The following is a 57,671-nucleotide window of genomic DNA, read 5'->3' as shown; positions in this document are numbered from 1 at the left end:
AACTCAAAAGGATTAATATTTTCTGCCAAATAATAGTTGCTTAGAACAACCTGAATTGCTTCGCCTTCTTCTATTAGCTCTTTTACATGTTTTACGCTATTTTCGAACTCTTCTTGAGAAAACATGCTTCCTATTATTTTTGCTTTCGTCTGTTTGAAATAAGCGATATTTTTTGAACTTTTTTCTTTGAATTTTGCCTTGAAGTTTTTTAATTTCTCGGTTAGTGCTGAAAGGTTAAAGGCTAAAGTTTCATTCTTGTTGAATTCGTGAAACATGCCCAGATATAGCCTGTTTGTATAGTTGTCATAGACTAAAAATTCGTTTACTTCAAAAAAGACGCCGAAGTTTTTGGGTTTTTTGTTTAACGGTTTTCTTAAGACGTCGAACAGCTCAACAGCTTCAAAAGGAAAATAACCAACATAGCCACCCTTAAAACTGCCCAGATTCTCTGTTTGATAAACTTTGAGTTTTTTAAAACGTGCTAAATCTTGGCGTGTTTTTATTGTTATGTGAGAACCAAAAGAGAATCCGATAAACGAGAATCTGCTGTAGGTTTTGTCTTCTTTGGCACTCTCAAGTAGAAAAATTTTCTCTTCATCTAAGAGCTTTGCTAAAATCGATACAGGTGTATCAAGGTCGCCTTCAATCTCTTCATAAACCACGATGCCGTCAAATCCTTCGTTTAGTGCTTTTGAAATCTTCTCTTTTAAATCCATTTTAAACCTCCGCAAAATAAAAAAGGCCGTCTCCCTAAGGCAACTGCTTAGAAAGACGGCCTAAATAAAAAAACCGCCTTCCCAAGCAGTCCTGCTGGCTACCCTGCCAGCAAGCTGCCCAAGAAGACGGCTTTACTGTTTAATTAAAAAGGCAGGGTAGCCTTAGCTATCCTGCCACCACCAGTTATTTAGTATGGTATTTCTTTTTAGACTTAAGAACATAAACTCACTCATCATGCTTGCATACTACCATAAAAAATCTGGATGTCAAATTTTTGCTATTGACTGTATAGTTTATTTTTGTTATAAAGGTGCCACGATTTAAAGGCGGTGGAGTTCGCCTTTAATCGCTCTTCACGAGCCAATGACTCCTATCTGACCATATATAAAATATTGTTATTGAGAGGTGGCAAAATGTTGTTTGCCCTGAGTCTATTTCAGCTGTTGTATGTTATTATCCTTGCTCCACTTATAGCGGGTATATTCGCTAAACTTACCGAAAGGTATGAGTCCAAAGTTGGCCCTTCGATTTTTCAGCCCTATTACGATTTATTCAAGCTTTTTAGAAAACAGAGCGTTGTTCCAGAAGTTGCATCGCCTTTATTTCAGATTGTTCCTTATATTACATTCACTCTCTATCTGTTTTTGACTTTGGTTTTGCCTATTGTTACGGCTTTTCCTTTGACATTTGGGCCTGTTGTTGACTTTATTGGTGGTGGATTGGTTTTTGGCGCTATCGGGGTTTTAAAGAAACTCGCATCTTTAGATAGTAGAAGCAATTATGCTCATCTCGGTGTTTCAAGGGCATCATCTATAGGGGCTTTAGCCGAGCCTATACTGGTTTTGATATTTATCTCCTTCGGTGTTATATCTCATACCAATAACCCTTATGCCGTAAACAATGTTCTTCAAACATCAACTCATTGGTATCTTTCTTTGGTTCACTGGTTTGTTGTTTTTGCTTTCTTTATGGCTCTGTTGTTGGAAACAGGTAAGTTGCCTATAGAATCTCACTCCAATAATGAATTTGGAATGATAGATCAGGCAATAGAAATGGAGTATTCTGGCACAGAATTAGCTCTTATGAAATGGGGCGGGTATATAAAACAATTTTTACTTATGAGTGTATTCTTGAATGATTTTCTTGTTCCCTTTTGGGTTCCTATGAAGGTGAGCTTTATGGCCGTTTTGATTTACAGTCTCATACATTTGCTTAAAATGATAATTTTGACATTTATATTTGCAACTATTCAGTCAACTGTATCGAAATATAAATTGTTTAAAAATTTTGAGTATGTTGCTGTTGCGTTCTCGTTTGCCCTTCTTGCTATTGTTGTATTTTACACAACCGGAGGTTCGCTATGAAAGATGTATATCTAATTATTGGTTTTTTGCAAATTGTTCTTGTGATTTTTATGCAGTGGCAGGTTTATCTTAAAAAAATCATTATGACATTTGCTATATCTTCGATTTCTATAGCATTTTTTCTATTTGCTAATGGAGTGTATTTGAATAATACAAGTCTTTTGGTTTTAGCATTTCTAACAATTGCAGTAAGGGGCTTGTTTATTCCAGGCTATATGCTTAAAAAACTTAATTCTTATTACAAGGACAGAGAGCCAAAGCATGTGATACCGACAGCGGCTTCGATAATTATTTCTTTGTTGTTAGTTATTGTTGCTTATGTTCTATACAATTTCACTTTGTATGACATAACCTATGCGAAGGCAGGTTCCATCCCTATTGCTCTGATTCTTCAGGGTATATTTTTGATAATTTCAAGAAACAATGCTTTTGTTCAGCTTATAGGATACATGGTGATGGAAAATAGTCTTTTCTTATTTGCTGGCTATATGTTTCCAGAGCTTCCACTTATTATTGAAGGTGGAATACTCCTTGATTTGATAGGAATTGTAATGATTTCTGGAATAATAATGAGACTAAGGGAAAACTATGTTTCTGATATTTCCGAAGAATTTGAAGAGTTTAAGGGGTAAAAGCCATGAGATACTATTACCTTTTGCCAATGCTATTTCCTTTTTTGGCTTCTGTTGTATCTTTATCTAAGAGTGAGAGATTGAGTGAAGTTTTTACTGCTGTTTTTTCTTTAAGTAGTGTTTTATCTTCAGTGTTTTTACTCTTTGTTTTTCCTATTCACTCTAATTTTTTCTATATTGATGGTTTTTCAAAGATAATGTTGGTTGTTGTTTCCGTAGTGTATTTATCAACTGCTTTATTCTCCATTACTTATTTAAAGCATGTAGAGAAACCACTTTTGAGTAAGAGTTATTACTATATGTTTTTGAATCTATTTGTGCTTACTATGTTGTTTAGTGTTTCGCTTAATAATTTGGGTTTGCTGTGGGTAGGTATAGAAGCAACAACAATAACAAGTGCTTTGCTTGTGGCTATAGATAACGACGAAGCTTCGCTTGAGTCTTCGTGGAGATACATAATAGTCGTTTCTGTTGGTCTTGTTATGTCTTTAATTGGCGTTATGCTTATATATGCAGGTTCAAAAACGCTTTATATAACCAAACTTTTGATTACTTCTCCTGTTCATCCAAGACTTTTTGCTTTGGGAGCTGCTTTTACGGTTGCAGGCTTTGCAACAAAAGCAGGAATATTTCCTATGCATACATGGTTACCTGATGTGCATGGAAGGGCTATAGCACCTGTTAGTGCTATATTTTCCGGCGTTCTTTTGCCTGTTGCTCTATTTGGTGTTTATAGGATTATAGAGATATCTTGCTTTGTTGAGGGAGTGAAAGCGTTTGCGCTTGTGTTAGGGGTTTTAACGGTTGGGTTTGCTTCTGTTTTTCTTGTTTCTCAAAAGTTTTACAAGAGAATGTTTGCATACTCTTCTATGGAGAATATGGGAATGATACTTATAGGTTTGGCTCTGGGTAATAAATTTGCTCTTCTTGGAGCTGTTGTTCTCATTGTTGCTCATGCTTTCGCTAAATCTTCGGCTTTCTACACAACTGGTAACATATTATCCGTTTACAAGACAAGGGACATAACAGAAATAAGGGGGCTCTCAAAGGTAATGCCTATAGGCGCTTATAACCTTGTTCTGTCGTCTTTGGCCGTGACCGGAGCTCCACCTTTCGCAAATTTTGTTGGCGAAGCTTTGATTATATATGCGGTATATTTAAAATTTGGATTATTTCTGACTGTAGTTTTATCGGCGTTTTTAACCTTGTCCTTTTTTGCTGTGAATTACAAGGTCGTGAGAATGTCTTTTTCTATTTCCGATAGAAATTTCGAGAACAAAGATAATATGGCGCTGTTTATTCCTGTCTTGAATACTCTTCTTGCTTTTTTTGTTGTGTTTGCAGTTGGATTTATAAACACTTTGCTTGTTGGGGGAATGATAAAATGAGGCTCCTTGGAGTTATTGAGAAAGAAGGTAAAGAGTTTTTATTGCTACAAGAAGGTTATACTTTTTATGTTAAAAAAGCAGAAGAAGTGGAGCAGAGATTTGATAACTATTATGTGCTCAAGAATAGGGATTTGAAAATAGGCAATGAGGATAAGGAAGGTGAAGGTGTTTTTAATTTTAGATACGGTCCTGTTACAGCTGGTGTTGCAGAGGCTGGTATTTTTAATATAAGAACTTATGGTGAAAGAATTTTGTCTGTTAATATCGACCCTTCTTATAAGAGAAGAGGTATTGAAAAATTAATGAAAGGGAAAAAGCCGGTTGAAGCTTTAAAACTTTCGGAATCTGTTTGTGGAAATTTTGCATTTTCTCACTCTTTGGCTTTTGCAAGGGCTGTTGAGGATGCCTGTAATATAGGAGTTGAAGACAAGGTTAAGATTTTGAGAGCTATAGCTATTGAGCTTGAAAGGATTTACAATCATATCCATGTTATAGCAAGGTTGTCTAAAGCTGCAGCTCAAAATGTTCTTACTTCTCATCTTGAATGGTTATTTGAAGAGAGTTTAAGGATAAATAAACTATTTTCTTCTAACAGATTTTTGAAGGGTATCAACAATATAGGTGGTATTGAGTTTTTAAATAGCAGAAACATTGTAGAGATAAAGAAGAGAGTTGAATTTTTTAAAAGAAAGTTTGAAGAGTTGTATAGGCATTCCTTAAGGAGCTATAATTTTATTGACAGAGTATATAAGACAGCGGTTTTAAATAAAGATAAAGCTCTAAGTATAGGAATAACAGGCCCCTCTTTAAGAGCTTGCGGAGTTGAAGAGGATTTAAGAAGATATGAAGATGTGTATAAGAACCTGCAAGTTTGTTTAAGAGAAGATGGAGATGCCCTTGCAAGAATGGAAGTTAGGGCATGTGAAATTCTGAAATCTTGCGATATTGTGTGCACTTTTTTGGATGAAGTGAGAGAAGAGGTGAGTATATCTCAAGATGCTGTTAATGTAGATGGGTTTGGTATAGGTGCTGCTGAGTCTCCAACGGGTTTGGTTGTTTATTATGTGGAGCTTGAAGGTGGTGTGGTTGATTATGTGTATATATCTTCTCCTTCTGTCTTTGGTTATAAAGCTTTCGCTGATTCTTTAGTTGGGTTTATATTTACTGATTTTAGCTTTGCCTTGGATTCCTTTGGAATAAATTTTGCAGATTGTGCGAGATAGGAGTGGCAAGATGAAACCTTGGACTATTTACGGGATATCAAAAAGGATTACGGAAAGTTTTAAAAAAACAGAACAGCCCGTTGAAAGGATAAGCATTTTCAAAAAATCTCTGCATGTGTTTCCTATCGATGTTTCTAACGATAACTCTTTAAACTTTGAGATATCAGCTTTGGCTTCTCCGCAGTACAATATTCATAGATTTGGTATATTTTTCACTGATTCCCCGAGACATGCTGATATCTTGCTGGTATTGGGTAAGGTTTCCGAAAAGATGATTGAGCCTTTAAAAGAGACGGTTAATCAGATGCCAGAGCCTTTTGGTGTGGTGATAATAGAAGATGAAGATGATGTTGGGATAAGCGCTAAGGATTTGGGTCTGAAAAATGTTGTGGGGTATTTCAACAAAAAGCTTGATGCTGAGAATATACTTTCAGTTTTATTGAACATAATGGAGGGATAATATGTTGAGTTTAGCCATAGGACTGTTTTTGATAGGAGCATTTTTGGGATTTTTCAATAGAAAATTAAGCTATTTTGTTGCATTTTTGGCTTCTTTGCTCTCTTTTGTTATAGGGTTTAATGCTGAGTTTAATGGGATTGTTTATAAGAAGATTTTTCCTGTTATTTTTTCTATATCTTCTGGGCTTTTTGTTGATAAGTTGGGCGGCTTGTTTTTGATGATAGCTTCTGTGTCTTGGATAGCAGTGTCTGTTTTCTCAATGGATTTTGGAGAGAACTATAGAAAGAGAATGGCAATTTTTGTAAATCTTGCTATGTTGGGAATGCTACTTATCTTGGCTGCTTTCGACGGTGTTATGTTTTTGATTGGGTGGGAGATTATGACAATAGCGTCTTATCTTCTTGTGGTTGAACACGATGGTGCCTATAAAGAAGCGTTTCAATTTCTTGCTTTTAGCGAGATATCAACCATGTCTTTAATTTTGGCTTTTGTTTTTCTATATAGCTCAATTAATTCGTTAAGGATAGTTGAAGTTCATTCTCAAAGTGTTTTGTTCTTGGTTTTTGCGTCTTTGGCTTTTATCATAAAAATGGGTATAGTTCCATTTCACACTTGGTTGAAGGAGGCTCATTCAAAGGCTCCGTCAAATGTTTCTGCGTTGTTGAGTGCACCTGTAACACTTATGGGGGTTTATGGATTGACAAGGGTTATATATATAACAGGCTATACCCACAGCTGGGGGATTCTGGCTATAATCTTTGGAAGTGTGTCGGCATTTTGGGGTGCTATGGAGGCGGCTGCGGCAAAAGGTTTAAAGGTTTTGCCGGCATACTCAACAGTTGAAAACAATGGTATGATTTTGGCTGCATTGGGTTTGTCTGCTCTTGCTTATTCTTTTTCCAAGGAGTCAACTCTGTATGAATTTGCTTTTATGACAGCTATAATTCTATCAATCACTCACACAATTGCAAAAACGCTTTTGTTTTTGTCTATAGGTGAAGCGAAGGAGAAATTGCACGAGGAGAGCATAGATAATGTAAGGGGTATTCATAAAAGTGTAGGAAAGATTCCAGCTTTTGGTGTTGTTATTTCTGGTTTGTCTTTCAGTGCTTTTCCAACTCTTTTGGGTTATGTGGCCGAGTGGATGCTGCTTGAGTCTATTTTTCAATCCTATCAGTTTCAAAGTATTCTGGATAGGGTTGTAAGTTCTACGGGCGGTGTATTTTTGTCTTTAGCTATGGGTTTTGCTTCTTTTTCTATGATAAAACTTATAGGTTATTCTGCTTTAGGTTATCATCATGAGAAAAAGGCAAAACCTATGCCATCTTTATTTATGCATTTATCTGAGATTTTTCTTATGGGTTTGATTATTGGTATAAGTTTTTTTGCCACTATTGTATTTGTTAAACTGGGTTATGCTAAATTTGTTATAGGTGCTTTAGGTGTTCCAAATGGGTGGCTTATAGCCAGCGCAAAGCCTGTGTTTGGTGTTATTTCTCCAGCGTTTTTTGTCTTGGTTGTTTTGACTTTGTTTTTTGTTCCATTTGTAATTTATTTAAACAAAAGAAAGAGAACAAAGAAGGTTGTATCTTGGAATGGTGGACTCGCTCTAAATGATGATGAGTATTTTACTGCTAATGCCTTCTCGTTTATAGTTGAGTATATCCTTAGATTTGTGTATAGAACAAAAGAAGTCAGAAGAGACAAAGAGGCTTTTGTTGTTATATCGGATGTTTTTGAGTCTGTTTATGCTTTTTTGGTTAAGGTTGTCGAGATTACAAGCTACAATATAAGTAAATTCATAATGAACGGAAAAATATACTTTTATCTGCTTTATATACTTGTAATTTTTGTGGGGATTTTTGTTTTGTTTGGAAGAGTTTGAATATTTTGTAGATTGTGTTAAAATATCAAGCTAAATTTAGAGACAGGTGTTAATAAATATGTGTAAAGTTGGCATTTATCTCGTTTGTGATTATCCGAATAGGGATGAGTTTTTAAAGGCTGTTGAGCTGTGCAATAGTAAGGGTGTTGGTTTTTTGGAGATTGGCATACCGTTTTCTGACCCAACAGCAGATGGTGATGTGATAGAAAAGGCATCGCAGAAAGTGTTGGAAAGAGAAAATTTAAACGATTTTTTTGAGAGCCTAAAAAAGGTTAGAGAGATATTTAAAAAGAAGTTATACATAATGACTTATGCCAATATTGTTTTTAATGGCGGCATAGAAGAGTTTGCAAAGAAGTTTGATTTTGTTGATGGAATTATACTTGCAGATGTTCCTTTTGTTGAGTCAGGCAGATTTAAAAAGGTTTTTAAGAGATACAATACTGGTTTTGTTCATTTTGCAACACCAGAGAGCGATTTTGAAACGATCGAGAGAATAAAGAAAGAAGCAAACGATTTTATCTATTTCGTCTCCGTCAGGGGAACAACGGGCTCTAAATTTAAACTTGGCGATGATGCGATAAAGAGACTTGAGTTTTTAAAAGATTCAAAACAGGATGTAATAATAGGATTCGGAATAAGGGATAAAAAAGATATAAGCGAAGCCTGCAGATATGCCGACGGTGTTGTTATAGGAACAGCGGCTGTTGAGTCTATCGGAAAAGGCGAATTTGGAAGATTTTTAGATTCTATTATGTGATGAATATGTCGTCTGGCAGATGAAGTGAGTACTTTTCTACTTCCTTTAATGATGCGGCAGACATCTTGACAAGGTCGGCTTTTGATATCTGTTTGAGAGCCGATTTTAGTGAATGGACGGTTGGCTCTGATAGAACGGCAAAGCTATCGTTTGCTATCTCTTTTAGGCATCCTACATCAGTTGTTGTAATTGGCAGGCCTATGCTCATAAACTCAAACAGAACTCGTGGTATAACTTCACTTGAGACGCTTGATATTACACCTATGTCAAATGCACTCATTAAATCGATTATATCTTTTCTTCTCTCTGTAATAAGGATTACATCGTTGTTTATGTTTAGCTCTTTTGCCAGTTTTATCAGGTTCTCTTTTTTTACACCTTTTTCTTCTCCGACGATTACAAGTTTTGAGTTTTCTATGTTAGCTTTTGCAAAACTCTCTATCAGTAAGTCAAAGCCTTTAACCCTATCCAGCCTGCCCACTGCTCCAAAAACTAAACTGTTGTTCAGATTGAGTTCTTTTCTGATTCTTTTTCTTCCATTTTGAGAGAATTTAAATTTCTCTCTGTCTATGAAGCTTTTTAGGACTTCAATATTTTTTACCCTTTTCTTTGAGACAAACCCTTTTAAATAATTACAAGGCAGTATAACCTTATCAACGCACTCGGGCGGGCTTCTAAATTCCTTTTCAATTCCAAATATGCGTATGAGCTTAAAATTTAAGGATTTTTTTAATAGACAGGAGAAAAATGTCGCATCACCACGAATGGTTATGACCGTATCAGGTTTGATGTTTTTTAGTTGTCTTGAAAGCGAGATAAAACCTGCAAAACTTCTTAAAGGGTTTTTACTTCTTAACGGCTTTATGTGGATAGAGTTTTTTTGATTTTTTTTGTCAACATAACTGTCTTTTAGACAGATTATATATACTTCGTTTGAATTTTCTGTTAATTCGGCAATTTGAAGGGCATAGTTTGTTAATGCACTATCCCATATCTCATCGAGTATGAACGCTATTCTCATTTTCTTGTTTTTTTCTCAAGCTCTCCGGATATTCCGAATCTTCTTTGAAGCTCTTTTCTTATAGCATCGGGTGGTATGCCTTTTTCCGCTAATGCAACAAGCAGATGGAAAATCAAATCGGCAGACTCATAGATGATTTCGCTTTCGGAAGAGTTTTTTAAGGCTATTATCACTTCTGCTGATTCTTCACCAATCTTTTTTGCTATTTTATCTATGCCTGATTTAAATAGCTTTGCCGTATATGAGTTTTCAGGGAGTTCCTGCTTTCTTTTTAAAAGTAAATGGTAAACTTTATCAAAGATATCGTCGCTATCTTCGGGTTTGTATATCACGCCGTCAAAATCTTCTATGACAGGCTCTATCTCTCTGATTTCTCCGCGGTAAAACTCTCTATAAAAACAGCTTCTGTGGTTTGTGTGGCATGCTGCTCCCTTCTGTTCGACTTTGTAAAGCAGGGTATCTTCATCGCAATCAAACAGAATTTGCTTTATCTTTTGGGTGTGTCCGCTTGTTTCACCTTTCATCCATAGCTTTTGTCTGCTTCTTGAGTAGTAATGAGCATATCCGGTGTCGAGTGTTTTTTGGATTGACTCTCTGTTTGAGTATGCAAGCATTAAAACCTGGTTATTATAAAAATCGACCGTTATGGTTGGAATTAAACCATCTGAGTTAAACTTAAGTAAATCTGCAAGCTCCATCTCATCTCCTTCTAAAGATAAAGGTTTTTTGCATAATTTTGGTAAGGTGTCAATCCAAATCGAGAATCCTTATCATGTTGGTCATGCCTTTTTTACCAACTATACTGCCCATTGTTATGATAACTCTATCGCCCTTGTCAAACCCATCGGTTGATTTTAGTTTATGCTTTAACTCTTCTATAAACTCATCTGGTTTTTTTACATCTATGTTGAAAAATGGCTTTACTCCCCAGATGAGATTTAGCCTTCTTAAAGTTTTTTTATGCTGACTTGCCGCATAGATTTCGACTTTCGGTCTATATTTTGCGATGCTTTTTGCTGTTTGTCCGCTTGCTGTGAAGCTTATAATGGCTTTTGGTTGAACACCCTTACACAAATCCGACACACTTGCTGCAATGGCATCTTCGTCGCCTATCTCGTATTTTTTATGATACATATACATCTCTTCAATATTCTCTATCGTGCGCTTGAGTATCTCAACGGCTTTGAACGGGTATCTTCCGACGGTTGTCTCATCACTCAACATGACAGCATCTGCTCCATCTAATACCGCATTTGCCACATCACTTACTTCTGCCCTTGTTGGAAATGGTGAGTTTACCATGCTTAGAAGCATCTGGGTTGCAACAATTACAGGTTTTGCATGTGCATTTGCCTTTTTTATCAATCTTTTTTGTATGGCAGGCACACGCTCAACGCCTATCTCTATGCCTAAATCTCCCCTTGCAACCATTAGCCCATCTGCTTCGTTCAATATCTCTCCAATATTTTCAACACCCAATTTTGTCTCGATTTTTGCTATAATCCACGCATCGCTGTTGTTCTCGTTTAGTATTTTTCGGGCTTCTTTTATATCTTTGGCAGAGTTTACAAACGATACTGCAACTATATCAACACCATTTTCTGCACCAAATTTAAGGTCTCTTTTGTCTTTTTCTGTGATTGCCGATAGGGAATGCTTTGTTGATGGTAAATTTACACCCTTTTTTGAAGATAAAACGCCTTCGTTTAAAACTTCAAGCTCTGCTGAGTCTTTTGACTTTTTTACGACAATAGCCCTTATGCTGCCATCGGCAAAATATACTTCTTCGTCCTTTTTTAGTTCATCAATTAGCTGCGGGTGTGAAAGTGTCAATTCGTTTCTCTTTGATGGGTTGTTCTTTGTTAAGACTATTTTATCGCCTTTTTTCAGTTCGAGTATTCCGTCTATCTCTCCTATTCTTATCTTTGGCCCACTTATGTCTTGCAGTATTGCAACATCCCTTTTTAGCTCTCTTGAAACTTCCCTTATTGTCTCTATACTCTTTTTGTGTGTTTCGTGGTTTGCATGAGAAAAGTTTAACCTGAATACATCAACGCCCATCTTTATAAGTTTTTCCATAGCTTCTTTGCTTGCCGTTGATGGGCCTAAAGTTATAACTATCTTAACTTTTCTTTCCATTGTATATAACTCCTTTAACCTTTTAAAAATCATACCACAGATACATTAATCTTTCAAACTAATAGACATACAAAAACTTGATTAAATATTTTTAAAGTTTATAATTTTTAAAAGAGAAACGGGAGTTGGGCTTGTGTTATGTTAGCCAAGCGTATTATACCGTGTCTTGATGTGAACAGGGGCAGGGTTGTTAAGGGTATCAATTTTGTTAACTTGATTGATGCTGGTGATCCTGTTCAGCAAGCAAAGGTATACGATGAGCAGGGTGCTGATGAGCTTGTCTTTTTGGATATAACAGCCACTTATGAAGAGAGAAAAACGATTATCGATGTTGTTGAAAAGACCGCAGCAGAAGTGTTTATGCCTTTGGCTGTTGGTGGTGGAATAAGGAGTATTGAAGATATAAGGGCTCTGCTCAAAGCTGGTGCCGATAAGGTTTCAATAAACTCGGCAGCCGTTAAAAATCCAGACCTTGTAAATGAAGCAAGCAAAATTTTTGGAAGTCAATGCATTGTTGTTGCTATAGACGCAAAGAGAACAGAAAAAGGTTTTGAAGTTTTTATTAAAGGCGGTAGAGAGCCAACAGGACTAAATGCTATCGAGTGGGCAAAAGAAGTCCAAGAAAGAGGTGCAGGTGAGATTCTTCTTACAAGCATAGATGCAGACGGAACGAAAGATGGTTATGATATAGAACTTACCAAGATAATATCCGAGTCTGTTGATATTCCTGTTATAGCAAGCGGCGGTGCAGGAGAGTTAAAACATTTTGAAAATGTGTTTAAGCAGACGCAGGCTGAAGCTGCTTTGGCTGCAAGCGTGTTTCACTTTGGCACATATACAATTGGCGAAGTTAAGCAGTATTTAAAAGAGAAGGGTGTAAATGTCAGAATATAGATTTGCCCTGCTTGTTTTAAGTGATTCAAGGTCAAAAGACCCTTCAAAGGATAAGGTAAGACCAGTTTTTGAAGAGATAATAAAAAAGATAGAAGGCAGGCTTGTTTTATACGATGTTATTCCAGATGAATTTGAGCTTATAAAAGAGAAGTTGATAGAGTTTAGCGAAAGTGATGTTGATGTAATTATAACAAGTGGCGGAACAGGTCTATACCCAAGGGATGTAACACCTGATGCAACAAAGGAAGTTCTTGATTTTGAAATTCCTGGAATAGTAAATGCTATTCTCTTTGAAACTTTGAAGAAAACAAAAAGGGCTATGTTGACAAGAATGGTTGCAGGTGCAAGGAATAGAAAGTTGATTATAAATTTACCCGGTTCGCCAAAAGCTGTGAAAGAGGATTTAGAGTTTATTATAGATGTAATTCCACACGCAGTGGATAAGTTAAAGGGAGACCCAACACCGTGTGGTTCGTAAAAATAGGAGGTTTTAAATGGAAGTAAGCAGAAAGAATTATGAGAAGGTCATTAAAGAGCTAAAGAAGGATTTGCAGAAGGTTGGGTTTGATAAGGGAGTTGTTGATGTGTTTGTTGATGCTTCACTCAAATATTCAAAGATAGAGAGTTTCTCAGAGAAGTTTGAGTTTTCAAAGCTTAAAGAGATAATGAAAGAGAGCGTTGAGTTTATTCTAAAGAGAGACAAGGAGCTCAAAGTCGAGATAAAGGATGTGTCTGTCGGCGATAAGACATTAACGCAGATAAGGCTTTTGACGGATAACAATCCGTTTATAGTTGATAGTATTACATCGATAATAAATAATCTCAATGAGTTTTACATAGAGTTTAGTATCCAACCCATATTTGTTGTTGAAAGAGACGAAAACGGCAATCTTACAAAGATAGAGTCTCCACAGGAAAGCGGACATAAGGAGCTTTACCTTTACTTCTTGCTTGATGCCATAAGCGACATCCAGAAAGAGAAGCTTGAAAAAGACATAGTGAATTCAGTTAAAGAGAGTAAGTTAGCCGTTGAAGATTTCCCTGAGATGCAAAGAAGAGTCAAAGATATAGCAAGAAAACTGAACGACCCGATTTATTTGAAGAAGATTAGCGAGAAGGAGACAGAAGATATAAAAGAGTTCTTGATGTGGCTGCTTGATGAGAACTTCATTTTCTTAGGTATGAGAAGTTATATTCTTGAGCATACAGCTGATGATATCTTGATTCAGTTAGAAGAAGATAGTTGTCTTGGTATATTAAAGAATACAGAAAGGTCTCTGTTTAAGAATAAAATTTCTATAAAAGAGTTGCCCGAGAGTGCACTTGAGACGGTTAAATCTGGCGATGTAATGATAATTGATAAAACGAACTCAAAGAGTAATGTTTATGATACACGCCGAATGGATTACATAGCAATATCGGAGTTTGATAAAGATTTAAAGGTTGTAAGAAGACATATAATATTGGGTCTGTTCACGCCAAAGGCGTTAAAAGAGCAGGCTTCAAATATACCTTTCTTAAAGAGCAAGCTTGATAGGATTCTCTTTGAAGAGAATGTGGTTGAAGACTCCTTTGAGTATAAGCATATGATAGACATCTTCAACACGCTTCCAAAGGATGATTTATTTATTACAAGCACGGAGAATTTAAAGATTTTACTTGAAGAACTTTTGACATGTGAAACAGAAGAGAGAATAAAAATACTGACAAGGCAGGCAAACCTTGTTCACGGTGTTTATCTGATTGCTGTTTTGCCTGTTAAGTTTTACTCTCAGAAGAATATAGAGAAGTTTACCCACTATTTGAGCGAAACGCTCGATACAGACGATATAGAGTATAAAATAATCACGCAGAGTCCAAGAATTATCAGGGTTCATTACTATCTGATTTTTAGCAGATACAAGAAACCGAAGATAGATATAGGAGAGATAGAAAAGAATCTCAAGGAGATAGTCTCAAGTTGGAAGGATAACTTTAGAAGTGCCCTTGTTGATAAGTTTGGAACGGGCAAAGCATCGTATTTTACAAACAAGTATTTGAATAGTTTTGATGATGAGTATATTTCAAAGACAACGCCTGAACAGGCGATATTCGATGTTGAACACTTTGAGAAACTTTTAAACGAAGAGAAGCTGCAAGCCGATATATACACTCAGGGTGAAAATGTATTCTTCAACATATACTCTCTGTCTAAATTGGCGCTGTATGAGATTTTACCAAAGCTGAACAATATGGGTTTGAATGTTTTGTATGAAGATTTCGCATCTATCTCTGTTGAGAAGAAAAATATATTTATTCAAAGGTTTTCTATAGATGCTGGCGGTTTTGCTTCTAACGATGCAGAGAAACTATTTGATACGATAAAGGAGAACTTTGAAGCTATATGGAACAAGATTATTGAAGATGACGAGCTGAACAAACTAACGACGAAAGCAGTCATGAATTACAAATATATAGATGTTTTAAGGACGCTTGCAAACTATCTGATGCAGATAAACTTCCAAATCAAGAAGGCTTCGATAATAGCTGTTTTAAACAAGTATCCGCATCTTGCAAAAAGATTAATAGACTACTTTGAAGATAAGTTCTCGCCAGAGAAGGCAAAACCGGAAGAAGTTGCCAGAATTCACGAAAGCGTTAGGGACGAGCTTGAAAAGATAAACGACATACACGAATACAGGATTATGCATTCGCTTTTGAATATCATAGAGAGCACCGTAAGAACAAACTTCTATAAGAAGAACAAAAAATATCATTATATCTCTTTGAAAATAGATTCATCCAAGATTCATACTATGCCATCGCCAAGACCTATGTTTGAAGTCTATGTTCATGCTGCGTTTATGGAAGGTTGCCATTTGCGTGGTGGCAAGGTCGCAAGGGGCGGTATCAGATGGAGTGATAGAAAGGATGACTTTAGGCTTGAGATTTTAGGATTGATGAAGACCCAGATGGTTAAGAATGCCGTTATTGTCCCTGTAGGTTCAAAGGGTGGATTTATTGTTAAAGAAACAGCTAAAAACAGAGACGAATGGATTGAATTAGGTAAAAAAGCATACAGAACTTTGATGCGCGGTATGCTTGATGTTACAGACAATATAGACGACAATAACAATGAAGTGAGACCAAAAGATGTTGTCTGTTATGATGATTTTGACCCGTATCTTGTTGTTGCAGCAGATAAAGGAACTGCGACATTCTCTGATATTGCAAACGAGATAAGCGAGAAAGAGTATAACTTCTGGCTTAAGGATGCATTTGCAAGTGGCGGAAAACATGGATACGACCACAAGGAGATAGGAATAACAGCTCGTGGTGCATGGCAGTGCGTTGAAAGGCATTTCAGGGAATTAGGTAAGAATGTATTTAAAGATACATTTACCGTTGTTGGTATCGGTGATATGAGCGGTGATGTCTTCGGAAACGGTATGCTTTATACCGATAAAATTATACTCAAAGCTGCATTCAATCATATAGAGATATTTATAGACCCAAATCCTGACCCTGAAGTTTCGTTTAAAGAGAGAAAAAGGTTGTTTGAGAATGGTTTAACTTGGAAGTATTACGATAAAAAACTGCTCTCAAAAGGTGGTTTTGTCGCAGACAGGAACTCCAAATCGATAAAGTTGTCAAAAGAAGCAAAGGAATTCTTGCAAACAGATAAAGATGAACTAAGTGGCGAAGAATTAATAAAACTGATTTTACAGGCTGATGTTGACCTTCTTTGGAATGGCGGAATTGGAACATATGTAAAAGCCACGGATGAGACAAATGAAGAAGTTGGAGATAGGTTGAACGATGCCGTTAGAATAAATGCAAGTCAACTTAGAGCCAAAATTGTAGGTGAAGGTGGCAATCTTGGTTTAACACAGAAGGCAAGGATAGAGTATGCTCTAAACGGCGGAAGACTAAACACCGATGCTTTGGATAACTCTGCCGGTGTTGATATGTCAGACCATGAAGTCAACCTAAAGATTCTTCTAAGTCAACTGATGAAGGATGGTGTTTTAAAGGATTTAGAAGCAAGAAACAAGATGCTTAAGGATTTAACAGAAGAAGTAACACAGAGAGTTCTAACCCACAACTATATGCAGAGCTTTGCCGTAAGTTTGGATGAGATAAGGTCGAAATATGAGCCAGATATATTCTTTGAGCTTAACAATTTTCTTGCTCAGAAGGGAGTTTTGCACAGGGAGGATTATCCGTTTCCTGATAGAAAAGAACTTTCAGCAAGAGCTTCAAAGGGTATAGGTTATACAAGACCGGAACTTTCCGTTATGCTTGCATTGAATAAAATGTTCGTGTACGATGAATTGCTTAACAGTAAGGTATTTAGCGACGACACTATAGAACAATATGCCGTTATGTATTTCCCGCCAACTATTAGAGAAAAGTATGCAGATTACATAGCAAAGCATAGATTGAGAAATGAGATAGCCTTTACATTTATGGTTAACTTGATAATAAACAACAACGGTGCAAGCAGCCTTTTAAAGATTCACATGATGACAGGTCAAAACTTCCCGCAAATAATGAAGTCAATGATTTTCTCATACGATGTTCTCGATGTGTTTAACTTGAGAAACAGACTCTTTGAGTATGAGAACAAGATACCACAGCAGAAGATTTATGAAATTTCTCTCGGTATGTTTGATGCTATAAACAAGTTTACGATTAATGAGATTTATATGTTCAGGGATAGTGTTTCACTTGATATCAAAAAAGAAGAAGAAGTTAAGAAGTGGCTTAATGACTATTACAACTGCTGCGTTGTAAATGGCATGTATAAGGATGGCTATCTTGAAAAGGTTGAGTTGTTAAAGGAAGTTATAGATGAAGATTTGGCAAAAGAGATAGCAAAGCTTTATTTCATTGACCCATTCATACCCGCTTACCACATAGCGAAACTGCTCGGAAAGGATATAAAATCGACGACAGAAGCTATAGAGACTGTTAACAAGTACTTTGGATTTAAAGATATACTTGAATACATCAACTCCATACATATCTCCAACGAGTGGGATAGAATGGCTCAGTTCTCAATGATAAGAAACTATACTCTCTCTTCTATAACGATGGTTATAAGATTGCTTAAAGAGTTCGGCGGTGACATAGATAAGTTGATATCAAAGAAAAAGTCAGAATACGACGAGTATATAGCTGATTTGAATACAATCATGGGTATTAAATCTATAAACCTGCATCCGGCTATGCTGCTTTATGATAAACTGCAGAAGCTAACAAGGTAAGGTTAGGTAAAAAGAAAAGCCCGCCAAATGGCGGGCTTTTTTAGTTTTTAAAAAGGGTTTTTACTCTGTAAATGTGATTTCGTTGAAGGATTTGCCTGCGAAATCTTTTGCGAGTCTCATCTTGCCGCCAGCGAGTATTATCTTTCTCTCTCTTTCTGTTAGGTGATACTCAAGTGGAATGTCAATGCCTTTTGTCTCGTTGTGGAGAACAACTTCGCCAGTGCCGTCGATAAGAGCTTTTCTTATGCCGCTTATCTTTATCTTATCACCCTTATCAATCTTGTCGTAGTCTTCAGCATTCTTGAATGTTAATGGAATGATACCGAAGTTAATCAGGTTGGCTCTGTGGATTCTTTCGATAGCCTTAGCTATAACTGCTTTTACGCCAAGATACATTGGGCACAATGCTGCATGCTCTCTTGATGAACCCTGACCATAGTTGTCGCCACCTACGATTACATTGTAAAGACCCTTCTTCTTGTTCTCCAAGCATCTGCTTGCAAACTCTGGGTCTCTCTTTACGAATACATACTGAGCATACTTTGGAACATTGGACCTATATTTGAGAAGATCACCAGCTGGCATAATGTCGTCTGTTGTTATCTTATCACCAAACTTACCGGCAACTTCTGCTTCTAAATCCTTTGGCATAGGTTCACCAGATGGTGGGTCAACAATGTTTGGACCTTTGTAGAGCTGGATTGTTTTTGCTTCTTCTGGTGGAGCAGGTGGTAAGAGCATACTGTCGTCGATAGTGAATTTTTCAGGTATGTCTATATTTGGATATTTTATGCCGAATTTTGTCTCAAGGTCTCTTGGGTCTGTGATTACGCCTGTCAAAGCGCAAGCTGCTGCAGTCTCTGGGCTTACAAGATAAATTTTAGCTGTAACTGTTCCACTTCTTCCATAGAAGTTTCTGTTGTTTGTTCTGATTGAGATTGCATTGTTTCTTGGAGCCTGACCAGCACCTATACAGAAACCGCACGCAGACTCAAGAATTCTGAATCCTGCTGCTATGATGTGAGAGAGTTCGCCTTCATCAGCAAGCATTCTTAAAACCTGCTTAGAGCCTGGTGCATAACCGCAGCTTACATTTGGATTGACTGTTCTGCCCTTTACTATCTCTGCAACAGTTTTACCATCTTTGTATGAAGAGTTGGTGCAGCTTCCAATCATAACCTGATCAACTGGTGTGCCTTCAATCTCTCTTACTGTTACAACATTGTCTGGGTTGTGTGGCTGAGCTATCATTGGCTCAAGCTCACTCAGATTTATCTCTATAATTCTGTCGTAATTTGCATCTGGATCTGCTTCCAAAGGAATCCACTGGTCTCCTCTGCCTTGGGCTTCTAAGAATCTTTTTGTCTGTTCGTCAGATGGGAATACACTTGTTGTAACACCAAGCTCTGCTCCCATGTTGGTGATTGTTCCTCTTTCTGGAACTGTTAAGGTTTTTACACCTTCGCCAAAGTATTCAACAATCCAACCAACATTGCCTTTTGTTGAAAGAATCTGAAGCAGTTTCAAGATGACATCCTTAGCCGTTACCCAAGGTCTCAATTTGCCTGTTAGTTTTACACCCAAAATTTTTGGTCTTGGCAAATAGAATGGCATTCCTGCCATTGCGCTTGCAACATCCAAACCACCAGCGCCGATGGCTATCATACCTATACCGCCACCCGTTGGTGTGTGGGAGTCAGAACCAAGCAGTGTTGCACCAGGTCTTCCAATTCTTTCGATGTGAACCTGGTGGCAGATACCGTTTCCTGCTTTGGACAGATACAGACCGTATTTTTTGGCGAATGTCTGCAGGTATGTGTGGTCATCTGCATCTTCAAAGCCCATCTGAATGGTTTTGTGGTCGATGTAGCTTACGGAGATTTCCGTTTTTACCCTGTCAACGCCCATCTGTTCGAACTGCAAGTCTGCCATTGTTCCTGTGGCGTCCTGTGTCAATGTCTGGTCAATCTTAATACCAATCTCATCACCCGAGAAGAGATCGCCATCTACCAGGTGCTCCTTCAAGATTTTTTGTGCAACGGTTAAACCCATATCTAAACCTCCTTCCTTAGATTTTATTTGCTTTTTTGCAGGGAAGTTTATATCATTTTTAACGGTGAAAAGCAAAGATTTTTAGGGGGTATTATGGAATCCAAAGTAAAAGTTTTAGTTGTTGATGATTCTTTAATCTCAAGAAAATATCTTACAAGAATATTAGAAGAATCTGGAAAAATTCAGGTAATAGATACTGCCAAAGATGGACAGGAAGCCATAGAGAAGATAAAGGCGTTGAAACCTGATGTTGTTACACTCGATATAGAGATGCCAAAACTCAACGGGCTTGAAGCATTGAAAATAATAATGAAAGAGTGTCCTGTGCCCGTTGTAATGGTTTCAAGTTTAACTACAGATGGAGCAAAAGAGACACTTGAAGCTTTAAGAATAGGCGCAATTGATTATATCTCTAAAAACGATGTTTTGTCGTTTAAGAGTGTTGCAAAAGAAGCAAGGCAGCTTTTGATTGAGAAGATTCTTTCTGCCAAAGATTCAAGAATAAAGGGAAGACCTATATTAAGGAGAACTATTCAGATAGAAAAAAAGGAAGAAGAAGCACCTGCTCCAACAAGAAGAAAAAAACTTGAGAAGTTAAATATAAAGGTTGTTGCAATAGCTGCATCAACAGGCGGACCTGTAGCTTTGGAGAAGGTATTTACAGATTTGCCACTGCTTGGTGTGCCTGTGATGATTGTTCAGCACATGCCAAAGACATTTACTGGCGTTTTTGCCAACTCTTTGAGTAAAGTTTCAAAAATAAAGGTTAAAGAAGCTGAAGATGGTGAAGAGCTAAAACCCAATCAAGGGTATCTTGCACCCGGCGGCATGCAGATGACGGCTAAAAAGAGTGGTTCTCGTTATGTTGTGGGTGTAAGCAGTGAGCCTAAAACTATCTATACACCCAATGCTGATGTTATGTTTAAGTCTGTTGCAGAGACATTTGGCGATAAAGCCTTGTGCGTAATAATGACCGGAATGGGTGATGATGGTTTTAAAGGGCTGCAGGAAGTTAAAAAAGCCGGCGGAACGATAATTGCTCAGGATAAGGATAGCTGCGTTGTTTGGGGAATGCCCAGAAAACCAACCCAGATGGGTCTTGCAGATTTTGTTGTGCCGCTTGATGAGATAGCTTCAACCATCTCAAAGCTGGTTCTTGGTAGGTAAAGATGCCAGAGATTCTATCTCAGGAAGAGATAGATGCGCTGCTTAATAGCCTTGATAAAGAAGAGCTTGTAGAAGAAGAGCCCGAAGAAGTCGTTGAAGAGATATTAGAACCCAAAAAGGTATCTCTTTACGACTTCAAGCGTCCTGATAAGGTTTCAAAAGAACAGATAAGGGCAATAAAGAACCTTCACGATAAATTTTCACGCAACTTCTCGAGTCGTCTTTCTGCTTTTTTGAGATCCATCGTTGAGATAGAAGTTGTCAGTGTTGACCAGATGACATATGCAGAGTTTGTTTTATCTTTGTCGAACAATGTCAGTTTTAATGTTATAAGCCTTGCGCCTTTGGATGGAAATGGCGTTTTCTCTTTGGAGCCTGACATAGGTTTTGCCCTTGTTGATAGATTACTTGGTGGAACGGGTGAAGCTGTTAATCTAAATAGGCCCTTTACCGATATAGAGCAGAGTATTCTGCTTGATGTGGTAAAACAGGCGATGGGTGAGATGAAGTCGGCGTGGGAGCCGATAATGGATATAAGCTTTGAAGTTGTAGGGCAGGAGTCCAGCCCAAATGTTGTCCAGATTGTTGCTCCATCTGAAATTGTTGTTTTGGTTGTATTTGAAGTTAAGCTTGGTGAGTCAAGCGGAATCATAAACTGGTGTCTGCCTGTTATTGTGCTTGAGCCTGTCTTGAATAAAATAGGCACGCATGATATACTTGCCCGTTCAAAGAAGGCGACAGAAGACAGAACGGAAGATATAGCAAGGGCGCTCGAGACGGTTATGGTGTATCTTGATTTTAGGCTTGGTTCAAAGATTATGAAAATGAAGGATTTTTTGGAACTTAAAGAAGGTGATTTGCTCGTTTTAAGCACAAAGGTTGAAGATGACTTGCCTGTTTACATGAACGGCGTTGAAAAGTTTAGAGTGAAGCTTGGTAAAAAGGGTGTTAATAAAGCCGTTAAGATAAAAGAGATTTTAACCTTGGATTAAGGAGTTTGTATGGCTGCCGAAGAACTCTCTCAGGATGAGATTGATAGCCTTTTAAATGCCGAAGAGACAGAAGATAATAATGATAAAGAAGAATCATCAAGCAGTGATAACCAGATAGACAAGGATACAAAGAGATTTTTTGACCTTTTAAATAGCTCCATAGAAGAAGTTTTAAAGACAGCCTTCTCTTTGGAAGTTGTCTCTAAATTTACGGACTTAAACATTGTTAGCAAGGACGATGTCTCTTTTGAAAACAAGGTTTTTGTTTCTGTTTCTGTAAGCAAAGACGATAAAGAGAACCCGCTTTTTATACTGATTGATAAAAGATTTGCTTCTATCTTGTCAGACCTTATGCTTATGGGCCCCGGTGAGGCTAAGGATGAGCTTGAAAGCGATGATTTAGACGCTATAAAAGAGCTTTTCTCTCAGGTTTTTGGCCACTTTTCAACCGCCGTAAAGGAGAATATAGCGACTCCTTTGAGCTTTGAAGTAAAAGAAGTAAAGCTCGAACCTTCAGAGCTTGAAAATAATCTTTATAAAGCTGTTTATGATGTTGCACTTCCAAATATAGAAGATGGTGCTTTTGAGATATACTCGCCAAAGGCTATAGATGAACTGTTTGCCGTTGAGCAGCTTGAGATTGAAACACCAGAAGAAGAGATACCGTTTAGAGATGTTGAAGAGCCGACTTTTGAGCAGAAAGCAGCACCTTCGACTCAAGTAAGCACAACCGAAGCGCCGAAGAATCTTGACCTGATAATGGACATAGACCTTGAAGTGAAGATAAGAATTGGCGAGAAGTATATGCTGATAAAGGATATTTTGGATTTGAAAGATGGCTCGATAATAGAACTTGAGAAGAATATAGAAGAGCCGATGGATATTCTTGTCAACGGCAAGGTTGTTGCCAAAGGCGTTGTGGTTGTTGTTGGTGGAAGGTTTGGTGTTAAAATAACGCATATCGAGACAAAAGAAGAGAGAATAAAGTCGTTGGGTGGATAAAAGATGGAAAAACCGGCTGTTGATGCCTGCAGAGTAGGTTTGGGTAATCCTTCAGAAGAAGAAGAGAAAAAGATGATAGAAGCGTTGAGATATAAGAATATAGCTGTTGTAGGTTTAAGTCCAAAGCCTTCAAGAGCAAGTTATGATGTGGCGAAGTATTTGAAAGATAACGGATATACGATAATTCCCGTAAGGCCTGCAACGAAGGAGATTCTGGGCGAGAAGTGTTATAAAACGCTTTTGGATGTTGATAGGCCTGTTGATGTGGTTGATGTGTTCAGAAGGTCTGAGTATGCTCCCGAGTTGGCAAAACAGGCCGTTGAGATTGGTGCTAAGGTTTTATGGCTTCAGGAAGGGATAGTATCCGAAGAAGCAAAGAGAATTGCAGAAGAGTCAGGTCTCATCGTTATAATGGATTACTGCATGAAAAAAGCCTACAAGGCATACAAGGATAAATTGTAATGGATAAATTTGTAATCGAAGGCCCAAATAGGCTCAAGGGTGAAGTCTATATAAGCGGTTCTAAAAACGCATCACTTCCCATGATGGCTGCTGCTATTTTGACTGATAAAGATGTTATTCTTCACAATGTCCCGGATTTGAAAGATGTAAGCACAATGTGTGAGCTTATAAAAAGATTGGGCTGTGTATGTGAAAGGGACGGAAAAACTTTAAGACTGAATTGTGCCGATATAAGTTCGGATTTTGCTCCCTATGAGCTTGTGAAGACAATGAGAGCTTCTATTCTTGTTTTAGGGCCTTTGGTAGCTCGATTGAAGAGCGCCCATGTTTCGATGCCCGGCGGCTGTGCAATTGGCGTTAGACCTGTCAATCTGCATATAAACGGATTAAAACAGATGTCTGCAGATGTAAATATAGAGCATGGTTATATCGTTGCAAAGACAGAAGGGTTGAAGGGTTCGAATATCTATTTTGACATACCAACCGTTACAGGGACAGAGAATCTTATCATGGCTGCCGTTTTGTCAGAAGGCAAAACGGTTATAAAAAACGCAGCAAAAGAGCCTGAAGTGGTTGACCTTGTTAGACTGCTTAAAAAGATGGGTGCAAAGATAGAAGGCGAAGGTGAAAGCACAATTACGATTGAAGGTGTTGAAGGTTTAGATGGTGTTGAGTACTCTGTTATGAGCGATAGGATTGAAGCTGGCACATTCATGTGTGCTGCACTCATTACAAAGTCTGAAATAACGCTTAGAAATGCGCCTATATTCGCAATGGATGCAATTGTTGATAAATTTGTAGAGATTGGTGGAGAGATAGAGATTTTAGCAGATGATACCTTGAAGGTTTCAGCCGATAAAATTAATCCTGTTATGATAAAAACGGCTGTATATCCGGGTTTTCCGACCGATATGCAGGCTCAATTTATGGCTGCATTAACCTTAGCAGAAGGCACAAGCATAATAGAAGAGACAATTTTTGAGAATAGGTTTATGCATGTTGCAGAGTTAAACAGACTCGGAGCAAATATAATCATCTCGGGCAATAAGGCTATTGTTGAAGGTGTTGATAGGCTTATAGGTGCAACTGTCATGGCAACGGATTTAAGAGCATCGGCAGGTCTTGTTATTGCAGGTTTATCAGCAGAAGGAAGAACGGATGTTCTAAGGATTTATCACTTAGATAGAGGCTATGAATCGCTTGAGAAAAAACTATCCCTGCTTGGTGCAAATATCAGGAGAGAGAAACAATGATAACAATTGCTCTGCCAAAGGGCAGACTGATGGATGAATCTCTTGAGATTTTTAAAAAGGCGGGCATAGAAGTTGATGTTCCTTCTTCAAGAAAGCTCTTTTTTACCGATAAAGAGAACAATTATAGGTTTCTTATTGTTAGGGCTCAGGATGTTGCAACCTATGTTGAGTATGCTGCTGCTGACCTTGGTGTTGTGGGAAGGGATGTTTTAAATGAGACAGAGCCAGACCTATTTGAACTTTTGGATTTGGGTATAGGCTATTGCAGGATGGTTGTTGCAGGCAGGGATAAAGGGTGTATAAACAAGAAAAATTCAGCCGTTAAGGTTGCAACGAAGTTTGTCAATATAGCAAGAAATCATTTTCTAAAGAAGGGTTTGAATGTTGAGATTATAAAGCTTTATGGTTCGATAGAGCTTGCTGCAGTTTTGGGTATAGCAGACTGTATTGTTGATATAGTATCAACCGGCAGAACACTCAGAGAGAATGGGCTTGAAGTTATTGAAGATATATTTGAATCAACGGCTTTTCTTGTTTCTAACAAGATATCTTACTATGCGAAAAACGAACAGATAGCAAAACTTATCAACCTTTTAAAAAATGAGAGAGCTTGTTGAACTTCTCTGCTTTTATAAAGATATAGGTGTTGAGTATATGCAGCCCGTTAAGTTTACAAGCAAGGAAGAGATATTTGAAGAGTTAAAGGAAGAAGCTTTAAGATGTAAAAAGTGCGAGTTGCATAAGACAAGAACAAATGTTGTGTTTGGAGAAGGCGATATAAACGCTGATTTGATGTTTGTTGGAGAAGCACCAGGAAGGGACGAAGATTTACAGGGCAGACCGTTTGTTGGAAGGGCTGGAAGGCTTCTAAGGGATTTGCTTAAGGATGTTGGTATAGACGCAAAGAGTGTCTATATTGCGAACTGTCTAAAGTGTCGCCCACCCAACAATAGAGACCCTTTACCTGAAGAGCTTATAGCCTGCTTTGGTTATTTAAAAAGACAAATAGAGTTGATTCAACCTAAGGTTATAGCCACCCTTGGCAGATATTCTACCTATGAGCTTACAAACCAAAAAGGTGCCTTAGGCACATTAAGGGGAAAAGTGTTCCAATACAAAAACATAAAGGTTGTGCCGCTTTATCACCCTGCTTATCTTCTAAGAAATCCCAAGGCTATTGAGATATTCATAGAAGATTTGAAAAAGGTTAAATCACTTATGATGCAATGAAGAAGTTATGTGCTGTTTTTGTTTTCCTTTTTGTTTTTATTCTAAACTCTTATGCTTCCAATTTGTCGGTTGTGGTTGTTGCGCCTTTTGGCGGGAGTCTCTCTTCGTTTTCTGAAGAGCTTTACAACGGTTTAAGTCTCTCTCTGCCTTCGTTTGTTAATTTGGTGAAGATAGACAGCAATAGCGATTTTTTGAGTGAGTTGAAAAAGATTAATCCTGTGGCTATAGTTGGTCCTTTTTCGAAGTCGAATGTCGATAAACTTCTTGGAAAATACTGCAATAAGCCAGTTCTTGTTATTTTACCTTTGGCAAAAGATGACGATAACTGTTCCAATGTTGCCTATTACGGATATAACCCTACACTTGCATCAAAACAGCTTGCAGAGTATGTTTGCAATATAGACAGTGGCAGTATAGGTGTGCTTTACTCTTTTGATAAGGTTGATACGGTAGACAAAGATGCATTTGTTGATACGCTTTTGAAATGCGGGAAGTCTGTTTTTGTATCATCGGGCATTCCATCTTTGTATGAAGTTATGGACTCATTTTTAAGGGAGTTGTTTGGTATTGTTAAGGTTAAAAAAATCTCTGGGCTTACGAAGGGCAAGGTTTTTGAGCACTCTTTGAATGTTGATACGCTCGTTGTTTTTGCTCCACAGAAGATGTTTGTTCATCTTGTTAGTTTGCTTGATTATTACGATGTTCATCCATTAAGGATTTTATCTGTCAATCTTCAGTCAAAAAAGAGTTTGTTTGATTTGAGTATTGCTGTAAGGAAATCGCTTAGGTTTATAACGCCATACTATATGTGTCAGTCGAATAGTCTTGCAGAGAAGTTTCTTAACGATTACAGGGAGACATTCTTTAAAGACCCAACATTCATCTCTGCTGTTGGATATGATATAGGAAAACTATTAAAAGATTACTATTTCAACAACAAGAGTATAACGGATGCAAAGGATATAAATCTTCTTATAGGTCATCTGTTGTTCTTTGACGATACGGCAAAGGCTGTGATTGAATACAGAATGGTTGGATATAGGGAGTTGAATAGATGCAGACAGGAGATATTAGACAGATAGCTGTAAATGTAAATCCAAAATATAGCGTTTTTGTTGGTGAGAATTTGAAAGATGAAATAATAGAGTTCATAAGGGATAAAAGGGTTTTTGTGATTACAGACAGTAATCTTTTCTCTTTTTATAGGGATTTTCTTAATGAGTTAAGCCAGCATCTCTTTGTTTTTGAGGCAGGTGAAGAGAGCAAAAATATAAATACGCTGATGAAAATTTACGACTTTTTGCTTGATAAGTCTGCAGATAGGCACTCTCTTATTTTGGCATTTGGCGGTGGTGTTGTTGGTGATATAGTTGGGTTTGCTGCAGCAACATATATGCGTGGAGCAAAACTCGTTCAACTACCTACTTCCCTTCTTGCGATGGTTGATAGCTCAATTGGTGGAAAGACGGGAATAAATTACGGTGGCTATAAAAATATTGTTGGCAGTTTTTATCAGCCCGAAGCTGTTTTTGTTGATGTTGGCTTCTTAAAAACTTTGCCCGAAAGGGAGTATCTATCTGCTTTTGCTGAAGTTGTTAAATACGGCATGATAAGGGATAAGAAGCTGTTTGAGTTTTTGGAAAACAGCGTTGATGCTTTGAAAAATAGGGATTTGGATAGTTTACAGTTTGTTGTTGAAAGGAGCATAAAAAACAAGGTTGAGATAGTTGTTGAAGATGAGAAGGAGAAAAACATAAGGGCTCTGCTTAACTTTGGCCATACATTTGCTCATGCCATAGAGAGTATCACGAATTATAAAAGGTATTTACATGGCGAAGCCGTAAGTATAGGTATGGTTATGGCTTCAAGGTTAGCTGAAAAGTTGGGTTATATGAGCAGAGATGAATCGGACAGGTTAAAGTCTCTTCTTAGTTCTTTGGGTTTGCCCGTTCAAGTTGATTTTCACATTAAACCAGAGCAAGTTTACGAGATTATGCTTAAAGATAAGAAAAACAGAGACGGCGTTTTGCGTTTTGTCTTGACAGTTGGTATAGGTAATTCTATAATCACCGACGGTATAGCAAGAAAAGTTGTTGAAGAAGTTATAGGAGCAAATGAATAAGAAGTTAATTCAAAAGTTAGAAACTTACTATGAGAAGCATAAAAGCAAGAGTTTATATTTCTATCCAATAGCCTTGCTCTATTTTAGAAACAAGGAGTATGACAAGGCTTATCAGATTCTTATAGAAGGGTTGAAGGCATATCCAAGATATGCACTTGCTCTGCTTTTGGTTGGTAAGATTCTAATGATGGAGAAGAATTACGAAGCTGCCCTTGCCTATCTTGAGACGGCAGCAAATATTCAAAGGAACAATACAGAAGCTTTAAAACTGCTTGCTGAATGTTATGAGAAGGCAGGCAAGTTGGAGCTTGCAGGCAAGATTTATGAGAGATTGCTGCTTTTGGAAGATAAGGAAGAGTATAAGTCAAAGATGATAGAGCTTGCAGGCAAGATTAAGCCAGATGAAGAAGATTTGAGTGAGCTTGTTGAAGAGATAAGTGAAGAGAAAGAAGAGATACCCGAGATAGAGCTTGAAGAAGAGTCCGATGATGACGAAGAAGCCACTATAACAATGGCAAAGCTGTATGAGAAGCAGGGATACATAAACGATGCCATAGAGATTTACAAAAAGATTCTTAAAAAAGAACCCGATAATATTGAAGCAAAAGAGTCACTTGATAGACTGCTTAACGAGTCGGGTTTGGAAGGTGAGAAATGAAGAAGATAGTTGTTTTGTTGATGGGTTTTTTGTTTTTGTATGGCTGCACTTCTGTCAATAGATCCTTAGAAAGGCTTGGTTTTACGCATTATCAGGATAGATATATGCAGGATTTAGAAAAGCATACAAGAAGTTATACGCTGTATAGAGACTTCTCAACGATTGCAAAGATTGCAGCCACAAGGTTTGACAAAAAACTCATGAGCGAATATATCGATGTAATGTCTCATCTAAAAGGAAAATCTCCTTCAAGATATAGCGATATTTACAGAGAGCTTGAGAATTACGATGTCTATTATGTGGCTTTTTATACGCCCGATATGGATTTAAACAATCTTGAAGATAAAAACTCGTTTTGGCTTGTATATCTATCTGCCTGTGGGAATATTTTGAAGCCTGTTTCTATTGATTATATAGAAAAAAGTGATTGGCGAGCAAGTTGGCTTTATAGTATAGGTAATGATAGATGGTATAGGGAGTATATCGTTAAGTTTAATAAGAACAACTGTAAAAACCCTATTCTTGTTGTTAGCTCGTATTTAGGCACGATATCTTTGAAATTTTGACGGAGATTTATTCTGAAAATAAGGTTTTAGGAGGTTTTTAATGGCAAGAATTCTAAAGAAAGAGCAGTGGAGCGAGACCATCTTCTCCATGCTTATTGATGCCAAGGATGTTGCTAAGGCATCGAAAGCTGGACAGTTTATTATTCTAATTCCAAGAGACCACGGCGAAAGGGTCCCTTTGACTATCGCCGATGCTAACCCAACTGAAGGGTGGGTTCAGATTGTTTTTCAGGTGGTTGGAAAGAGCACGTTGGAACTTTCAAGGATGAATGAGGGAGATGAGCTTTACTCCTTCGTTGGTCCTTTGGGTATGCCGTCTGAAGTTGAGAAGTTTGACGGCAAGGTTGTGATGATTGGTGGTGGTATCGGTATAGCACCTATACATCCTATTGCCAAAGCCTTGAAAGAGTTGGGTAATCATGTGATTTCTATCATAGGTGCAAGAACAGCTGATTTGCTTATTATGGAAGACAAGATGAAAGATGCTTCAACAGAGCTCATCGTTGCAACTGACGATGGCAGTAAGGGCAAAAAGGGCTTTGTTAATCTTGTTTTAGAAGAGTTGCTCGCAACAGAAGCTGATAATGTAAGCAGAATTTGGGCAATTGGACCGCCTATTATGATGAAGGCTTGTGTTGAATCTGCTAAAAAGTTTAACAAACCTATTATAGTTTCTCTCAACCCAATAATGGTTGACGGAACTGGAATGTGTGGCGCATGTCGTGTAACAGTTGGCGGAGAGACAAAATTTGCATGCGTTGATGGGCCAGAGTTTGATGGAGCTTTGGTTGATTTTGATGAGCTTATAGCAAGACAGAGATATTACGCTGACCAAGAAAAGAAGGCTTTAGAGTTATATAAAGCAAAGGAGGGAATAGCATAATGGCTGAGAGATTAAAAGCTTCTGAAAAGTTTAAAAGAGATAGGGTCCCAATGAGAGAACAGGACCCGAAAGAGAGAATTAAAAATTTTGATGAAGTTCCTTACGGATATTCTTTAGAAGAAGCAATAGCTGAAGCACAGAGATGTCTTCAGTGTAATCCTGCTCCATGTATAGAAGGTTGTCCAGCTGATGTCCATATTCCACAGTTTATAGACAAGATATTAGACGAAGACATAGAAGGTGCTTTCAGGGAGATAAAGCTTACCAATGCTTTACCCGCTATATGTGGTAGGGTTTGTCCACAGGAGGAGCAGTGTGAAGAGAAGTGCGTAATGAACAAAAAAGGTAAGCCTATAGCGATAGGAAGACTTGAAAGGTTTGTTGCAGATTGGGCAAGAGAGCATGGTATAGTTGATAAACCTATAGAAGAAGGAACAAAGAAAAATAAAAAAGTTGCTATTGTCGGTTCTGGTCCTGCAGGTTTAGCTTGTGCTGCTGATTTAGCAAACTTGGGATACGATGTAACAATTTTTGAAGCACTCCATAAGCCAGGTGGAGTTTTAATTTATGGTATTCCTGAGTTCAGGCTTCCAAAGTCTATTGTTCAATATGAAGTTGACCAAGTTAAAAAGTTAGGTGTCAAAATATACACTGACTATGTTATCGGTTATATCAAGACAGTTGATGAGCTTGTTGAAGAATACGATGCAGTATTTTTGGCAAATGGTGCTGGCGCACCAAGCTTTTTGGGTATTCCGGGTGAGAACCTAAACGGTGTTTATTCCGCAAGCGAATTCTTGACGCGCTCCAATCTAATGAGGGCTTTTGATTTTCCAGAGTATGATACGCCTATAAAGGTTGGTAAAAGGGTCGTTGTTATAGGCGGTGGTAATGTTGCTATGGATGCCGTAAGAACGGCAAAGAGACTCGGTGCAGAAGAAGCTATTATTGTTTACAGAAGAAGCAGAGCAGAGATGCCAGCAAGAGCCGAAGAGATAGAGCATGCTGAAGCAGAAGGTATAAAGTTTGAGTTGCTTACGAATCCTGTTAGGGTTATAGGTGATGAAAATGGTAATGTGAAAGGTCTTGAGTGTGTAAGAATGGAACTTGGTGAACCTGATGAATCTGGAAGAAGGAGACCTGTTCCTATTGAAGGTTCAAACTTTGTAATGGATGTTGACAATGTAATTATAGCAATAGGTCAGAACGCTAACCCTATTGTTGCGAGAACAGCAACAGGCGTTGAAACTAACAAATGGGGCTATTTCATAGCTGACGAAGAGACAGGTAAGACAACTCATCCAAAGGTTTGGGCAGGTGGAGACATAGTTACGGGTGCAGCAACGGTTATTTTAGCTGTTGGAGCAGGTAAAAAAGCTGCAAAATCTATACACGAAACTCTCTCTAAGGAAGGCTAAAAATAGAAACAAGGGGTGTTAGTATAACCTAACACCCTCTTAATTTTTATAGTTATTGGTTAAAGGTTATTTGGTATTTAATTGTTCATAATTTTTACTGTTGACAGTTGAACTGTTTAATGTAAAATTTTGCACGGGTTAGAAGTAAAATAATGCTAAGGGGGTCGGAGTATGACTAACTGGCTTATTGCGTTTATTTCAGTTATTGTCTTGTTTATCATCTTCTTTGCGATGTTGGCTGTTTCTAAGTATTTGGCCCCCAAGGAATATTACCCTGAAAAGTTTGACCTGTATGAGTGCGGATATCCTATGGTATCCGAACTCAGACACATGAATATCCGTTTCTATATCATTGCTATCATGTTCACACTGTTCGATATAGAAGCGGTATTCATGTATCCGTGGGCTGTTGACTTTAAACAGTTGGGTATCCTTGGGGTCATTGAGATGGGTCTGTTTGTTGTAATGGTTTTTGTGGGCTGGATTTATGCTTATAAGAAAGGAGCACTGGAATGGGAGTAGAGAATCCTTGGATAACGACGAAGTTGGACAAGCTTGTTAGTTGGGCAAGATACTCTTCTTTGTGGCCTATGACATTTGGTCTTGCCTGCTGTGCTATTGAGATGATGGCAACAGGTGCATCTCGTTTTGACCTTGATAGGTTTGGTGTTGTTTTTAGAGCGTCTCCAAGGCATTCCGACATTATGATAATTGCAGGAACATTGACGAAAAAGATGGCTATAGCAGCAAGAAAGGTTTACGACCAGATGCCACACCCAAAGTGGGTTATTTCTATGGGTTCTTGTGCTAATACAGGTGGAATGTTTGATACCTACAGCGTTGTTCAGGGTGTGGATACTATCATGCCTGTCGATGTATATGTGCCTGGATGTCCACCAAGACCAGAAGGTCTGTTGTATGGAATTATGAAGCTTCAGGAGAAGATCAGAAGAGAAGGCTCAATGAAAGCCTAAAAAAGGAGAGATTCTATGACTAACGAGGAGTTGTTTGAGAAGATAAAATCAAAATTTGGGGATTACATCATAGAGCATGACACCTTTAGAGATGAGCTCTCCGTGACGATTAAAAAGGAGAAGCTTGTTGAGCTTATGAAGTTTTTGCATGACGACCCAGAATTACAATTTGATTATCTTGTAATGATGACAGCCGTTGATTTTCCTGAAAGGGAAGAGAGATTCGATTTGGTTTATGAGATAAGGTCTATACCGCATAAAATGATTATGAGAGTTAAAACGAGAACAAAGGAAGATGAACCTGTTGATAGCGTTGTTTCTATTTGGCATTCTGCTAACTGGGATGAGAGAGAGACATACGACATGTTTGGTATAAAGTTTAACAATCATCCAGACTTAAGAAGGATATTGATGCCAGAAGATTGGGAAGGTTATCCTTTGAGAAAGGATTATCCGCTTAAAGGTAAACCTGAAGATGATTTGTGGCTTGATAAGCATCTTCCCGAAGGTCAAATTAAAAAACCAAGACACACAAGGATGCCTTAACTTAAGGAGTATGTAAAATGAATAAAACTTATGAAGTTAATAACGAGAGAGAAGTCGTAATCAATGTTGGTCCGCAGCATCCAGCAACGCACGGCGTTTTGAGATATGTCGTTAAGCTGGATGGTGAGAGAATTGTTGACTCCGACCCCCAAGTTGGTTTCTTGCATAGAGGTATAGAAAAATTAGCCGAATACATGACCTATCAACAGTTTAACCCTTATACGGATAGGCTTGACTATTTGGCAGCCATGAACAACAACTTGGCTTATGCCATGGCTGTCGAAAAGCTCTTGGGGATAGATAAAGATATCCCAGAAAGAGCCCAATATATAAGGGTTATAATGGCTGAGCTTGGCAGAATAGCATCACACCTTGTTTGGCTTGCAACACACGCCCTTGATATCGGTGCTATGACTGTATTCCTTTACTGTTTCCGTGAAAGGGAATACATACTTGATATGTATGAGATGGCTTGCGGAAACAGGCTTACTTACAACTATATAAGAATAGGTGGTGTTGCAAGGGATTTGCCTAATGGCTTTATGGAGAAACTGAGTGAGTTTGTAAAACTCTTCCCGAAAAAATTAAAAGAGTATCATACTCTTCTTACCAAAAATAGGATTTGGCTGAAGAGAACCAAAGGTGTTGGATATATTTCTAAGGAAGATGCTATTAATTACGGTATAGCAGGTCCATGCACAAGGGGAAGCGGTGTAGATTGGGACTTAAGAAGGGATATGCCTTATTTGGTTTATCCTGAACTGAATTTTGAAGTTCCAGTCTATGATGATGGTGATGTATATGCAAGATACCTTGTGAGAATGGATGAGATGCTGCAATCTAACAGAATTCTTGAGCAGTGTATCGAAAAAATACCTTCTGGACCTGCGATGATTGATGCTCCACAGTATGTGTGGGAGCCAAAAGAGAGACTGATGATGAACAACTACGCCTTAATGAAGCACTTTGTAAAGGTTGTAAAAGGAATTAAGGCTCCTGCGGGTGAAGTCTATTTTGGTGCTGAGAATCCAAAGGGAGAACTTGGCTTCTATATCTATTCAACGGGTGAAGGCAAGCCTTACAGGTTAAAGATAAGAGCACCATCCTTTATCAACATTAGTGCTATGCCAAAGATGGTTAAGGGTGGGTTGATAGCGGATATTATCTCGGTAATCGGTAGCTTGGACTTCGTGTTCGGCGAATGCGATAGATAAGGGGTGTAGGATATGGCTGATACTGTAAAAATAAAGATAAATGGAAAAGAGTATGAAGCAAGCAAAGATGAAACAATTTTGCAGGTGGCACGAAGAAACGGCATATATATCCCTGCCATCTGTTATTCTGACAGGTTTGGTGCTATAGGTGCTTGCCGTGTATGCGTTGTTGAGATAGTGGGTATGAAAAAGCCCATGCTCTCTTGTGCCGTTAAGGTTAAAGACGGCATGGAAGTATTAACAGACTCAGAAAAGGTTATAGAAGCAAGAAACAAGATTGTTTGGGAGTGGGATAAGTTCCATCCACTTCAGTGCGGTGTTTGTGATAAAAGCGGTGAGTGCGACCTTCAGGATGTAAACTACGATTTGAATATTACGAGCAATCCACTCGAAGAAGAAGCTGATCCTTTAACTGTTCCAAATAGAACAGTTCATCACGAGTGGAGAATTATTCATCATGATGCCAACTTATGTATTCAGTGTAGAAGATGTGTTACGATATGTGATAAGGTTGTAAACTTCGGCATTCTAAAGCTTGTAAAGAAGGATTGGGGTGGAAAAGAGATAGATACTACAGATGGTAAGCCTTTAGAATGCGAATTCTGTGGTCAGTGTGTGAGCATCTGTCCTACGGGTGCAATGAGTAGTAAGCTGTTTAAGTATAAAGCTCGCCCGTGGGAAATGGAGAAAATTAGAACAACCTGTCAGTTCTGTTCATCTGGCTGTCAGATGGACTTGAATGTAAAAGATAACAAGGTTTTAAGAGTTACAAGTGAAGATTACACGCCAAACATGGCAAATTTGTGTAATCTTGGTAGGTTCAACTATTCTGTGGTAGAGAGAAAAAATCTTATATCTGCTGCTCATATTAGAGGGAAGGAAGTTCTTTATGAAGATGCAGTTAGAGAAGCAGCCAATATTCTAAAGGCTTACAAGCCTGAAGAGATAGCTGCTGTATGTGGTGGAAGGGAAACGATTGAAGACCAGTATGCACTTAAGAGGTTCTTTAATAACGCATTGAAGACAAACAATATTGATTCTGTGGCATCAACCCACATAGCCAAGCTTTACAGGGTTTTGCCGAAAAGTGTGGCTCCATTTAACAATGTAAGGGATATGGAAGATTGCGATGTAATACTTGCCTTTGGTGGTGATGTTGCCAATGAGATGCCGAGACTCGATTGGCAGATAACAAGAAATGTAAAACTGCTTAAGAAATCAAAGCTTATAAGCGCTTACTGGCGAGATACAAAGATAGACACGCTCGGCAGCGTTGCTTTAAGGTATGAGCCGGGTAAGGAAGTTGAGTTTTTGAATAGTCTATTTAGTGCCCTTGCTTCTGCTAAAGGTGTTGATACGAATATTAAAGGCACAGTTGAGATAGCAGAAGATGCCGTTAAAACTTTAGCTGATGCTAAAAAGGTTGCTCTAATTGTTGGAGAAGAAGCATTAGAAAGGGCAAACGGCAACGAAGTTGCTTTGGCTTTATCAAACCTTCTGCTTTTGTTTGGTGAAAATGTAAGACTCTATGCATCAAGCAAATACAATAACTCATTTGGCTCTCTATATACAGGCACAGCCAACGGCTTTGATGTCTATGGAAAGGTGTCAGAGTTGGGCTTTAGTCTGTATGACTTGCCAAAGTTAGCAGAAGAAGGAAAAGTAAAGGCGTTGGTGCTTTTGGGAGCTGACCTATTTGAGCTATTCAGCGATACAGATGCAAAAAAGATATTCAAGAATGCAGACACAATTTTAATAGGTGCATACAAGAACGAGTCTGTGAAGCATTCCAAAGTTGTTCTTCCGATGGCTTCGTTTGCAGGTGTTGATGGACATTATATAAATGTTGAAGGTAAGCTTAACACAATCAGGAAAGCCATTGAAGAAAACAGGATTGCTGGTTATAGGATTCTTGCAGATATCTCGAAAGAGTATGGATACAACCTGCAGATGGGCTATGTAAAGAAGATAGCCGAAGGCAACCCATTTGAGCTTGAAGGTGTTGCTGATAGTTATGTTGATATAAACTCTGTTGTCTCGGTAAGTGGAGATATAAAAGGAGTGGTTGTATATTCTAAGTTTAGGTCTGGAATTTTCTCATCTTTGGGAGAAGGTGCAAGTATTGCATCCCCAGAGCCTTTGCTTGAGATGAATCCTGAAGATGCTCAAGCCTTAGGTTTAGAAGATGGTTCATTAGCAAAGGTAGAAGGCGAAGATAGTTTGATGCTAAAGGTTAAAATTGATGAGAAGATGCCTAAGGGCTATGTAGCTGTTCCATTGTGGTATGATGGTTATAACGCTTATAATCTAAGCGGGTCTCTAAATAACCTATTTAGTGCAAAAATTACGAAGGGTGAGTAGCTATGGAAGTATTAATAGCGTTAATAAAGTTGATAGTGGTTGTTACTGTTCTGAGTGTTTATGTTATGTATGCGACTTGGTATGAGAGAAAGGTTATCGGTCATATGCAACAAAGAATTGGACCAAAGAGGGTTGGCTGGCATGGTCTCTTGCAGCCTATAGCTGATACGATAAAGAGCTTTTGGAAGGAAGATGTTATTCCAGATAGGGCTGATAAACCCTTATTTTGGCTTGCTCCAGCTATAGCTGCAACTTTACCGTTTGCAGCTGCTATAGCTATACCGTTTGGACCGCCGATTCATCTTTCGAGTGGTAAAGTGTTTTACTTAAGTGTATTCCACTCAAATGTTGATGTTCTGTTTATCCTTGCAATGTTGGGTCTTGCATCGTTTGGTGTTTTAACTGCAGGTATAGCATCTGGTGGAAGTAAATATGCGTTTACAGGTTCCCAGAGAGAAGCAGCACAGGTTGTAAGTTATGAAGCAATCTTGGCTTTGGCTTTGTTGAACCCTATTTTAATGGCACACTCATTGGACTTAAACAAAATAGTGGAAGCACAAAAACATTTGTGGTTCGTTTTTTACCAGCCCTTTGCCTTTGTGGCCTTTGTAATAGCTATGATTGCGGCGTGTGCAAGGGTTCCGTTTGACTTGCCAGAAGCAGAGCCAGAGCTTGTTGCAGGCCACATGACAGAGTTTTCTGGCTTAAAGATGGGTATGTTTTTCTTTGGACAGTATGTTACGATATTTGTTGTATCGGCTTTGGCAAGTATCGTGTTCTTGGGTGGATGGACAGGACCTGTTCTGCCGGGCTTTGTATGGTATTGGATTAAGATATTAGCCTTCATTTTTATGTTTACATGGTTCTGGGGAACATTTCCAAGATACAGATACGACCAGCTTATGAATATAGCCTGGAAAATCCTACTGCCTTTAATGGTTTTGAACATTCTTTGGACAGGTTTTGCCTTGGCAGTGGGTTTACCAGTTTTGTAGGAGGAAGGCGCCATGTTATTTAACGATTTGAGAAAAGGTTTAAGCGTAACGATAAAGTATCTGTTCACGCATGCAGTTACCTGCCAATATCCAGATGAGAGATTGGAAGTACCTGAGCGTGGCAGATGGTTGCATAAACTTGAGACATTCGAAGATAGCGGAAAAATAAAATGTATAGACTGTGGTCTTTGCGAAAGGGTTTGTCCTTCCAAATGTATAAAAATTACACCTGTTGAGAATGAAGACCACACAAAGAACGCTGCAGGGTATGAAATAGATTTGGGAAGGTGTCTGTTCTGTGGTTTGTGTGTTGAAGTCTGTCCTGAACTTGCCTTGAGTATGACGGATGTATATGAACTTGCTGAGTATGATAGGGAGAAATTTATCTATACAAAAGAGCAGCTGTTAAATACTAAAACTAAAAAAGGGTGATAGAAATGGAAGCATTAGTATTTTACATTATAGCTTTTATAACTGTCGTTGGAGCGCTGGGAGTGCTTTTAAGCAAGAATCCTTACAGAGCTGCTTTGTTTATGATTCTTGCGTTTTTTGGTATAGCAGGTCTATTTGTTATGCTTCATGCGCAGTTTAATGCCATGCTCCAAGTTATTGTATATGCTGGAGCTATTGCCGTTATGATTATGCTTACAATGATGGTTATGGATAGAAGAACGATAGAAGGTTTAAAGAGATTTAATTCACAGTGGTTCTGGCCTGCTATGTTAGGTGCTGGTTTGCTTGCCGATTTGATTTTGCTTGCTATTAAATTTCATATAAATATGGGAAATGCAGGCAAGAATCTCGCAATAAATGGCAGCAATACTCAGCTTATAGGAGAAGTTTTGTTTAAACATTATTTGCTGCCCTTTGAAATAACGGCTATTATCTTGCTTGTTGCGTTGCTTGGTGCCGTTGTATTGACCAAAAGGGATATAAAGTAAGGGGGTTGAAATGTTAACTCAATACATGGTTGTCTCGGCACTGTTGATTGCGATTGGTGCTACAGGAGTGATGATAAGAAGAAACTTTATGATAGTGCTAATGTCGTTGGAGATTATGATAAACGGCGCAGGTCTTCTGCTTATAACTATGTCTTATTACATTGGTAATGTTTCGGGTCAGGTTATGTTTTTGTTTGTAGCTGCTGTAGCTGCAAGTGAAACAGCCGTTGGCCTTGCAATAGCCGTTATGATGTATAAAAGGAAAAAGAGTGTTGATATTAACGACTTCTCAATCTTAAGAAAGTAGAGGGGTAAGGCGATGAAGGTAATACTGTTATTTATCGTGTTAACGCCGCTGATAGGTTTCTTAATCAATGGTATTTTTGGTAAGTGGACAAAACCTGTGGCGGGTATAATAGCGGCATCTGCTTTAGGTATTTCATTTATTTTAGGATTGTTTCCTATCTGGTCTGTTTTACATGGTCATATAGTGGAGTTTACATACTTCACTTGGATGCCATTCAAAGGACTTGAAGTTCCCTTCGGTTTAAGAGTTGACTATGTAAGTGCAGTGATGCTGTTTGTTGTTACATTCGTCTCTTGGATGATTCATATCTATTCTAATGGATACATGGCAGGTGATAGGGGATATGCAAGATACTTTGCCTATCTCAACCTGTTTGTTACAGCAATGTTGATTCTTGTTCTTGGAAACAACTACTTGTTGATGTTTGTCGGTTGGGAAGGCGTTGGTCTTGCATCTTATTTATTAATCGGTTTCTGGTACGAGAAGGATACAGCTGCAGATGCGGGTGAAAAAGCATTTGTAGTAAACAGAATTGGTGATGCTGGTTTTATTATCGGTATTCTGTTTTTGATTTATCACTTTGGAAGCGTTACATATTCTAATGTTTTTCCAAGGGCTGAAGAGGTTTTAGGGTATGGCTCTACGGCTGCTACAATAATAGGTTTGGCCTTGTTTGTTGGTGCTGTTGGTAAGTCTGCTCAGTTCCCATTGTATATATGGCTTACTGATGCTATGGAAGGTCCAACACCTGTTTCATCGTTGATTCATGCCGCGACGATGGTTACAGCTGGTGTCTATATGGTAGCAAGATCAAACGCAATATACTCTCTTGCTCCAGTAGCTCAGGAGGTTGTTGCAAGTGTAGGTGCTTTTACAGCGTTTTATGCAGCAACAATGGCACTTACACATAAAGATATCAAAAGAATTCTTGCTTATTCGACATTATCCCAGCTTGGATACATGTTCATTGGTGTTGGTGTTGGAGCTTACTGGACAGGTATGTTCCATCTTATGACGCATGCTTTCTTTAAAGGTTTACTCTTCCTTGGAGCTGGTGCGGTAATGCATTCAATGAGAGGTCTTCTCTCCATAGATTTAATGGGTAATTTAAAGAAATACATGCCGCAGACGGCCATTTTAATGGTCATAGCTTCACTTGCTATCTCTGGTATTCCACCATTTGCAGGCTTCTTTTCAAAAGATGCTATACTTGCCTCAGCTTTAGAAATGGGTCATCCTATTATATGGATAGTTGGAGAAGTTACGGCATTTCTAACAGCTTTTTATATGTTTAGATTTGTATTTAATGTTTTCTATGGAGAAGAAAAAGTTGAAGGATTGTATCACGATTTACATACACATGAAGCTCCACCTGTTATGACTATACCTATGTGGGTTCTTGGAATACTTTCCATTGTTGGTGGCTGGGTAGGTATTAAATTCGGTGGCCATATACCATTTGAGTGGTTTGTTACTCACACTGCTCCAACAACAGAGGTTGCCCATGAAGCACACTACTCTGAGGCTTTATTGATGGGTATTTCTGTAACTATGGGTCTTTCAGGTATTCTTGCTGCATGGCTCATTTATATCAAGAAAATTATCACAGCAGACAAAATTGCGAATATGTTCAAACCGATATACACATTGCTTGCAAACACTTACTATGTTGATGAGTTTGTGTATTGCTGCATCGTTAAGCCGTTCTGGTGGGTATCAACGAACTTCTTGTGGAAGATTGTCGATGTTATACTCATAGATAAGGGTATGGTCGATGGAGCCGGTTGGATAGCTGGTAGAGTGGGAAGAGGATTGAGATTGCTACAAACGGGATTTGTTAATAATTATGCTTATTGGATAAGTATGGGTATAATCATCTTAAGCGGTTGGTATCTTGTTAAAATTATTTAATTAAGGAGTAGGGCTTATGAATGAGCTGCATTTTCCGATTTTGACGACGATAACCTTCTTGCCGTTGGTTGGTGCTTTTATAGTGGCACTAATTAACGAGAAGAATGAAAATTTAATTAGGTATGTCACTTTTGGATTTCTGGTTTTAGATTTCTTTGTGTCTCTTCCACTTCTATTCTACTTTAATCCATCAACATGGCACATGCAGTTTGTTGAAAGGGTGCCGTGGATTAAGTCATTAGGTTTTCAATATTATGTAGGTGTTGATGGTATAAGTTTATGGCTGGTGCTTTTGACGACCTTCTTGACTCCTTTAGCTCAGCTTTCTACTTGGAAGGCTATCGATAAAAAAGTGAAGCTGTTTAACATAACTATTCTTTTGATGCAAACAGGCATGCTGGGAGTATTTATCTCTCTCGATATGTTCTTGTTCTATGTTTTCTGGGAAGTTCAGCTTATACCTATGTATCTGATGATTGGTATTTGGGGTGGTCCAAATAGGGTATTTGCAACAATGAAGTTTTTCCTTTACACTTTTGCTGGTAGCGTTCTTATGATGGTTGCTATCATGGCTCTTTACTTCTTGCATCATCACTTTACTGGCACATATACAACCGATATAGTTAAGTTGATGGAAACTCCACTTCCGCACCACTTGCAGTTGTGGTTGTTCTTGGCTTTCTTCTTAGCGTTTGCAATCAAGGTTCCAATGTGGCCGTTCCATACATGGTTGCCTTGGGCGCACGTGGAAGCGCCAACGGCTGGCTCTGTCATTCTTGCTGGTATATTGCTTAAGATGGGAACTTACGGATTTTTGAGATTTAATCTTCCTATGTTCCCGGACATGAGCCATGCTTTTGCGGTTCTTGTTATAATTCTGGCAATAATCGGTATCTTCTACGGTGCCTTTGTTGCTATGGTCCAGCCTGATATTAAGAAGCTTGTCGCTTATTCATCTGTTTCTCACTTGGGTTATTCGATGTTGGGTATGTTTGCTTTGACTCAGACTGGTCTTGAAGGTTCAATACTCCAAATGATAAACCACGGAATCTCAACAGGCGCCTTGTTCCTTTTGGTTGGTATAGTTTATGAAAGAAGACATACAAGGCTGATATCTGAATATGGTGGATTAGCTTATCTTGTTCCTGTATTTGCAGTGTTTTTTATGATATTTACACTCTCTTCTATTGCTGTTCCCGGCACAAACGGTTTTATAGGTGAGTTTATGATACTTCTTGGAGCTTTCTTGAGACATCCAATTTACGGTATAATTGTGGCATTTGGTGGTCTTTTCTCGGCCGTTTATATGCTTACGATGTATAAAAGGGTATTCTTCAATAAGGTTACGAATCCAAAAAACCTTGGACTGCCTGATATGACAATAAGGGAGTGGTTATATCTTGTGCCGCTATTAGTGTTTGTTTTCTGGATAGGTATATACCCACGCACATTCTTGTCAAAGATGAGGGTATCTGTAGAACATCTGCTTAAGCAGGTAAATAGAACCACTGTAAGCGTTAATGTTTCTGCTCATCAGGAAGCTTCACTAATTAAAACAGTGGTTATTAAAAAAGGTTAAAGGGGAGTTGAAAAATGAATATCGCAATGGTGTATTCACTGAAGGATTTAACGGCGATAGTGCCAGAATTGATATTGACGGGATTTGCTTTTGCAATCCTGTTAATTGATTTGTGGCTCCCTAAGAAGATGAAGGCTCTGAATGGGTTGCTTGCCTTGTTTGGTGTTGTGTTTTCTTTTGCCAGTGTTGTTGTTATGTATAACAGCAACCTAACGGCGTTTAACAACATGATAGTAATGGATAGGGCAAGCAACTTGGCAAGTGTTATTATGTTACTTACAGCGTTTGTTGCAATCGTTATGAGCTTTGACTTCTTAAAAAGAGAAGATGTGAATCTCGGTGAGTACTACGAAGTTTTGCTCTTTTCCATCGTGGCTATGCAGATACTCGCATCAACCTATAATCTTATTGTTATGTTTATAGCCGTTGAGACACTCTCAATCGGTATGTATATACTGACTGGTTTCTTAAGGAATAAGGATGAGAGCGTTGAAGGTGCGATGAAATATTTCATTCTTGGCTCCTTTGCTTCAACTTTTCTGGTTCTGGGTATAGGTTTATTCTATGGACTGTTTGGCAGTGTTGATTTGAATACGATTAAGGCATCTTTGTCGTCAGCTTCAAACTTCTATAAATACATAGCAATCTTGGCTTTCTTGTTCGTGTTTGTTGGATTTGGATTTAAGATTGCATCCTTCCCATTCCACTCTTGGACACCTGATGTTTACGCGTCTGCACCAACTCCAATGAGTGCGTTCATGTCTATTGCTCCAAAGGCTGCTAGTTTTTTGGCTCTGTTAAGATTTCTTGTTGTTGGTCTTGGTCCAATCGAAATTCACTGGACGAAGGTTTTATGGATTATAGCTGTTCTTACCATGACATTCGGTAATACGGTTGCTCTGTGGCAGAAGGATTTAAAAAGACTTTTGGGTTACTCTTCAATTGCACATGCCGGTTATATGCTTGTTGGTATAACGGCTGCAAATGAGCTTGGATATGGCTCTGTAATGTTCTATCTGTTTGGATATCTCTTTATGAACTTGGGTGCATTTGCAGTTGCTGAGTTTATAAGCCAGAAAGAAGATAGGGGAACGGAGATAGCAAACTTAAAAGGGTTTGGCTATAAGTATCCACTGATAGGCGCTGCTATGCTCATCTTTATGTTCTGTCTTGCTGGCGTACCACCAACGGTTGGATTTGTGGGTAAATACTATCTTTTCTCTGCAGCCGTAAAAGCTCATCTTTACTGGCTTGCCGTTATCGGTGTTATAAATAGTGCTATCTCTGCATATTTCTATCTGGGTGTCATAGTTACAATGTACATGAAGGATGATACCGAAGAGAAAATTGAAGTATTCAACAGTGTTCCTGTGAAGGCTGTTATACTCGTTATGGCTATAGCTGTTCTCTACATTGGAATCTTCCCAAGCCAGTTTCTTGACATGGCTTTGAAGTCAATACCTTTCTAAATAGGGTGAAGGGAGTCTTCTCCCTTTGCTCTTTTTCTTGACAATCATAGTCAGCTAAATAATAATAAGGTCGAGGGAGTAAAGATGGGCAATATTTTTTTAAAATCCGATAGGTATTTAATAAAAACATACGAGAGGTTTGAAGTATATTTTGAAAAAGGCGAAGGTGTTTTTCTATTTACACCCGAAGGTGATAGGTATCTTGACCTTTTAGCTGGAATAGCGGTAAATAGTCTTGGCCATTCCCATCCTGTTGTTGTTGAGTCAATTAAAAAACAGGCAGAGAAGCTTATCCATGTTTCTAATCTGTATCATATAAAACAGCAGACAGAACTTGCCGAATTGCTCGCAAATAACAGTTGTTGTGATAAAGCATTCTTTGTAAACAGTGGAGCAGAAGCAAACGAAGCGGCTTTGAAGCTTGCAAGAATATATGGCAATCCAAAGAGAAATAGAATTTTATCCTTTAAGGACTCGTTTCATGGTAGGACACTCGGCAGTCTTGCCTTGACAGGCCAAACCAAATACCATAAAGGTTTTGAGCCTATACCTGAAGGTTTTGATTATGTTGAATTTAACAACTTTGATGATTTCTTGAAGAAGGTTGATGATACTGTTGTTGCTGTATTTGTTGAGTTTGTTCAGGGTGAAGGTGGTATTAATCCTGCAGATAAGGAGTTTATGACCAGAGTTTATGATTACTGCAAAAAACACGATATACTCTTTATTGCAGACGAAGTTCAAACGGGTATAGGAAGAACAGGAAAACTATTTGCATATCAACATTATGATGTTGAGCCAGATATAATAACACTTGCAAAGGGTTTGGGTGGTGGTTTTCCGATAGGTTGTATGATTGCTAAGGATTTTGTTGCAGAAAAGTTTACATACGGAACACACGGTTGCACATTTGGTGGTAATCCGCTCGCTTGCGCCGTTTCGAAGTCTGTTGTTGAGTATGTGATAGAGAACAATCTCTCTTCTTATGCAGGCATGATGGGTGATTATCTTCTTGAAGAACTCAATAAGATATTCGGCAGCAATAGGGATATTTTAAGAATTAAGGGTTTTGGTTTAATGATAGGAATTGAGTTTGGAGACTCTCAAAAAGCTGATAGGTTTGTTAGGAAGGCGTTTGAGAGCAAAATGCTCGTAGGTAAGGCTTCTGACAGAACGGTTAGACTCGAACCACCTTTAATAATACAAAAGGAAGAGATAGACCTGTTCTTGCAGTTTTGCAGGGAATATCAATGAAATTTTTTAATGAAGACTCCATACAGCGGTTTTCAGAGCACATAAGCACAATTTTTGGGATAGGTTATACTGCTTATGCTCCAGGAACAATGGGCAGTCTGTTTGGACTGCTTATTTATATGTTTCTTAAGGATTTTTCGTTGGTTTTCTATGTTTTTTTTGTTGTTGTTCTGTTTATTGTTGGAGTATTTGCAAGCGATGTAATGGAGAATGTGTATGGTATAAAAGACCCTTCGTTTGTTATAATAGACGAAGTTGTTGGTATGCTCATCTGTTTTATCGCTGTTCCATATACTCCCGTTATGGCTATAGCTGGTTTTTTGCTGTTTAGGGCTGTCGATATATCTAAGGTTCCACCGTTAAATATACTTGAGAGAATAGGTGGTGGTTTTGGTATAATGATAGATGATGCTGTGGGCGGATTGATAGTAAATATTGTTTTACAGGTTATAATAAGATGAAAAGTGCAGTTATTTATGTAGGTTTTGATGTTGATAAGGGCATAGATAGGAATCGTTTTTTTGAATGCGGTGTTGATATATGCTGTGAATTTAATGTATTTGATTTGTCTAAGCTAAGATTTGTCTCAAGGTTGGCTTATGAGCAGTCTGACGGCTTGATTTTTGTTTACTCTTCGAAGAGTTGGCCAGACCTTCAGAAAACCATGCTTATTGAGTTTGAAAGAAGCAGCGTATTTGTTGAAGATGAGAAACCGTATGTCATAGCGAAGGGATTTAAAAAGCTCAAAGATGGTATATTTTTTGATGTTGTTTATGATAAGCCTGTTCTATTCTTGCCTTATGATTTGAAAGAGAATGTTGATTTAAAAGAAGCGTTAAAACCTTTCTCTTCGGATAGAAGGATAGTAAAGGTATTTGGCAGGGATTTATCAAAGGATGAGTTCTGTGTGTATGCAGATGAAGTTGAATCAATCTTGTCTGTGCCAAAGGATAAGCTTAAAGGTTATGATTTTGCATATACGACTTGCGGGAAAACACCAGAAGAAGCGCTATTTGATGCGTTGCTTAGCAAAGGCAAGGTTAAGATTGCAACGGCAGAATCCTGCACTGCGGGTCTTGTTGCTGCAAGGATAGCGAATGTTCCAGGTGTGTCTGAGTTTTTGGAAGGTGGAGCGATAACATACTCAAACAAACTCAAGGTTAATGTTATAAAGGTAAACTCTAATCTGCTTTATAGGGTTGGTGCCGTATCCGAAGAAGTTGCCTATCAGATGGCGGTTGGTGCTTTAGCTTTGACATCTGCGGATTATTCTGTCTCTATAACGGGAATAGCAGGACCAACGGGTGCAACCAAAGCAAAGCCGGTTGGCCTTGTCTATTTTGGTTTTGCATCAAAGAGCAGGGTTATAACAAGAAAGATGGTATTTTCTGGCAATAGAAGGTTGGTAAGAGATAAATCTTCACGCTTTGCCATTTTAATGTTAAGGTCTTTTATTCTGGGCGAATGAGAGTTTTTGTTGCTTTTGATATTCCAGAGAATATAAAAGAGAAAATCTTAGAGCTTGAAAAAGAGATAGCAAGAATAACAAAACGCATAAGATTAACTGCCAAACCCAATATGCACATAACCGTTAAATTTTTGGGTGAGCAGCCGTCTCAATCTGTGAATAGGATTGTTGAGATATTGAAGGGCAACTCTGAAAAGTTTGATAGGTTTAGGATATCTTTAAATAAAGCTGGCGTGTTTAAGAGTCTTGAAAATCCTTCTGTTTTATGGCTTGGTGAGTTTAACTCTATTTTTGAGAGCATCTCTAATACTATCAATAAGGAACTTGAGATATTTAGAAAAGCAGACAACAAACCGTTCTGTCATCTTACCATAGGCAGAATGAAAGGCATTTCAAAGGAAGAGATAATCGAAGCTTTAAGGGTTTCATCTGATTTTGCAAAATCCAATGACCTATCTTTCGAAGTTGAAGGTTTTTACCTGTATGAAAGTAAGCTTTACAAAAAGGGCGCTGAGTATAATAAGCTTGAGAAATTTATGTTTAAGGAGAAGTAAGAGATGGATGAGAAAAAACTGCAATCTTTGAATATGGCTATCTCAAAGATAGAAAAGACATTTGGTAAAGGCGCACTTATGCGTCTTGGAGAGATGAAGGCTGTTGATGTGAATGTTATCCCGACAGGCATTTTATCGCTTGATGTTGCTTTGGGTGTTTGCGGTATTCCAAAAGGGAGAATAATCGAGATTTATGGTCAGGAGTCCAGCGGAAAGACAACAATAGCTCTGCACTGCATAGCTTCAGCTCAACAGCAGGGTGGTATAGCTGCTTTTGTCGATGCTGAGCATGCTTTGGATGTTAACTATGCAGAAAAACTGGGTGTTGATGTGGATAATCTTCTTATTAGTCAACCAGACTCAGGTGAGCAGGCACTCGAGATAATCGATACACTCGTAAGGAGCAATGCTGTTGATTTAATTGTTGTTGACTCTGTTGCGGCTTTGGTTCCACAGGCTGAAATTGAAGGTGATATGGGTGATGCGCATGTGGGCTTGCAGGCTCGTCTGATGAGTCAAGCTTTAAGGAAACTAACCGGTGCAATAAGCAAATCGAACACATCGATAATATTTTTGAATCAGATAAGAATGAAGATTGGTGTTATGTTCGGCAATCCCGAGACGACAACAGGCGGAAATGCTTTGAAGTTTTATGCTTCAATGAGAATGGAGATAAGAAAAACAGGAACACCAATAAAACAGGGTGGCGAAGCAGTTGGTAATAGGGTAAAAGTTAAAGTGGTAAAGAATAAGGTTGCACCACCGTTTAAAGAGACGGAGTTTGATATTATTTACGGTCAGGGTGTAGATAGAGTTGGAGACATTTTAGACCTTGCCGTTGAGCATGATATTGTTGACAAGAGCGGTTCTTGGTTCTCTTACAACGATGAGAGATTGGGACAGGGAAGAGAGAATGCAAAGGAGTTTCTAAAGGAGAGACCAGAGCTGCTTGAAGAGATAGAGAACAAGTTAAGAGAAAAGCTTAACTGTAAGGCAAAAGGAGAAGAGAATGAAGATTGATGATTTTTTAAGAAAAGGTGTGTCAGAGAAAAAAGCGAGTGATATTCATATAAAGGTTGGTTCAAAGCCTTTTTATAGGGTTAATGGAGAGATGCTAAGGGATGAAAGTGATGATGTTTTAAAACTTGAGGATTTTGAAGAATTTTTGAATAGCGAAAAGGTTGATGATTTTTTGGTTGATAAATTTCACAAAGAGAGACAAGTCGATTTGGGTTATGGTCTTTCTGGGGTTGGACGATTCAGGGTAAATATATTCTATCAGCGTGGGACGATTGCAGCTGTTTTTAGATTTATTCCGTTTGATATTCCATCGTTAGAAGAGTTAAATCTGCCCAAAGTCATAGAGACAATAGCCCTAAAACCAAGAGGACTTGTCCTTGTCACAGGTATAACGGGCTCTGGTAAATCAACAACACTTGCCACGATGATTGATATAATAAACAAAAGAAAAAAGAAACATGTTATAACGATTGAAGACCCAATTGAGTATTTGCATAAGGATATAAACTCATCGATTGTTCAAAGACAAGTTGGATATGATGTTTTAACCTTTGCTGACGGGTTGCGTGGTGCTTTAAGGGAAGACCCAGATGTTATCTTGGTTGGTGAGATGAGAGATAGAGAGACGATAATGACAGCTTTAGAAGCTGTTGAGACTGGTCATCTTGTTATGTCGACACTGCACACAAAGGATTCTGTTGAGACGATAAACAGAATTATCGCATCGTTTCCTTTGAATGAGCAGAGACAGATAAGACTTCAGCTTTCTGCGACATTGGAAGCTGTTATATCCCAAAGGCTTTTAAAAAGGAAAGATGGCAAGGGTATGGTTCCAGCTGTTGAGATAATGATAGCAACGGAACTTGTTAGGGATGCAATATTAGATTCTGAAAAAATCCACAATGTCAGAAGGTCGATAGAGTTAAACAGGGATACATACGGCACTCAGACATTCGACCAGTCTCTGCTTGAGCTTTACAACAAAGGCCTTGTTGACCTTGAAACGGCTAAAGAGTATGCAACCAATCCAAACGACTTTATGCTTAAGGCTCGTGGAATTGTGTAAATGGACAATGAAGCGCTGAAGTATGCTTTGAGACTTTTAAACAGAAGAGACTATACGGAGCTTCAGCTTAGAGAGAAATTAAACGGCAAGGGCTTTGATAAGAAGGACATTGAAGATACAATACTGTATCTTAAAGAGAAAAATTTTTTGAACGATGAGAGATTTGCTGAAAATTACATCTTTTTTAGACTTAAAAACGGCTATGGAAAAAGGCGTATAAGGTTTGAGCTTAAAGAGAAAGGCATAAAGGAAGAGATTGTTGATAGGCTACTTGAAGATAAAGAAGAGATGATTGAAGAGTATTTTTTGAAAAAACTAAAGCAGGTTGAAAATAAAAAGAACCCTTCAAAGAAGCTGTTTGATGCCTTATACAGGCGTGGTTTTGATAAAGAGAAAATATTTGAGTTAATAAATAAATACAATGTGAGGGAGAGAAATGAAGTCAGCTGACTTAAGAAGGGCGTTTTTGGAGTATTTTAAAGAGAATGGACATACGATTGTAAAGAGTGCTCCACTTGTGCCAAAGAATGACCCAACGCTATTGTTTGTTAATGCTGGAATGGTTCAGTTTAAGAATGTCTTTTTAGGTAAAGAGAAAAGGGATTATAAAAGGGCAACGAGCTGTCAGAAGTGTGTTAGGGCTGGTGGAAAACATAATGACCTTGAAAATGTTGGATATACTGCAAGACATCACACATTCTTTGAGATGCTGGGCAACTTCTCCTTTGGTGATTATTTTAAGAAGGAAGCTATACACTTTGGCTGGGATTTTGTTACAAGGGTGCTTGGTATAGATAAGGATAAGCTATGGATAACGATTTTTAGAGAAGATGACGAAGCATTTGAAATATGGAATAAGCAGGAAGGTGTGCCATCATCAAGGATAGTGAGAATGGATGAACATGACAACTTCTGGGCTATGGGTGATACAGGTCCTTGTGGCCCATGCTCAGAGATTCACATAGACCAAGGACCTGAAGTTGGCTGTGGCAGGCCAGACTGCTCTGTTGCGTGTGATTGTGATAGATTTTTGGAGCTTTGGAACCTTGTTTTTATGCAGTTTGATAGGGATGAGAGTGGCAATCTGAATCCGCTGCCAAAACCGAGCATTGATACGGGTATGGGCCTTGAAAGAGTTGCGGCAATACTTCAAGGTGTTCATAGCAACTTTGATACAGATGTCTTTAAGCATATAATCTCTGCTTTGAGTGATTTCTTTAAAGTGCAATACGGCAAGGAAGAGAAGGCTGATGTTGGCATAAGGGTTATAGCAGACCATCTGCGAGCCATGGATTTTCTTATAACCGATGGTGTCTTTCCAGACAAAGAAGGTAGAGGTTATGTTCTAAGAAGAATAATGCGCAGGGCTATGAGATTTGGCAAAAAGCTTGGTGTAAGCGAACCGTTCTTACATAGGTTTATCGATACGGTAAATGAAGTTATGGGCGATGCGTATCCAGAGATTATTCAGAGCAGGGATACGGTTGTAAATGTTGTAAAAGCAGAAGAAGAGCAGTTCTTTGAGACACTCGAGAGCGGGTTAAAGATATTGAATGAGATTTTTGAGAAATCACCCAAGAAGGTTGTTGATGCAGAAAGTGCCTTTAAGCTTTACGATACATACGGATTTCCTATTGATTTAACGGTTGATATAGCAAAGGAGAATGGTTTTGAAGTTGATTTAAAGGGTTTCAATGAGTTGCTTGAAAAACAGAGAGAAGCATCAAGAAAGTCATGGAAAGGAACAGGAGAAGAGTTCGTTTGGGATGCTTTTGGCGAGATTTTTAAGGAAGTAAAAGAGACAAAATTTGTTGGATATGATGAGTTTGAAATAAAGTCAAAGCTTGTTGGCATAGTAGGAGAAGATAAGCAGATTAAAGATAAAGTAGAAAAAGGAATATACTATCTTATTTTTAAAGAGACGCCGTTTTATGCAGAAGGTGGCGGTCAAGTTGCAGATACGGGCTTTATTTTAAAAGATGGCTCAAAGGCTTATGTTAGCGATGTTCAAAAGTATTTTGACGGCAAGCTATTTGTTCACAAGGTTGAGTTGCTTGAAGGTGAATTTAAAAAGGGTGATGTTTGCACATTAAGGATAAATGTGGCGCGAAGGAAGGATATAGCAAGGCACCACACAGCAACGCATCTACTTGATGCTGCTTTGATTAAAGTGCTTGGAAAACATGTAAGACAGGCTGGTTCTTTGGTTGATGAGAAGCATTTGCGTTTTGATTTTACTCACTTTACTAAATTGGGTGATGAAGAGATTGTAAAGATTGAAGAGTTGATAAATAGCTGGATTATTGAGAATTATCCAGTAAATGTTGAATATATGGGACTGCAGGAAGCAATAGACAAAGGTGCCATAGCTCTGTTTGATGAGAAGTATGGCGATGAAGTTAGGGTTGTGTCTGTTGGCGATGTGTCGATGGAGTTGTGCGGCGGAACGCATGTTAAGGCATCAGGAGAGATAGGTCTGTTTAAGATAATTCATGAATCTGCAGTTTCAAAAGGCATAAGACGAATAGAAGCAAAAGTCGGACTTGAAGCTTACGAGTATGTAAGTGAACTTGAAAGGGTTGTAAAAGAGACTGCTGCAAAACTCGGTGTTGCATACTCAGACATTACAAAGAAGGTTGAAGAGCTAAAAAGCAAAAAGGCTTCAAAAGACGAGCTTAAGTTTGACCAGTCCAAAGTGAAAAAGATAAACGGCATAAATGTCTATGTTGATGTTTTTGAAAATAGAGAGCTTGGAGAACTCAGGCATCTTGGAGATGTTGCAAAATCAAAGATGAAAAGTGGTATTGTTTTGCTGTTTGACAAAAAGGAAGATAGGGTTAATGTAATAGTGATGATTACAAAGGATTTGACAGGTAAAATAAAAGCTAAGGATGTGGTGAATCGTATCTCTTCAGCATTGGGTGGCAAAGGCGGTGGCAAAGATGAGTTTGCTCAAGGTGGTGGAAGGGATATTGGTAAAATTAACGATGTTCTCGATAATATAGCTTCCTATATAGGGGGGTAAAATGTTCAGCGAACTTGTCTATTTGGCTGTCGGTATAGGTAAAAGGGTTGATAGAATGATTGATTCAATAATAGAAGATGGCAAAAAAGAGCTTGAGAATAAAGGCTTAATCGATATTGCAAAAGAGCATCTGCAGAAGAGAAAAGAGCTTGTTAGAGATATGGTGCTTGAAGATGTGAAAAAAACGGCCAAGGAGCTTGGTCTTGCAACGAAGGAAGATATTGAAGAATTAAAAAGACTCATTCAACAAAATAGATAGGAGTTTGAGATGTTTGTGCGTAAGCCTGCTGTTGCGGATATGTTTTATCCGGCAGATTTGGGTGAGCTAAAAAGATACCTTGATGCTGTTATGCAGCCTTCTGATAAAAAAATATCGCCTAAGTCTATCATTGTGCCGCATGCTGGGTATGTCTATTCTGGTGATGTTGCAGCAAAGGTTTACTCTTCTATTGAGCCGTTTGATGTTTATCTTATCATGGGACCCAATCATACAGGACTTGGAGCTGAAATTTCCGTTTTTGATGGCATGTATGAGATGCCGTTTGGAACGGTTAAGTCCAACAGCAGGCTTGTTGCTTTGTTGAGTGAGAATGAGTATGCAGAGATTGATTACTATGCTCACCTGCAGGAGCATTCAATAGAAGTTCAATTGCCTTTTATTGATTATATAACGCCGCATGAGTATGAAGTTGCAACAGTCGTTGTTGGCACGCACAATGTTGCTAAGCTTTACTCTTTTGCTGAAACCGTTGCAAAGGCCATATCATCCTTAGATAAAAGGGTTTTGATTGTTGTAAGCAGCGATATGAACCATTACGAAGACCAAAATACGACGGCTGAAAAGGATAGAAAGGCTATTGATGCCATAGAGAAGCTGGATGAGAATGAGTTATTTAGAGTCTGTAGCTCGTATGGTATTACGATGTGTGGTGTTGCTCCTGCTTATGTTGCTATTGCTGCATCTAAAATGCTTGGTGCAAAGAAGGCTGAATTGCTGATGTATAAGACCAGTGGCGATGTGAATGGAGACTATTCAAAAGTGGTTGGGTATGCCGGCATAGTTATAGAATGAAGGATTTTCTTTACGATTACCCTTTCTTGGTTGTTTTTCTCTTTCTTGTTTTTGTTGCTTTAGGTCTTTTTGTTTGGCGTCTTTTTCTAATTGCAGCCTTTGGCCTATTTCTTGTTTCCCTTTTTGATAGAAGAATAACAGTTGCCATATTGATTTCTTCTGTTTTGGCATTTGTGTTTTTTAAAGGTTTTTCTCCGAAGGTGTGTAATTTATCTAAGGTTATAGGTAATATAGTTGATGTTAAGTTTGGCTCGCATTTAACTTTTTTGGTAAAAAGTGAAAAATGTAAACTACTTCTTTTTGCTCCTTCAAGGTTTGATAATTTACGGATTGGAGATAGAGCTATTTTTTATGTTAAAGTTAAGCCTATCGATTCTTTGAAAAACCAGTCGTTTAGACAATATCTTTTTTCTATTGGTGTTGATGGTGTGGGTTTTGTTAGATATGCAAAGAGAACTGGCAAAAACAAGTTTATCTCTTTTATTGAGCATATAAGGGAAAAGATAGAAAATGAGTTTTACTATTTTTTGCCTTCTAAGGTTGAGTATTTCTTAGATTCTGCGTTTTTGGGCGATTCACGATACAAATCACGCATAAAGAAGGATTTTATAGATACACAGACTGCCCATATTTTGGCTGTCTCTGGCGTCCATATGGGATTTGTGTTTGGTATGTTCTACTTTCTGTTTTATGAGCTTGTTTCCATGATAGGGTTTATATATCGCAGATTTAACTTGAAAATTGTTGCTTCGAATTTTGCTTTAGTTCCTACTATGCTCTATTTTGCTATAAGTGGCATGCATATACCGGCTATAAGATCTTTTGCAATGATGATGCTGTTTATTTTAGCCGTTGTGTTTTCTCTTAGAAAGAACTCATTAAACGGCCTTTTTCTTGTTGGCAGTCTGTTTCTTGTGTTTAACCTGCGTTCAATCTTTAATCCTTCGTTTGTCATGTCTTTTGTTATGACGCTGTTTGCTATTGTATTTTATGAGATGCTGAGTGTTTTAAAATTGCCTGTTAAATGGGCTGTGTTTGTTGTGTTGATGAGCCTTTTTGCCACACCTTTGACTGTTTACTATTTTGGTAAGCTTTCTGTTTTCTCGTTTGTCTATAATGCGATAGTTGTGCCGCTATTTGGTTTTGTTGTGGTTCCTGTTGCCTTTTTGTTGCTCCTTTTTAGTTTTTTACCATACGGCGGGATTAAAGTTTTTCTGTTCAAGATAGGCTCTTTCATCGTGAGTAAATTTCTTGCTTTAGTCTCGTTTTTGTCTTCCCATGCTATAGTTATGAGGGTTAAATCAGATTTTATTATGATTTTGTTTGTTTATGTTGTTTTGGTCTCTTTTACTCTTCTGTTAAGTAAACTTCTATCTCGTCTAAATAGCCAATCCCAAACTCATCAGCAAAGCTTTTCTTAAAATAGGCAAACTCTAAATAACCCGATGAGTTTATTAAGGCTTTGTATGAGCTTGTCGGTGAGTGATATGTATCTTCAAGGTGTCTGAAGATAAGGTTTTTCAATATAATCTTGTCAAAACCACCTTTTAGGTGCTCTTCTTTTATGTTTGATATGCAATTTCCGAAATTATCAATATAGACTATCTTTCCAACAACCTTGCGCTTTTTTATCTCTGGTTTTAAGCTGCAGCAGAGCGTCTCTTTTTTCTTGCCAATATTTTCAAATCCATTCTTATGTATAAGATAGGCGGCTCTTACCATTATATCTCTGGCTTCGAATGTCTTTGAGCTTTTTGGGTTTACTTCCTCCTTTTCGATAACTCTTATCTCGTCTGGTTCTATTAGCGATAGTGCTTCGTTTTCTGGCGATACGATGATTTGACCTTTGTATTTTACTGCAACGATGTTTCTTTGCGTGCCAACACCCGGATCAACGACAACAATGTGCATAGAGTCTTCTGGAAACTTATCAAGTGCCGTTGCCGTAATGTATGCAGCTTCTATTGTGTTAAAAGGTGTTATGTTGTGTGTTATATCGATTATGTTTATGCCTTCTCCAAATAACTTTATCAATTCAGCCTTTAATTGAGCGACAAAACCACCGCTATCTGAAAAGTCAGTTGTTAGCGTTAATATCATTTTCAATCTCCTTTAGTAAAGCATTTTTCTGTTCTATGCATTTATCTGAGCTGCCTTTAATGTCATTTAAAACACTTAGAGCTTGTTGCTTCTCGTTTAGTTTAAACAGACAAAATGCCCTTTTTATCTGCGTAAAACATGACCTGCCCATGTTGTTTTCCATATCCGATATAGTTTTTAAAGCTTTTAGATACTCTTTGTTGGCTATCTGGACATTGATAAGTGTCTTTATGTAAAGCGGATTAGAATATCCTGAGAATATAACGGCATCTTGTAAATCTTCTTCTGCTTGTTTGATTTTACCAAGCGATAGATATACTAATGCCCTGTTGTAAAATGCGACATCCGCTCCTGAATATAGCGGATTTTCTATTAATTTTGTGAACATTTCTATAGCTTTGTTGTATTTTTTAACCTGGTAATAGTATATACCGAGTGCGTTGTAAGCATCAAAGAAGTTTGGGTCTATTTTTATTGTCTTTTTTAAATATTCTTCATATTTTCTCATGTTTTTGCGCATTTGATAGGCTATTGCAAGCATATAATAGACCTTTGGGTCGTTCTTTAAAATCTTCTTTGCGTCTTCAAGATAACCGAATGCTTCGGCTAAATTTTTGTAATCCTTATGCAATATAATGTTTCTTGCCATCTCGTATTTTATAAGGGCTATCTGCACAGCTTTATCTTTGGTTAGTTCTCTTTTTGGTGTGCTTGCACAGGATGATAATATGATGGCTGCTATCAATATCAGAATTAGCTTTGAAAACTTACTCATCATTATGATTTATATAGCAAACTTACCCTTCAGTCAAGAATTTACTTGCAAAAATCTAACTCTTTACTAAAAATGTCTGTATGTTTGTCTATGTGATATCAAAGTTGTTTACATACCTGTTTTTGCCGCCTGGATCGTTTGTGATATTGCTGTTTATTGCTTCTGTTCTTGTTAAAAGATTTAAGTGGATTTTTCTTTTGGGTGGATTTTCTCTTTGGGCTTTATCCACATCTGTTGTTAAAGATGCTCTTCTATTTCCACTTGAAAGGATAAATTTAACTGAAAATGTCTCGCCAGCTGCTGTTGTCGTTTTAAGTGGCGGTTCTTACAAGAATGATGTTATAAAAACAACACCAGATGCTTTTAAGCGCTTAGTTTATGGGTATATCTTGTCATGTAAATACAATTTACCGCTTGTTTTGAGTGGCGGCGGAATCAAGACAAATGATGCAGACAATATGTTGGAAGATTTAAAGATGATAGAGAAGGTATCGAAGTGCAGGCCTGTGGTTTTGAAGGAGAATGGTTCTTTGAACACATACCAAAACGGCAAGTTTACATATAAACTTTTTGAGAGGATGAGAATGCCAAAAAGGATTTATCTCATAACAGATGCCTATCACATGAAAAGGGCAGAGATGGTTTTTGAACATTTTGGTTTTAAAATAGTTCCAAAACCAGTTGGATTTGAGATAGAAGACAGATATACGCTTTTTGATTTTTTGCCGCAGATGAAAAATCTCTATTACTCTTATAAAGCAATTCATGAATATGTTGGAATTTTGAGCCTAAAACTTGCATGGATACTTTAAAAAGCCTGTCAGATTAAGCTTTTTTAAAAAATTAAAAAAATTAATTTTAACTCTTGACTTTTCCCCCAAAGTGTATTATATTCTCATTCCGTCGCTTGAAAGCGACATGATCTTTTACAAGCCAAGATGGAAGATAAAGCCCTGGTTGATATAGAGTTTTAGCCAGAACTTAATTGAGTCTTACTTTCATGTTTTAACATGAGAGTTTGATCCTGGCTCAGAACGAACGCTGGCGGCGTGCCTAACACATGCAAGTCGTGGGAGAAAGTCTCCTTCGGGAGACGAGTAAACCGGCGCACGGGTGAGTAACACGTGGGTAACCTACCCCAGAGTCTGGGATAACCCACCGAAAGGTGGGCTAATACCGGATAGTTCCCTGTCTCACAAGAGACAGGGGGAAAGAGGGCCTCTGCTTGCAAGCTCTCGCTCTGGGATGGGCCTGCGGCCTATCAGGTAGTTGGTAGGGTAACGGCCTACCAAGCCTACGACGGGTAGCTGGTCTGAGAGGATGGTCAGCCACACTGGCACTGAGACACGGGCCAGACTCCTACGGGAGGCAGCAGTGGGGAATATTGGGCAATGGGCGAAAGCCTGACCCAGCGACGCCGCGTGGAGGATGAAGGCCTTCGGGTCGTAAACTCCTGTCAGAGGGGAAGAAGGCAGCAGGGCTAATACCCCTGCTTGCTTGACG

The 57,671-nt window shown here is 38.3% G+C and carries 54 protein-coding genes, 1 rRNA gene and 1 riboswitch (1 of these 56 running past the window's edge); of the genes, 48 read left to right on the top strand and 7 right to left on the bottom strand.

Annotated elements, in window-relative coordinates; translation table 11 throughout:
* A protein-coding gene (locus G415_RS0106990) for an anthranilate synthase component I family protein (RefSeq protein WP_022670952.1) crosses the window boundary here: on the bottom strand, positions 1 to 716 show its 5' portion. It extends 685 nt beyond the left edge of the window; 716 of the gene's 1,401 nt are visible here — the first part of the coding sequence; it begins with the start codon at positions 714 to 716; its stop codon lies off the left edge, out of view.
* A gap of 317 nt (positions 717 to 1,033) precedes the next feature.
* Positions 1,034 to 1,097: riboswitch (Fluoride riboswitch) on the top strand.
* Between the two features lie 33 nt (positions 1,098 to 1,130).
* On the opposite strand from G415_RS0106990, the gene G415_RS0106985 reads away from it, so the two are divergent.
* The 7 genes from G415_RS0106985 to trpA are packed head-to-tail and all read left to right on the top strand — an operon-like array spanning position 1,131 to position 8,429.
* Positions 1,131 to 2,081: a respiratory chain complex I subunit 1 family protein gene (locus G415_RS0106985; protein WP_022670951.1), complete on the top strand. Its 951-nt coding sequence runs from the start codon at positions 1,131 to 1,133 to the stop codon at positions 2,079 to 2,081.
* Positions 2,078 to 2,713 (top strand): hypothetical protein, encoded by a 636-nt coding sequence (locus G415_RS0106980; RefSeq protein WP_022670950.1) that lies wholly within the window; start codon positions 2,078 to 2,080, stop codon positions 2,711 to 2,713. Before G415_RS0106985 ends, G415_RS0106980 begins: the two co-directional genes overlap by 4 nt.
* 5 nt (positions 2,714 to 2,718) lie before the next feature.
* Positions 2,719 to 4,101, top strand: a complete 1,383-nt coding sequence (locus G415_RS0106975; RefSeq protein ID WP_022670949.1) for a proton-conducting transporter transmembrane domain-containing protein — start codon at positions 2,719 to 2,721, stop codon at positions 4,099 to 4,101.
* Entirely contained in the window at positions 4,098 to 5,324 is a 1,227-nt protein-coding gene (locus tag G415_RS0106970; protein ID WP_022670948.1) for a hydrogenase large subunit, read from the top strand. Before G415_RS0106975 ends, G415_RS0106970 begins: the two co-directional genes overlap by 4 nt.
* Before the next feature lie 10 nt (positions 5,325 to 5,334).
* Positions 5,335 to 5,784, top strand: a complete 450-nt coding sequence (locus G415_RS0106965; RefSeq protein WP_022670947.1) for an NADH ubiquinone oxidoreductase — start codon at positions 5,335 to 5,337, stop codon at positions 5,782 to 5,784.
* Between the two features lies 1 nt (position 5,785).
* The gene (locus tag G415_RS0106960) at positions 5,786 to 7,669 is read left to right on the top strand and encodes a proton-conducting transporter transmembrane domain-containing protein (protein WP_022670946.1); all 1,884 of its coding nucleotides are present in this window, start codon (positions 5,786 to 5,788) and stop codon (positions 7,667 to 7,669) included.
* A 58-nt stretch (positions 7,670 to 7,727) separates the two neighbouring features.
* Positions 7,728 to 8,429, top strand: coding sequence for a tryptophan synthase subunit alpha (gene trpA / locus G415_RS0106955; protein WP_022670944.1), 702 nt, complete (start codon positions 7,728 to 7,730; stop codon positions 8,427 to 8,429).
* Here trpA and G415_RS0106950 read toward each other — a convergent pair.
* From G415_RS0106950 to pyk, 3 genes are read right to left on the bottom strand one after another with little or no spacing between them, the layout of a single operon-like run.
* Entirely contained in the window at positions 8,422 to 9,450 is a 1,029-nt protein-coding gene (locus G415_RS0106950; RefSeq protein ID WP_022670943.1) for a glycosyltransferase, read from the bottom strand. The genes trpA and G415_RS0106950 overlap by 8 nt on opposite strands.
* On the bottom strand, positions 9,447 to 10,148 hold the full coding sequence (hisIE, locus tag G415_RS10130; protein ID WP_022670942.1) for a bifunctional phosphoribosyl-AMP cyclohydrolase/phosphoribosyl-ATP diphosphatase HisIE: 702 nt from the start codon (positions 10,146 to 10,148) through the stop codon (positions 9,447 to 9,449). The genes G415_RS0106950 and hisIE overlap by 4 nt, the downstream gene beginning before the upstream one ends.
* A 49-nt stretch (positions 10,149 to 10,197) precedes the next feature.
* Positions 10,198 to 11,589: a pyruvate kinase gene (gene pyk / locus G415_RS0106940; protein WP_022670941.1), complete on the bottom strand. Its 1,392-nt coding sequence runs from the start codon at positions 11,587 to 11,589 to the stop codon at positions 10,198 to 10,200.
* A 138-nt stretch (positions 11,590 to 11,727) separates the two neighbouring features.
* Between pyk and hisF the strand changes: the two genes are divergently transcribed.
* The 3 genes from hisF to G415_RS0106925 are packed head-to-tail and all read left to right on the top strand — an operon-like array spanning position 11,728 to position 17,732.
* Positions 11,728 to 12,483: an imidazole glycerol phosphate synthase subunit HisF gene (gene hisF / locus G415_RS0106935; protein ID WP_022670940.1), complete on the top strand. Its 756-nt coding sequence runs from the start codon at positions 11,728 to 11,730 to the stop codon at positions 12,481 to 12,483.
* Positions 12,470 to 12,961, top strand: coding sequence for a MogA/MoaB family molybdenum cofactor biosynthesis protein (locus tag G415_RS0106930; RefSeq protein ID WP_022670939.1), 492 nt, complete (start codon positions 12,470 to 12,472; stop codon positions 12,959 to 12,961). Before hisF ends, G415_RS0106930 begins: the two co-directional genes overlap by 14 nt.
* Before the next feature lie 16 nt (positions 12,962 to 12,977).
* A complete protein-coding gene (locus G415_RS0106925; RefSeq protein WP_022670937.1) occupies positions 12,978 to 17,732 on the top strand; it encodes an NAD-glutamate dehydrogenase domain-containing protein in 4,755 nt (1,584 codons plus the stop codon).
* A gap of 60 nt (positions 17,733 to 17,792) precedes the next feature.
* On the opposite strand, the gene G415_RS0106920 is transcribed toward G415_RS0106925, so the two are convergent.
* On the bottom strand, positions 17,793 to 19,784 hold the full coding sequence (locus tag G415_RS0106920; protein ID WP_022670936.1) for an aconitate hydratase: 1,992 nt from the start codon (positions 19,782 to 19,784) through the stop codon (positions 17,793 to 17,795).
* Positions 19,785 to 19,877: 93 nt separating this feature from the next.
* Between G415_RS0106920 and G415_RS0106915 the strand changes: the two genes are divergently transcribed.
* From G415_RS0106915 to G415_RS0106740, 36 genes are all read left to right on the top strand, one after another.
* Positions 19,878 to 20,951: a protein-glutamate methylesterase/protein-glutamine glutaminase gene (locus G415_RS0106915; protein WP_022670935.1), complete on the top strand. Its 1,074-nt coding sequence runs from the start codon at positions 19,878 to 19,880 to the stop codon at positions 20,949 to 20,951.
* A gap of 2 nt (positions 20,952 to 20,953) precedes the next feature.
* Positions 20,954 to 21,943, top strand: coding sequence for a flagellar motor switch protein FliM (fliM, locus tag G415_RS10125; protein ID WP_022670933.1), 990 nt, complete (start codon positions 20,954 to 20,956; stop codon positions 21,941 to 21,943).
* A 9-nt stretch (positions 21,944 to 21,952) separates the two neighbouring features.
* Entirely contained in the window at positions 21,953 to 22,945 is a 993-nt protein-coding gene (fliN, locus tag G415_RS0106905; RefSeq protein WP_022670932.1) for a flagellar motor switch protein FliN, read from the top strand.
* Positions 22,946 to 22,948: 3 nt separating this feature from the next.
* Positions 22,949 to 23,407 carry a CoA-binding protein gene (locus tag G415_RS0106900; protein WP_022670931.1) on the top strand — a complete coding sequence of 153 codons (459 nt, stop codon included), beginning with the start codon at positions 22,949 to 22,951 and terminating at the stop codon, positions 23,405 to 23,407.
* Positions 23,407 to 24,660: a UDP-N-acetylglucosamine 1-carboxyvinyltransferase gene (murA, locus tag G415_RS0106895; RefSeq protein ID WP_022670930.1), complete on the top strand. Its 1,254-nt coding sequence runs from the start codon at positions 23,407 to 23,409 to the stop codon at positions 24,658 to 24,660. Before G415_RS0106900 ends, murA begins: the two co-directional genes overlap by 1 nt.
* Positions 24,657 to 25,277, top strand: coding sequence for an ATP phosphoribosyltransferase (gene hisG / locus G415_RS0106890; protein ID WP_022670928.1), 621 nt, complete (start codon positions 24,657 to 24,659; stop codon positions 25,275 to 25,277). Before murA ends, hisG begins: the two co-directional genes overlap by 4 nt.
* Entirely contained in the window at positions 25,261 to 25,890 is a 630-nt protein-coding gene (locus tag G415_RS0106885) for a uracil-DNA glycosylase (RefSeq protein WP_022670927.1), read from the top strand. The genes hisG and G415_RS0106885 overlap by 17 nt, the downstream gene beginning before the upstream one ends.
* Positions 25,887 to 26,972: a type 1 periplasmic-binding domain-containing protein gene (locus G415_RS0106880; protein ID WP_022670926.1), complete on the top strand. Its 1,086-nt coding sequence runs from the start codon at positions 25,887 to 25,889 to the stop codon at positions 26,970 to 26,972. Before G415_RS0106885 ends, G415_RS0106880 begins: the two co-directional genes overlap by 4 nt.
* Positions 26,945 to 28,012 carry a 3-dehydroquinate synthase gene (aroB, locus tag G415_RS0106875; protein ID WP_022670925.1) on the top strand — a complete coding sequence of 356 codons (1,068 nt, stop codon included), beginning with the start codon at positions 26,945 to 26,947 and terminating at the stop codon, positions 28,010 to 28,012. Before G415_RS0106880 ends, aroB begins: the two co-directional genes overlap by 28 nt.
* Positions 28,005 to 28,670, top strand: a complete 666-nt coding sequence (locus G415_RS0106870; RefSeq protein ID WP_022670923.1) for a tetratricopeptide repeat protein — start codon at positions 28,005 to 28,007, stop codon at positions 28,668 to 28,670. Before aroB ends, G415_RS0106870 begins: the two co-directional genes overlap by 8 nt.
* The gene (locus tag G415_RS0106865; protein WP_022670922.1) at positions 28,667 to 29,236 is read left to right on the top strand and encodes a hypothetical protein; all 570 of its coding nucleotides are present in this window, start codon (positions 28,667 to 28,669) and stop codon (positions 29,234 to 29,236) included. Before G415_RS0106870 ends, G415_RS0106865 begins: the two co-directional genes overlap by 4 nt.
* 40 nt (positions 29,237 to 29,276) lie before the next feature.
* A complete protein-coding gene (locus G415_RS0106860; protein ID WP_022670921.1) occupies positions 29,277 to 30,119 on the top strand; it encodes a sulfide/dihydroorotate dehydrogenase-like FAD/NAD-binding protein in 843 nt (280 codons plus the stop codon).
* A complete protein-coding gene (gltA, locus tag G415_RS0106855; RefSeq protein ID WP_022670919.1) occupies positions 30,119 to 31,537 on the top strand; it encodes an NADPH-dependent glutamate synthase in 1,419 nt (472 codons plus the stop codon). Before G415_RS0106860 ends, gltA begins: the two co-directional genes overlap by 1 nt.
* Positions 31,538 to 31,708: 171 nt before the next feature.
* Positions 31,709 to 32,059, top strand: coding sequence for an NADH-quinone oxidoreductase subunit A (locus G415_RS0106850; RefSeq protein ID WP_022670918.1), 351 nt, complete (start codon positions 31,709 to 31,711; stop codon positions 32,057 to 32,059).
* Positions 32,050 to 32,511 (top strand): NADH-quinone oxidoreductase subunit B, encoded by a 462-nt coding sequence (locus G415_RS0106845; RefSeq protein WP_013681254.1) that lies wholly within the window; start codon positions 32,050 to 32,052, stop codon positions 32,509 to 32,511. The genes G415_RS0106850 and G415_RS0106845 overlap by 10 nt, the downstream gene beginning before the upstream one ends.
* Positions 32,512 to 32,526: 15 nt before the next feature.
* Positions 32,527 to 33,057, top strand: a complete 531-nt coding sequence (locus tag G415_RS11355) for an NADH-quinone oxidoreductase subunit C (RefSeq protein ID WP_022670916.1) — start codon at positions 32,527 to 32,529, stop codon at positions 33,055 to 33,057.
* A gap of 17 nt (positions 33,058 to 33,074) precedes the next feature.
* Positions 33,075 to 34,271, top strand: a complete 1,197-nt coding sequence (nuoD, locus tag G415_RS0106835; protein WP_022670915.1) for an NADH dehydrogenase (quinone) subunit D — start codon at positions 33,075 to 33,077, stop codon at positions 34,269 to 34,271.
* 12 nt (positions 34,272 to 34,283) lie between these two features.
* A complete protein-coding gene (locus G415_RS0106830; protein WP_022670914.1) occupies positions 34,284 to 36,632 on the top strand; it encodes a 2Fe-2S iron-sulfur cluster-binding protein in 2,349 nt (782 codons plus the stop codon).
* 2 nt (positions 36,633 to 36,634) lie between these two features.
* On the top strand, positions 36,635 to 37,627 hold the full coding sequence (nuoH, locus tag G415_RS0106825; protein ID WP_022670912.1) for an NADH-quinone oxidoreductase subunit NuoH: 993 nt from the start codon (positions 36,635 to 36,637) through the stop codon (positions 37,625 to 37,627).
* Positions 37,628 to 37,639: 12 nt separating this feature from the next.
* A complete protein-coding gene (locus tag G415_RS0106820; protein ID WP_022670911.1) occupies positions 37,640 to 38,059 on the top strand; it encodes a NuoI/complex I 23 kDa subunit family protein in 420 nt (139 codons plus the stop codon).
* 5 nt (positions 38,060 to 38,064) lie between these two features.
* Positions 38,065 to 38,568 carry an NADH-quinone oxidoreductase subunit J family protein gene (locus tag G415_RS0106815; RefSeq protein ID WP_022670909.1) on the top strand — a complete coding sequence of 168 codons (504 nt, stop codon included), beginning with the start codon at positions 38,065 to 38,067 and terminating at the stop codon, positions 38,566 to 38,568.
* A 10-nt stretch (positions 38,569 to 38,578) separates the two neighbouring features.
* Positions 38,579 to 38,875: an NADH-quinone oxidoreductase subunit NuoK gene (gene nuoK / locus G415_RS0106810; RefSeq protein WP_022670908.1), complete on the top strand. Its 297-nt coding sequence runs from the start codon at positions 38,579 to 38,581 to the stop codon at positions 38,873 to 38,875.
* 12 nt (positions 38,876 to 38,887) lie between these two features.
* Positions 38,888 to 40,786 carry an NADH-quinone oxidoreductase subunit L gene (nuoL, locus tag G415_RS0106805; protein WP_022670907.1) on the top strand — a complete coding sequence of 633 codons (1,899 nt, stop codon included), beginning with the start codon at positions 38,888 to 38,890 and terminating at the stop codon, positions 40,784 to 40,786.
* Positions 40,787 to 40,802: 16 nt separating this feature from the next.
* Positions 40,803 to 42,365 carry an NADH-quinone oxidoreductase subunit M gene (locus G415_RS0106800; protein WP_022670906.1) on the top strand — a complete coding sequence of 521 codons (1,563 nt, stop codon included), beginning with the start codon at positions 40,803 to 40,805 and terminating at the stop codon, positions 42,363 to 42,365.
* A 14-nt stretch (positions 42,366 to 42,379) separates the two neighbouring features.
* The gene (locus G415_RS0106795) at positions 42,380 to 43,834 is read left to right on the top strand and encodes an NADH-quinone oxidoreductase subunit N (protein WP_022670905.1); all 1,455 of its coding nucleotides are present in this window, start codon (positions 42,380 to 42,382) and stop codon (positions 43,832 to 43,834) included.
* Positions 43,835 to 43,918: 84 nt separating this feature from the next.
* A complete protein-coding gene (locus G415_RS0106790) occupies positions 43,919 to 45,088 on the top strand; it encodes an aspartate aminotransferase family protein (protein ID WP_022670904.1) in 1,170 nt (389 codons plus the stop codon).
* The gene (locus G415_RS0106785) at positions 45,085 to 45,549 is read left to right on the top strand and encodes a phosphatidylglycerophosphatase A family protein (RefSeq protein WP_022670903.1); all 465 of its coding nucleotides are present in this window, start codon (positions 45,085 to 45,087) and stop codon (positions 45,547 to 45,549) included. The genes G415_RS0106790 and G415_RS0106785 overlap by 4 nt, the downstream gene beginning before the upstream one ends.
* Complete coding sequence (locus tag G415_RS10985) at positions 45,546 to 46,556, top strand: CinA family protein (protein WP_022670902.1); 1,011 nt, start codon at positions 45,546 to 45,548, stop codon at positions 46,554 to 46,556. Before G415_RS0106785 ends, G415_RS10985 begins: the two co-directional genes overlap by 4 nt.
* On the top strand, positions 46,553 to 47,110 hold the full coding sequence (thpR, locus tag G415_RS10795; RefSeq protein ID WP_022670900.1) for an RNA 2',3'-cyclic phosphodiesterase: 558 nt from the start codon (positions 46,553 to 46,555) through the stop codon (positions 47,108 to 47,110). The genes G415_RS10985 and thpR overlap by 4 nt, the downstream gene beginning before the upstream one ends.
* 3 nt (positions 47,111 to 47,113) lie before the next feature.
* A complete protein-coding gene (recA, locus tag G415_RS0106770; RefSeq protein WP_022670899.1) occupies positions 47,114 to 48,130 on the top strand; it encodes a recombinase RecA in 1,017 nt (338 codons plus the stop codon).
* Entirely contained in the window at positions 48,120 to 49,196 is a 1,077-nt protein-coding gene (locus G415_RS0106765; protein WP_022670898.1) for a type IV pilus twitching motility protein PilT, read from the top strand. The genes recA and G415_RS0106765 overlap by 11 nt, the downstream gene beginning before the upstream one ends.
* Positions 49,197 to 49,646, top strand: a complete 450-nt coding sequence (locus G415_RS10105) for a regulatory protein RecX (protein WP_022670897.1) — start codon at positions 49,197 to 49,199, stop codon at positions 49,644 to 49,646. It begins immediately after the preceding gene.
* Entirely contained in the window at positions 49,633 to 52,221 is a 2,589-nt protein-coding gene (gene alaS / locus G415_RS0106755; RefSeq protein WP_022670895.1) for an alanine--tRNA ligase, read from the top strand. Before G415_RS10105 ends, alaS begins: the two co-directional genes overlap by 14 nt.
* 1 nt (position 52,222) lies before the next feature.
* Positions 52,223 to 52,480, top strand: coding sequence for a hypothetical protein (locus G415_RS10100; RefSeq protein ID WP_022670894.1), 258 nt, complete (start codon positions 52,223 to 52,225; stop codon positions 52,478 to 52,480).
* Positions 52,481 to 52,489: 9 nt separating this feature from the next.
* On the top strand, positions 52,490 to 53,293 hold the full coding sequence (gene amrB, locus G415_RS0106745; RefSeq protein ID WP_022670893.1) for an AmmeMemoRadiSam system protein B: 804 nt from the start codon (positions 52,490 to 52,492) through the stop codon (positions 53,291 to 53,293).
* On the top strand, positions 53,290 to 54,714 hold the full coding sequence (locus tag G415_RS0106740) for a ComEC/Rec2 family competence protein (protein WP_022670892.1): 1,425 nt from the start codon (positions 53,290 to 53,292) through the stop codon (positions 54,712 to 54,714). Before amrB ends, G415_RS0106740 begins: the two co-directional genes overlap by 4 nt.
* Here the strand turns inward: G415_RS0106740 and G415_RS0106735 are convergent.
* Positions 54,641 to 55,393, bottom strand: a complete 753-nt coding sequence (locus tag G415_RS0106735) for an SAM hydrolase/SAM-dependent halogenase family protein (protein WP_022670891.1) — start codon at positions 55,391 to 55,393, stop codon at positions 54,641 to 54,643. The genes G415_RS0106740 and G415_RS0106735 overlap by 74 nt on opposite strands.
* Positions 55,371 to 56,168, bottom strand: coding sequence for a tetratricopeptide repeat protein (locus G415_RS0106730; RefSeq protein WP_022670890.1), 798 nt, complete (start codon positions 56,166 to 56,168; stop codon positions 55,371 to 55,373). Before G415_RS0106730 ends, G415_RS0106735 begins: the two co-directional genes overlap by 23 nt.
* Positions 56,169 to 56,248: 80 nt before the next feature.
* Here G415_RS0106730 and G415_RS0106725 point away from each other — a divergent pair, with 80 nt between their 5' ends.
* Both G415_RS0106725 and G415_RS0106720 read left to right on the top strand, forming a co-directional pair.
* Complete coding sequence (locus G415_RS0106725; RefSeq protein WP_022670889.1) at positions 56,249 to 56,980, top strand: YdcF family protein; 732 nt, start codon at positions 56,249 to 56,251, stop codon at positions 56,978 to 56,980.
* 194 nt (positions 56,981 to 57,174) lie between these two features.
* Positions 57,175 to 57,671: ribosomal RNA gene (locus G415_RS0106720) — 16S ribosomal RNA — on the top strand; the annotation flags it as partial.

It is taken from the genome of Hippea alviniae EP5-r, from assembly GCF_000420385.1.
Lineage (GTDB): Bacteria > Campylobacterota_A > Desulfurellia > Desulfurellales > Hippeaceae > Hippea > Hippea alviniae.
Note: the sequence above shows the minus strand (reverse complement) of the source record. Positions and strands in the feature narration are given on the sequence as shown.

Excerpts from the sequence above, each read along its gene's own strand:
- G415_RS0106985 (WP_022670951.1), top strand. The coding sequence starts at position 1,131 with ATGTTGTTTGCCCTGAGTCTATTTCAGCTGTTGTATGTTATTATCCTT.
- G415_RS0106980 (WP_022670950.1), top strand. The coding sequence starts at position 2,078 with ATGAAAGATGTATATCTAATTATTGGTTTTTTGCAAATTGTTCTTGTG.
- G415_RS0106975 (WP_022670949.1), top strand. The coding sequence starts at position 2,719 with ATGAGATACTATTACCTTTTGCCAATGCTATTTCCTTTTTTGGCTTCT.
- G415_RS0106970 (WP_022670948.1), top strand. The coding sequence starts at position 4,098 with ATGAGGCTCCTTGGAGTTATTGAGAAAGAAGGTAAAGAGTTTTTATTG.
- G415_RS0106965 (WP_022670947.1), top strand. The coding sequence starts at position 5,335 with ATGAAACCTTGGACTATTTACGGGATATCAAAAAGGATTACGGAAAGT.
- G415_RS0106960 (WP_022670946.1), top strand. The coding sequence starts at position 5,786 with ATGTTGAGTTTAGCCATAGGACTGTTTTTGATAGGAGCATTTTTGGGA.
- trpA (WP_022670944.1), top strand. The coding sequence starts at position 7,728 with ATGTGTAAAGTTGGCATTTATCTCGTTTGTGATTATCCGAATAGGGAT.
- G415_RS0106950 (WP_022670943.1), bottom strand. The coding sequence starts at position 9,450 with ATGAGAATAGCGTTCATACTCGATGAGATATGGGATAGTGCATTAACA.
- hisIE (WP_022670942.1), bottom strand. The coding sequence starts at position 10,148 with ATGGAGCTTGCAGATTTACTTAAGTTTAACTCAGATGGTTTAATTCCA.
- pyk (WP_022670941.1), bottom strand. The coding sequence starts at position 11,589 with ATGGAAAGAAAAGTTAAGATAGTTATAACTTTAGGCCCATCAACGGCA.
- hisF (WP_022670940.1), top strand. The coding sequence starts at position 11,728 with ATGTTAGCCAAGCGTATTATACCGTGTCTTGATGTGAACAGGGGCAGG.
- G415_RS0106930 (WP_022670939.1), top strand. The coding sequence starts at position 12,470 with ATGTCAGAATATAGATTTGCCCTGCTTGTTTTAAGTGATTCAAGGTCA.
- G415_RS0106925 (WP_022670937.1), top strand. The coding sequence starts at position 12,978 with ATGGAAGTAAGCAGAAAGAATTATGAGAAGGTCATTAAAGAGCTAAAG.
- G415_RS0106920 (WP_022670936.1), bottom strand. The coding sequence starts at position 19,784 with ATGGGTTTAACCGTTGCACAAAAAATCTTGAAGGAGCACCTGGTAGAT.
- G415_RS0106915 (WP_022670935.1), top strand. The coding sequence starts at position 19,878 with ATGGAATCCAAAGTAAAAGTTTTAGTTGTTGATGATTCTTTAATCTCA.
- fliM (WP_022670933.1), top strand. The coding sequence starts at position 20,954 with ATGCCAGAGATTCTATCTCAGGAAGAGATAGATGCGCTGCTTAATAGC.
- fliN (WP_022670932.1), top strand. The coding sequence starts at position 21,953 with ATGGCTGCCGAAGAACTCTCTCAGGATGAGATTGATAGCCTTTTAAAT.
- G415_RS0106900 (WP_022670931.1), top strand. The coding sequence starts at position 22,949 with ATGGAAAAACCGGCTGTTGATGCCTGCAGAGTAGGTTTGGGTAATCCT.
- murA (WP_022670930.1), top strand. The coding sequence starts at position 23,407 with ATGGATAAATTTGTAATCGAAGGCCCAAATAGGCTCAAGGGTGAAGTC.
- hisG (WP_022670928.1), top strand. The coding sequence starts at position 24,657 with ATGATAACAATTGCTCTGCCAAAGGGCAGACTGATGGATGAATCTCTT.
- G415_RS0106885 (WP_022670927.1), top strand. The coding sequence starts at position 25,261 with ATGAGAGAGCTTGTTGAACTTCTCTGCTTTTATAAAGATATAGGTGTT.
- G415_RS0106880 (WP_022670926.1), top strand. The coding sequence starts at position 25,887 with ATGAAGAAGTTATGTGCTGTTTTTGTTTTCCTTTTTGTTTTTATTCTA.
- aroB (WP_022670925.1), top strand. The coding sequence starts at position 26,945 with ATGCAGACAGGAGATATTAGACAGATAGCTGTAAATGTAAATCCAAAA.
- G415_RS0106870 (WP_022670923.1), top strand. The coding sequence starts at position 28,005 with ATGAATAAGAAGTTAATTCAAAAGTTAGAAACTTACTATGAGAAGCAT.
- G415_RS0106865 (WP_022670922.1), top strand. The coding sequence starts at position 28,667 with ATGAAGAAGATAGTTGTTTTGTTGATGGGTTTTTTGTTTTTGTATGGC.
- G415_RS0106860 (WP_022670921.1), top strand. The coding sequence starts at position 29,277 with ATGGCAAGAATTCTAAAGAAAGAGCAGTGGAGCGAGACCATCTTCTCC.
- gltA (WP_022670919.1), top strand. The coding sequence starts at position 30,119 with ATGGCTGAGAGATTAAAAGCTTCTGAAAAGTTTAAAAGAGATAGGGTC.
- G415_RS0106850 (WP_022670918.1), top strand. The coding sequence starts at position 31,709 with ATGACTAACTGGCTTATTGCGTTTATTTCAGTTATTGTCTTGTTTATC.
- G415_RS0106845 (WP_013681254.1), top strand. The coding sequence starts at position 32,050 with ATGGGAGTAGAGAATCCTTGGATAACGACGAAGTTGGACAAGCTTGTT.
- G415_RS11355 (WP_022670916.1), top strand. The coding sequence starts at position 32,527 with ATGACTAACGAGGAGTTGTTTGAGAAGATAAAATCAAAATTTGGGGAT.
- nuoD (WP_022670915.1), top strand. The coding sequence starts at position 33,075 with ATGAATAAAACTTATGAAGTTAATAACGAGAGAGAAGTCGTAATCAAT.
- G415_RS0106830 (WP_022670914.1), top strand. The coding sequence starts at position 34,284 with ATGGCTGATACTGTAAAAATAAAGATAAATGGAAAAGAGTATGAAGCA.
- nuoH (WP_022670912.1), top strand. The coding sequence starts at position 36,635 with ATGGAAGTATTAATAGCGTTAATAAAGTTGATAGTGGTTGTTACTGTT.
- G415_RS0106820 (WP_022670911.1), top strand. The coding sequence starts at position 37,640 with ATGTTATTTAACGATTTGAGAAAAGGTTTAAGCGTAACGATAAAGTAT.
- G415_RS0106815 (WP_022670909.1), top strand. The coding sequence starts at position 38,065 with ATGGAAGCATTAGTATTTTACATTATAGCTTTTATAACTGTCGTTGGA.
- nuoK (WP_022670908.1), top strand. The coding sequence starts at position 38,579 with ATGTTAACTCAATACATGGTTGTCTCGGCACTGTTGATTGCGATTGGT.
- nuoL (WP_022670907.1), top strand. The coding sequence starts at position 38,888 with ATGAAGGTAATACTGTTATTTATCGTGTTAACGCCGCTGATAGGTTTC.
- G415_RS0106800 (WP_022670906.1), top strand. The coding sequence starts at position 40,803 with ATGAATGAGCTGCATTTTCCGATTTTGACGACGATAACCTTCTTGCCG.
- G415_RS0106795 (WP_022670905.1), top strand. The coding sequence starts at position 42,380 with ATGAATATCGCAATGGTGTATTCACTGAAGGATTTAACGGCGATAGTG.
- G415_RS0106790 (WP_022670904.1), top strand. The coding sequence starts at position 43,919 with ATGGGCAATATTTTTTTAAAATCCGATAGGTATTTAATAAAAACATAC.
- G415_RS0106785 (WP_022670903.1), top strand. The coding sequence starts at position 45,085 with ATGAAATTTTTTAATGAAGACTCCATACAGCGGTTTTCAGAGCACATA.
- G415_RS10985 (WP_022670902.1), top strand. The coding sequence starts at position 45,546 with ATGAAAAGTGCAGTTATTTATGTAGGTTTTGATGTTGATAAGGGCATA.
- thpR (WP_022670900.1), top strand. The coding sequence starts at position 46,553 with ATGAGAGTTTTTGTTGCTTTTGATATTCCAGAGAATATAAAAGAGAAA.
- recA (WP_022670899.1), top strand. The coding sequence starts at position 47,114 with ATGGATGAGAAAAAACTGCAATCTTTGAATATGGCTATCTCAAAGATA.
- G415_RS0106765 (WP_022670898.1), top strand. The coding sequence starts at position 48,120 with ATGAAGATTGATGATTTTTTAAGAAAAGGTGTGTCAGAGAAAAAAGCG.
- G415_RS10105 (WP_022670897.1), top strand. The coding sequence starts at position 49,197 with ATGGACAATGAAGCGCTGAAGTATGCTTTGAGACTTTTAAACAGAAGA.
- alaS (WP_022670895.1), top strand. The coding sequence starts at position 49,633 with ATGAAGTCAGCTGACTTAAGAAGGGCGTTTTTGGAGTATTTTAAAGAG.
- G415_RS10100 (WP_022670894.1), top strand. The coding sequence starts at position 52,223 with ATGTTCAGCGAACTTGTCTATTTGGCTGTCGGTATAGGTAAAAGGGTT.
- amrB (WP_022670893.1), top strand. The coding sequence starts at position 52,490 with ATGTTTGTGCGTAAGCCTGCTGTTGCGGATATGTTTTATCCGGCAGAT.
- G415_RS0106740 (WP_022670892.1), top strand. The coding sequence starts at position 53,290 with ATGAAGGATTTTCTTTACGATTACCCTTTCTTGGTTGTTTTTCTCTTT.
- G415_RS0106735 (WP_022670891.1), bottom strand. The coding sequence starts at position 55,393 with ATGATATTAACGCTAACAACTGACTTTTCAGATAGCGGTGGTTTTGTC.
- G415_RS0106730 (WP_022670890.1), bottom strand. The coding sequence starts at position 56,168 with ATGAGTAAGTTTTCAAAGCTAATTCTGATATTGATAGCAGCCATCATA.
- G415_RS0106725 (WP_022670889.1), top strand. The coding sequence starts at position 56,249 with ATGTTTGTCTATGTGATATCAAAGTTGTTTACATACCTGTTTTTGCCG.